Origin of the sequence: Streptomyces sp. SP18CS02 (genome assembly GCF_036322365.1) — a bacterium.
Classification (GTDB): Bacteria; Actinomycetota; Actinomycetes; order Streptomycetales; family Streptomycetaceae; genus Streptomyces.
In genome coordinates this window covers 285275-342195 of sequence record NZ_JAQYXC010000285.1, presented here as the reverse complement: position 1 = coordinate 342195, position 56921 = coordinate 285275, and the positions used below count along the sequence as shown (strand labels likewise).

Below are 56921 nucleotides of genomic sequence, written 5' to 3'. Positions count from 1 at the left end.
GCTGACCGGCCGCCGCCCTCCCGTGTCCTCCTGGAGACGGACCGAGCAGGTCCCTCTCAGGTCGCTTGTACCGCCCGGCATACTCGGTATACATACTGAGTATGTCGATCCGTCACGGGCTTCTCGCCCTCCTCGAACGCGGCCCGCGTTACGGCTCTCAGCTCCGCTCGGAGTTCGAGTCCCGTACCGGCTCCACCTGGCCGCTCAACGTCGGGCAGGTCTATACGACCCTGAACCGGCTGGAGCGCGACGGCATGGTCGCGCAGAGCGGTGAGGACGAGGCGGGCCACGCGCTCTACGCGATCACCGACGCCGGGCAGGAAGAGCTCAGGAAGTGGTTCGAGAAGCCCGTCGACCGCACCAGTCCGGCACGCGACGAGCTGGCCATCAAGCTCGCGATGGCGGTCGGTGCCTCCGGGGTCGACATCCGGGCCGTCATCCAGTCCCAGCGTCACCACACCGTCAAGGCGATGCAGGACTACACCCGCCTCAAGGCCCAGGCGATCACCGCCCTGGAGGGCGGGGCCTCGCAGGAACGCGACGACGTCGCCTGGCTGCTCGTGCTGGAACAGCTGATCTTCCAGACCGAGGCCGAGGCACGCTGGCTCGACCACTGCGAGGCCCGGCTCATCCGGCTCTCCATCGCCTCCCGGCAGGCCCCGCCCCCCACCGTGCCGTCCCCCGCCGAGGACACGACCGGCCTCGGCCGGACGACACGGCGCTGACCCGCCGCACGACCCCGCGGACGCCGCACGGCACCCGTCGACGCCGCACGGCACCTGCGGACGCCGCACGACCCGGCAGCACCGCACAGACCAGCAGGACCGCACCGCCCGCAGTCGCACAGCCCGCGGTACCGGAGAACCCGCGGTACCACGGAACCCCGTATCGCGGAGCCGTCCGCGCCGTCCGTCCCGACAGGCCGTTCGTACGGGACCGGCCACCGCGCTCATCGGTTCGTCACGCTCTCCGATCCCCGAGCCCACCGGTTCTCCGGGGCCCCGGGCTTCCAGGGCTCACCCGCTCGGCTCGTCCACTCGACGCTCCACCGCCTCACTCCAGTCCGTCACTCCACTCAGACATTCCACTCAGACACTCCGCTCAGTGATTCCGCTCCGTACGTCGTCACGTACGCGTATGCCCAAGGGGGGACCCCTCTCCATGTCTTCATCGGCTTCATCGGCTTCATCGGCTTCATCGGCTTCATCGGCTGCCCACCAGCCGCAGCAGGCTTCCCGGACGCAGCGGCCCGTGCTGCAACTCCAGCAGCTCACCAGGGTGCACGGCACCGGAGCCACCGAGGTCCACGCCCTGCGCGGCATCAACCTCGACGTCTTCCCCGGTGAACTCGTCGCGGTCATGGGCCCCTCGGGATCCGGCAAGTCCACCCTCCTCACCATCGCGGGCGGGCTCGACACCCCCACCTCCGGCCGTGTGATCGTCGAGGACACCGACATCACCTCGGGCGACCGCAAGACGCTCGCCGCGCTGCGCCGCCGGAGCATCGGATACGTCTTCCAGGACTACAACCTCATCCCCGCCCTCACCGCCGCCGAGAACGTCGCCCTGCCCCGCGAACTCGACGGCATGTCGGCCCGCAAGGCACGCGGCGAAGCCCTGCGCGCGCTGGAGGAGATGGAGCTCGGTCACCTCGCCGACCGCTTCCCCGACGAGATGTCCGGCGGCCAGCAGCAGCGCGTGGCGATAGCCCGCGCGCTGGTCGGCGACCGCCGGCTGGTCCTCGCCGACGAACCGACCGGCGCACTGGACTCCGAGACCGGCGAGTCCGTGCTCGCGCTGCTGCGTTCCCGCTGCGACGCCGGAGCGGCCGGCGTGCTCGTGACCCACGAACCGCGTTTCGCGGCCTGGGCGGACCGGGTGGTCTTCCTCCGGGACGGCGCTGTCGTCGACCAGACCATCCGCAGCCAGGCGGACTCCCTGCTCTCGGGCCAGGCGGCCGAGCGGTGAACAACTGGTTCCACTCCTGGCGCGCCGCGGTGCGTATCGCCCGCCGCGACGCCTGGCGCTTCAAGGGACGCAGCTTCCTCGTCCTCGCGATGATCGCCCTGCCCATCCTCGGCGTCAGCGCCGCCGACCTCACCGTGCGCAGCGCGGAGCTGTCGACGGAGGAGCAGCTGAGCCGTTCGCTCGGTACGGCCGACGCGCGGATCACGGACCCCGAGACCGGCGGCGTGCCGATCCACCAGCTCCCCGACGGCTTCACGTCCGCGCCGGTGGGCGACTACGACGGCAAGCCGTACCCCGATGGCAAGACGGACGTGACCAAGGCGTTCCCGCCGAACGCCACCGTGCTGGCCGACTCGACCGGCTCCGCGAAGCTGCGCAGCGCCTACGGGCTCATCCACACCGATATCCGTGAGTTCAAGGCGTCCGACCCGATGGCCAGGGGCATCATGACCCTGCTGGACGGCCGCTTTCCCGAGAAGGCCGACGAGGCGGTCGCGACCTCGCAGTTCCTGGAGGACAGTGGGCTGAAGGTCGGCTCCGCCGTGGCCGCGCGCGGCCTCGACCGCGAGTACCGGATCGTCGGCTCCTACGAGCTTCCCGACGACCTGAAGGCCATTCAGATCAACACTCTGCCCGGGGCTCTCCTGGACCCGCTCGACAAGGCCCTGAAGGCGGCCGATCTGCCCGGCGCGGAGAAGAGCACCACCTACCTTCTGACCCTGCCCAGGACGGCAACGGCCGGTTTCACGTGGAACATGGTCAAGGAGGCCAACGCCAAGGGCGTGATGGTGACTTCGCGTGCGGTCGCGCTCGACCCGCCCGCCCGGTCCGAGGTCCCGATGTACGAGATGGAGGGCTGGGGCGGGTACGGCGAGAGCGCCGGCGCCGAGGTCGCCGCCCTCGCGGCCGTCGGCACGGTCGTCGGTCTCGCCATGCTGGAGATCTGTCTGCTGGCCGGACCCGCGTTCGCCGTGGGAGCCCGTCGCTCGCGGCGCCAGCTCGGACTGGTCGGTGCCAACGGCGGCGACCGCAGCCACATCCGGGCGATCGTCCTGGCCGGCGGCCTGGTCATCGGCGTGGCCGCGGCCGTGGTCGGCACGGTCCTCGGCCTCATCCTCACCTTCGCCCTGCAGCCGCTGCTGGAGACCTCCATCGGCCAGCGTTTCGGCGCCTTCGACGTCCGGCCGCTGGAGCTGCTGGGGATCGGGTTGCTGGCCGTGCTGACCGGTCTGCTGGCTGCGGTCGTGCCGGCCGTCACGGCGTCCCGCCAGACGGTGCTCGCCTCGCTCACCGGTCGCCGCGGTGTGCGCCGCAGCAGCCGGGTGCTGCCCGTCGTCGGGCTGGTCGGGGTGCTGCTGGGCGCGGCGATCGCGCTGTACGGGTCGATGTTCACCGAGCAGTTCGCCATCGTGGCGGGCGGAAGCGCCATCGCGGAGCTCGGCGTGGTCGCCATGACCCCGGCGCTGGTCGGCCTGTTCGGACGTGTCGGCCGCTGGCTGCCGCTGTCGCCTCGGCTCGCTCTGCGGGACGCGGTACGCAACCGGGGTCGTACGGCTCCGGCGGTCGCGGCGGTGCTGGCCGCGGTCGCGGGCACGGTCGCCGTCGCCACGTACGCGGCGAGCCAGGACGCCCAGCAGAAGGCGTCGTACGAGGCGCTGCTGCCGCACGGCGCGGTCTCGGTGATCCTCACCGAGGGCGGGGGCCGGGACGTACCGACCGTGCGTGACGCGGTGCAGAAGAACCTGCCCGTCGACACGCGGGCCGATGTGGACCGGATCGTCGTCGGCAAGACCAGTTGCTCGATGTACACGGAGAGCAAGGACTGCGGCCGCCACGAGGTGATCATCCCGAAGGCCAACGAGTGCCCGCTGTGGGCGCACACCCCCGACGGTTCGGACCCCTCGGAGAAGTTCAGCCCCGAGGAGCGCCGCAAGCTCGGTCGGGACTGGCGCTGCTTGCGGGTCCTGGGCAACTCGAACACCGAGAGCGGACTGGTGATCGGTGACGAGAAGCTGCTGAAGGTGCTCGGCATCGACGACCCGGCAGCGGCGAAGGCGCTCTCCGAGGGCAGGATCGTGTCCTTCTGGAAGCCGCAGATCGACAAGGACGGCAAGGTCGGCATCCGTCTGATCACCGACACGAAGGCGGCCGATGCCGCCTTCGAGAACGGCCAGGAGCCGCCGGGCGTGGTGAAGTCGATCCCCGCGTACCAGGCGCCGGCGGAGACCGCTTCGTACGGCGTCGCGGCCATCATGCCGCCCACGACGGCCAAGGCGATGGGCTTCACCACCGTCCCGCTGGGTGCCTACTTCTCGACGGACACGCTGCCCAGCGCCGAGCAGCGGCAGAAGCTCGACAGCGAGATCGCCAAGACCGGCGGAAGCGTCGACCTCCATGTGGAGGAGGGCTATGTCAGCAGTACCAGCATCGTGCTGCTGGCACTGACCGTGTTCGCGGGCCTGATCACCATCGGCGCGGCCGGCATCGCCACCGGTCTCGCCCAGGCCGACGCGGAGGCCGACCTGAAGACGCTCGCCGCGGTCGGCGCGCCGCCGCGGGTCCGCCGCACGCTCAGCGGTTTCCAGTGCGGGGTGGTCGCCGTGATGGGCGTGGTGCTCGGCTCCGCGGCCGGGGTGCTGCCCGCGATGGGGCTGAGGCTGACCGAGCGGCGCCAGGAGATGAAGTGGTACGAGGAGGCCCTGGACGCGGGCTGGGGCGCGCAGAACCAGGTGCCGCACGTGCCGATCATCGTCCCCTGGGAGACGCTGGCGGCCCTGCTGGTCGCCGTCCCGCTGGGCGCGGCGCTCCTCGCGGCACTTCTCACCCGTTCGCGGGGGGCGATGGCACGGCGCGAGGCGTCGTAGGCGTCGTAGCCCGGAGACCGTGCTGTCGTAAGCCATGGACGCAGGGGTTGTGCCCCCGTACGAGGGTGGATCACCCACGTACGGGGGCACACCGAGTGGTGACGCACCCGTGCGAGAGAATGGCGGCATGGAGATGCCGAGGAATGAACGGTCGCAGGAGAGCCCCCAGGTCCTCGTAGTGGGACAGGACGGTATGGCGCTCGGCGGCAGTCAAGGTGACGACGAGTCGCGCGAGGTCCCGGTGACGGAGATGGTCGAACAGCCTGCGAAGGTCATGCGCATCGGCAGCATGATCAAGCAGCTTCTGGAAGAAGTCCGCGCGGCACCTCTGGACGAGGCAAGCCGAGTACGGCTCAAGGAGATCCACGCCAGCTCGGTGAAGGAGCTGGAGGACGGCCTGGCCCCCGAGCTCGTGGAGGAGCTCGAACGCCTCTCCCTCCCCTTCACGGACGAGGCCATCCCCTCCGAGGCGGAACTGCGCATCGCGCAGGCCCAGTTGGTGGGCTGGCTGGAGGGTCTCTTCCACGGCATCCAGACGGCGCTGTTCGCCCAGCAGATGGCGGCCCGCGCGCAGCTGGAGCAGATGCGACGCGCCCTCCCCCCGGGCGCGTCCCACGAGGACGGCGACGAGCACGCGCACGGCGCCATCCGCTCGGGCCCGTACCTCTAGAGCAGGGCGCCACCCACCCCGCCGGGCGCCGCCGGGGGTACCCGATCGCCGCGAGGGCGCGATGCGACCGCGAGGGCGATCCGGGGCGTGACACAGGGATCGGGCCGGACCCGCGTGCCGAGGCACACGGGTCCGGCCCGGTTCGTCAGGGGGTTCGGGAAGAGGGCTCGGGCAGAGGGGGATGGGAGGTCAGGCCCTGGGGCTGACCAGCAGCACCTTGCCGACGTGGGAGCTGGCCTCCAGCGTCCGGTGCGCCTCTGCCGCCTCCGGCATCAGGAACGTGCGGTCCACGACAGGGCGGACCGTGCCCGAGCCGATCAGCGGCCAGACGTGCTCACGTACCGCCGCGATGATCGCCGCCTTCTCGCTCAGCGGCCGCGCCCGCAGGGACGTCCCCGTCACCGCCGCACGCTTGGCCAGCAGCGTTCCCAGGTTCAGCTCGGCCTTGACACCGCCCTGGAGACCGATCACAGCGAGCCGCCCGTTCACGGCGAGCGCCTTCACGTTCCGGTCCAGGTACTTCGCGCCGACGATGTCGAGGATGACATCCGCGCCCGCCCCGTCCGTCGCCCTGTGCAGCTCCTCCACGAAGTCCTGCTCGCGGTAGTCGATCAGGATGTCCGCGCCCAGTTCGGCACAGCGTGCGAGCTTGTCGGGACCGCCGGCGGTCACCGCGACCCGGGCACCCACCGCCTTGGCGAGTTGGATGGCCATCGTGCCGATGCCGCTCGATCCGCCGTGCACCAGCAGCGTCTCAGCCGGTCGCAGATTCGCGATCATGAACACGTTCGACCACACCGTGGCCGTCACCTCGGGCAGCGCCGCCGCCGTCACGAGGTCGATCCCGGACGGTACCGGCATGAGCTGTCCGGCGGGTACGACGACCTTCTCCGCGTATCCGCCGCCCCCGAGCAGCGCACACACCTCGTCGCCGATGCTCCAGCCCGAGACGCCGGGCCCGATCTCCGCGATACGGCCCGAGCATTCGAGGCCGGGGTAGGGGGACGCCCCCGGCGGCGGATCGTAGAAGCCCTGCCGTTGCAGCACATCGGCACGGTTGACGGCGCTGGCCACCACCTCGACGAGGACTTCCCCCTCGCCGGGCACGGGATCGGGCACCTCGGTCCAGACGAGCGCGTCGGGACCACCTGGTTCCGGAATCGTGATCGCATGCATGGCCGCGAGGCTACTCCGGCTCCCCGCCCGCTACTCGGGCGGCGTGCTGAGCGGCGGCAGGCTGCTCGCCCGCACGATGGTGATCAGCCGGTCGGTCAGCTGGAGCGGACTGGCCGCCGGATCGTCGTAACCGAGCAGCCGGTGGCCGCGCAGCACACTCACGACGAGGTCGTTCACCTCTCGGACGTTCTTGCCCACCTCGGACTTTATGACCGGCCGTTCGATGAGGTCGAGCCCGCTGCCCTGCTGGATCAGGTCCTCCATCACCGTGCCCGCGCTGGGGCTGAGCACGGAGAGACCGAGCAGCCGGCCGGCCGCGCTCGCGCTCGTGATCACCGCGTCGGCGCCCGACTGCCGGAGCAGCGGAGCGTTCTCCTCCTCCCGGACGGCGGCGACGATCTTGGCGCCTCGGTTGAGCTGGCGTGCGGTCAGGGTGACCAGTACCGCCGTGTCGTCGCGCTGTGTCGCGATGACGATCTGGCGGGCCCGCTGCAACTCGGCGCGCAACAGGACATCGCTGCGCGTCGCGTCGCCGACCACACCGGTGAACCCGTCGGCGTTCGCCGCCTCGATCACCTTGGTGCTCGGGTCGACGATGACGATCTGTTCCTTCTTCAGCCCGGTGGCGCACAGTGTCTGCATCGCCGACCGGCCCTTCGTACCGAAACCGATGACGACGGTGTGGTCACGCAAGGTGGACCTCCAGCGGTTCAGCCGCCACTCCTCCCGGGTCCGCTCCGTGAGGACCTCAAGAGTGGTGCCGACCAGGATGATCAGGAAGAGCACGCGCAGCGGTGTCACCAGCAGCACGTTCGTGAGCCGCGCGCTGTCGCTGTACGGAACGATGTCGCCGTACCCCGTCGTGGACAGGGTGACGGTGGCGTAATAGACGGCGTCGAGGAAGTCGACGTTCTCATCCGCGTTGTCGTGGTACCCGGCGCGGTCGACCACCACGATGAAGACGGTCAGCGCCAGCACGAACAAGGCCATGAGCAACCGCTTGGCGACCTGGCGCAGGGGCTTCTCGACGATCCGGCGCGGGAGCTTCACCCGGGCGGTGATCAGGTGGTCGTCGGCGCTGCGGGCCATCGCGTCATGGCCGGGAAGTTTCACGTGAAACACCCTTCGGTGCTCGATGACCAAGGCAGATCCAGGATGTCGAGCGGGTCTCCCGGGCGCACGCCTCCAGGGGGGACGACGGCGAGTCCCTCTGCGGCGGCGATGCCGCGCAGCATGGCAGGCCCGTTGTAGTGCAGGGGTACGGCACGCCCCGAGCGGTGGACGACCGGCACGAGACGGGTGTCATGCGGATGCCCGTGGACCTCGTCACGTACTCCTCGCGTGCGGGGAGCGGGGGCCGGCCTGCCCGCGAGCCCGCGCAGCAGGGGCTCCGCCAGCGTGAGAAGCCCGGACACGGCCGCCAGGGGATTGCCCGGCAGCCCCACCAGGTACTTGTCCGGGGAGAGGCGGGCCAGCAGCATCGGATGGCCCGGCCGCACCTTCACTCCGTCGACGAGCAGCTCCGCGCCGGCCTTGTGCAGGACGGGATGCACATGGTCGACGGGGCCCGCTGCCGTGCCGCCGGTGGTGATCACGACATCGGCGTCGGAGCGGCTGACCGCCGTGAAGAGCGCCTCCGCGTCGTCGCCGATACGGCGGGTCGCCACGACATCGCCCCCGAGAGCGGTGAGCCATGGCCCGAGCATGGGCCCGAGGGCGTCCCTGATGAGACCGTCGTGCGGCAGCCCGGACGTGAGGAGTTCGTCGCCGAGCACCAGGATGTCCACCCGAGGCCGGACCACGACCGGCAGCTCGTCATATCCGGCGGCCGCGGCCAGCCCCAGGACGGCGGGCGACACGACCGACCCCGCGGGCAGCAGCTGATCGCCCGATCGGCACTCCTGCCCCCTCGGCCGGATGTCCTGCCCGTGGCCCACCGCGTGCCGGGCGTGCAGATGGCCGGTGGGGTCGGTACGGGAGTGCTCGCTGCGGATCACCGCGGTGGCGCCGCGCGGGACGCGGGCTCCGGTGGCGATCCGTACCGCCACACCGTCGGGCAGGATGTCCGGCTCCCCGTGACCGGCGAGGATGGAGTCGTGCCCGAGGATCTCCCAGGGCCCGGGGCCGGCCACCGCCCAGCCGTCCATGGCGGAAGTGTCGAACGAGGGCAGATCGGTGAGCGCGGCGAGCGGCTCGGCAAGCACCTGGCCCAGCGCCTGGTCAAGGGCTGCCCGCCGGATGCGAGCGCGTCCCGAACGCCCCGCACGTGCCGCGACGGCGCGTGCGTCCTCCCAGGCCGTGGCCCGGTGCCGCTCGCGTTTCGGGGGCTGCCGCCCGAACAGAGCGAGGGCTTCGTCGACGCCGTCGGCCTCCCTGTCCGTCATTCCGCGTCGGCCTCGTTCGCCCAGCGGTCGGCGAGTGCGGCGGCCTTGCGGGCTGCCTCGGCCACGGCTTCGGCGCCGTCTCCGGACGCCTTGGCGGCCGCGTAGCCGACCAGGAAGGTGGTGAGGGGCGCGGCGGGCCGCGCGACGCCGTGCGCGGCGTCGCGGGCGAGGTCGAGCAGGAGGTCGGTGTCGACGTCGAGTTCGATGCCGAGTTCGGCCTTGACCGCGGTGATCCATTCGTCCAGCACGTTCCCATGCTCCCTGATTCGGGCCCGGGCCATGGCGATGTCTTCCCAGGTGTCGCAGTCGAAGGAGGCGAGGGGTGGGGCGGCGACCCGGGCAAGGTCGAGTTCCTGAGTGAGCAGACGCAGCGGCAGCCCGGAGAGGCTGCCGTACTCCGCTGCCAGTAGGGCGAGTTCGCGCCGCAGGGGCTCGGTGCGGTATGCGGCGACGAGGGGCTGGTCACGCCCGTCGGGGTCCACGGACAGGACGCCCTCGGCACTCCGGCCGGCCAGTTCGTCGGCCAACTGTCCTACGGTGCCCTCTTCGAGGAACGGCAGATCTCCGCCCAGCACCAGAACGGTGTCGGCCTCCACGTGCCGTACCCCGGCCGCGAGCGCCGCGAGCGGTCCGCCTCCGGGCGGTTCCTCCCGCACCCATGTCACAGGGCGTACGGTGGCCCGCCGTCCTCCGACGACGACCGTGCGTCCGGCTGCCCGGGAGGCGGCCAACACCCGGTCGAGCAGGGGCCGCCCGCCTACGCTCACCCCTGGCTTGTCCACTCCGCCGAGCCGCTTGGCGGCACCCCCGGCGAGTACGACGACGTCGAATCGGGTCACGCACCCAGTATGAGCCGCGCGCCTCGGCGCTCCTCACCCCGGCCCCCACCGCACCTGCGCCCGCGGCATCCGGCCGCGTCGTGGGGGCGGCCCATGGCCGGAAGGCGGGCCGCCGGACCTGCCGCCCGGAGGGGTCGACCGGGACTTCCGCCCGCGCGTGGCGTCGGGCCACCCGCCGAAGCGTGTCGGCCGGTCCGCCCGCCCGAGGCGGCCCGCTCCCTCGGCCCGGTACCAGGGGGGATCCGGTCCCCGCAGGGCGACGCCGCCGCGGCGGGGCGACCCGGCCGGAGCCCCCGACTCCCCTCACCACACGGCCGCCCGTCCGGGACGTGTCCCGGCCGGCCCCTTACAGCGGGCCGGCTTCGGCGCCCGCCCCCCCTTCGTCACGGCGGGCCGGCTTCGGCGCCCGCCCCCCCTTCGTCACGGCGGGACGGCTTCGGCGCCCGCCCTCTTCGTCACAGGGTGCGCAGCAGCACCGCCGGCTGTTCCACGCAGTCCGCCACGTACCGGAGGAAGCCGCCCGCGGTGCCCCCGTCGCAGACCCGGTGGTCGAACGTCAGGGACAGCTGGACCACCTGCCGGACGGCCAGCTCACCCCCGTGCACCCACGGCTTGGGAATGATCCGTCCGACGCCGAGCATCGCCGCCTCCGGGTGATTGATGATCGGCGTCGAACCGTCGACACCGAACACCCCGTAGTTGTTGAGCGTGAACGTCCCGCCCGTCAGGTCCGCCGGAGTCAGCGAACCGGTCCTCGCCACCTCCGTCAGCCGGGCGAACTCCGCCGACAGCGACTCGGCCGTGCGGTCGTGTGCGTCGCGGACGACCGGGACCACCAGGCCCCGCTCCGTCTGGGCGGCGAAGCCGAGGTGCACCTGGGGAAGCCGCACGATCTCCCGGGCCGCCGTGTCCACCGTGGAGTTCAGCTCCGGGTAGCGGGCGAGGGCGGCCGTGCAGATCCTGGCGAGCAGCGCCAGCAGGGAGATCTTCGGACCGCCGGCCGCGTTCATCGCCGTACGGGCGGCCATCAGTTCCGTGGCGTCCGCATCGACCCAGCATGTCGCGTCCGGGATCTCCCGCCGGCTGCGGGACAGCTTGTCCGCGACCGCGCCGCGCACGCCGCGCAGAGGAACCCGCTCGGCGGCGACGGGCGTCGCGACAGGGGCGGGGACCACCGCCGCGGGAGCGGGCACGGCGGCCATGGCCTGCTCGACGTCCGCGCGGAGGATCAGACCGTCGGGGCCGGACCCCCGCAGCGTCCGCAGGTCGAGGCCCTTCTCCCGGGCCAGCTTGCGCACCAGCGGCGAGATGACGGGCACGGGCCCGTCCGGCGCGGTCACGGCCCCCGACGCCGCGCCGGGAGACGTCGCGGGCCCTGAGGCCTTACCCGCGGCCGACGGGCCGGCGGATGCGGACGTACGGGCGGCGCGGTCCGGGCCGCCGACGGCAGGGGCCGGATCCGGGGCGGGGCCCGGGCCTGCGGCCGGTGTCCCCGCCCGGACGCGTTTGCGCCGGGCCGCCGGGGCACCGGTTCCGTACCCGACCAGCACATTGCCGGAGCCCTCGTCCGCCGGGGCGGTGTCGGACGCCGTGGGCGTGGGGTGCGGCTCGCCGTCGACGGGGCCGACGGCGCCCACGGCCACCGTGATCAGTGGGGCGCCGACCGGCAGCTCCGTGCCCTCCTCCCCGAAGCGGGCGGTCACCACGCCGCCGTACGGGCAGGGCACCTCCACCATCGCCTTGGCCGTCTCGACCTCGACGACCGGCTGGTCGATGGCGACGACGTCCCCGACGTCGACCAGCCAGCGCACGATCTCCGCCTCGGTGAGGCCCTCGCCGAGGTCCGGCAGCTTGAATTCCAGCACCTGGGCCATCAGCTCTCCGCCTCCCATTGCAGTCGCGCCACCGCGTCCAGCACACGGTCCACACCCGGAAGGTGGTGCCGCTCCAGCATCGGCGGCGGGTAGGGGATGTCGAATCCGGCCACCCGCAGAACCGGCGCCTCCAGGTGGTGGAAGCACCGCTCGGTGATGCGTGCCGCTATCTCGCCGCCGGGGCCGCCGAACCCCGTCGACTCGTGGACGACGACGGCCCGTCCGGTGCGCCGCACGGACGCGCAGACCGTCTCGTCGTCGAAGGGCACCAGCGACCGCAGGTCGACGACTTCGAGGTCCCAGCCCTCCGCCCGCGCCGCTTCGGCGGCCTCCAGGCAGACGGGCACGGACGGCCCGTACGTGATGAGGGTCGCGCTGCGTCCCGTCCGCCGCACGACCGCGCGCCCGATCGGCTCGACCCGGGCCGGCTCGTCCGGCGACCACTGGGCCTTCGACCAGTACAGCCGCTTCGGCTCCAGGAAGACCACGGGGTCGTCGGAGGCGATGGCGGCCCGCAGCAGACCGTACGCGTCGTCGACCGTCGCGGGCGTGACGACATGGAGCCCCGGAGTCGCCATGTAGTACGCCTCGGACGAGTCGCTGTGGTGCTCGACGCCGCCGATCCCGCCGCCGTACGGCACCCGCACGACCAGGGGGAGCGGCATGGCTCCCCGAGTGCGGTTGCGCATGCGGGAGACGTGGCTGATGAGCTGCTCGAAGGCCGGATAGGCGAACGCGTCGAACTGCATCTCGACGACGGGCCGCAGACCGTACATCGCCATGCCCACGGCCGTCCCGAGGATGCCCGCCTCGGCGAGCGGGGTGTCCGTACACCGGTCCTCGCCGAACTCCTTGGCCAGACCGTCCGTGACCCGGAACACCCCACCGAGCGTGCCGACGTCCTCGCCGAGCACATGGACCGAGGGGTCCTCGGCCATCGCGTCCCGCATCGCGCGCTGGAGCGCCTGCGCCATGGTGGCCGGCTTGACTGCCACGGTGGTCATCGGGCCTCACCTTCCGCTTCCGCCGCCAGCTCGGCGCGCAGCTGCGCCGCCTGCTCCCGCAGTTGGGAGGTCTGCTCGGCGTAGACGTGCGCGAACAGGTCCATCGGGTCGAGCACGGCCTCCGCGTTCATCCGCTCGCGAAGCCGCGCGGCCATCTCCTCGGCGCCCTCGGCCGCCTGCCGGACGGCGTCCTCGTCGAGGATTCCGCGCTCCCTCAACTCCCGCTCCAGCAGCTGGATCGGGTCGTGGTCGCGCCACGCCTCGACCTCGCTCTCCCCGCGGTAGCGGGTCGCGTCGTCGGCGTTCGTGTGGGCGTCGATGCGATAGGTGATGGCTTCCACCAGGGTCGGGCCGCCCCCGCGCCGCGCTCGGGCCACCGCCTCGGACAGCACCTGGTGCACGGCCGCCGCGTCGTTCCCGTCGACGAGCCGGCCCGGCATTCCGTATCCCACGGCCTTGTGGGCCAGTGAGGGCGCCGCGGTCTGCTTGGCCAGCGGGACGGAGATCGCGAAGCCGTTGTTCTGCACGAAGAAGACGACCGGTGCCTGCCAGACCGCCGCGAAGTTCAGCGCCTCGTGGAAGTCGCCCTCACTGGTGCCGCCGTCGCCGACCATGGCGAGCGCCACCACGTCGTCGCCCTTGAGGCGAGCGGCGTGCGCCAGGCCCACCGCGTGCGGCAGCTGGGTCGCGAGCGGCGTGGACAGGGGGGCGATGCGGTGCTCGCGCGGGTCGTAACCGGTGTGCCAGTCGCCGCGCAGCAGGGTCAGTGCCTGGACGGGGTCGAGGCCGCGCGCCACGGCGGCGAGGGTGTCGCGGTACGACGGGAAGAGCCAGTCCTGCTCCTCGAGCACCAGCGCGGCGGCGACCTCGCACGCCTCCTGACCGGTGGTGGAGGGGTAGACGGCGAGCCTGCCCTGCTTGGTGAGCGCGGTCGCCTGGGCGTTGTACCGGCGGCCGCGCACCAGCTCGGTGTAGAGCCGGCGGAGCAGCGCGGGTGCGAAACCGGCCGCCGCGTCCGTGCCGAGCACCCGGTAGGGCTCGGAGTCCGGCAGCAGCGGTGCGGGATCGGTTCGCGGCTTCCACGCCGGGGGTGGGGTGGGCCGGTAAGGAGCGGCACCGGGCAGCTCTTGGACCGTCATGACAGCACCTCCTCGTGGGAGCGGGCACAGGACCCTGGGGGAGCGCGAGTGTGGCGCGCCTCACCTACCGATTGTTCGGTCGTGGACGCATTTTGGCTACAGGCACCTCCGGGCTGTGGACAAACGGTTCTCCACAGCCTGGGATAGAGGCAGGTCGTCCATAGGAGAGAGGCGGGGGGACATGACAGCTGAACAAATGGCCGACGACTGGGAGCACGCGCCGCCAGGCGGGTCCGACCAGCCACCGCGCCCGCTCGACGCGATCGACCGCGACATCCTCCGCATCCTCCAGTCGGACGGCCGCGCGTCGATCCGTTCGGTCGCCGAACGGGTCCATGTGTCGCGCGCCAACGCGTACGCACGGATCAACCGGCTCATCGAGGACGGGGTGATCCGGGGTTTCGGCGCGCGCGTCAACCATGAGCGGGCGGGGCACGGGGCCTCGGCGTACATCACACTCAAGATCGTGCAGAACTCGTGGCGCACGGTGCGCGAGCAGCTGCAAGCGCTGCCGGGGGCGGCGCACATCGCGCTGGTCAGCGGCGACTTCGACGTCCTGCTGCTGGTGCACACCCCGGACAACCGCACCCTGCGCGAGCTGGTGCTGACCAAGCTCCAGTCGATCCCGGAGGTGCTCTCCACGCGGACGCTGCTGGTCTTCGAGGAGACGGATCTGAACCGGCGGATCCTCCCCGACGAACCCTGACCGCGACGCCCGCCGACGGCACGCGAGGCCGCGGGGCCCGGCTCATCGGCCGTCGCCGTGCCGCACGGGCCACGGCGGAGGGCTCACCGGCAGCCACTCGGCCCGGGCCCGTGGGAAGTGGTGGGGCGGCCGACGGCCCCCGGAGAGGGAGGGGCGGTGGCCGGCCCGGGAGGGTCTCAGTGCCCGGTGCGCAGCCCGTCGAAGGCGAGCCGTACGAGGGTGTCGACCAGCTGTTCCCGGTCCGCGGCCCCGCCCGGCTGGGGGCGGTACCACTCCACCAGGGAGTTGATCATTCCGAAGAGCAGCCGGGTGGCCAGCCGTATGTCCACGTCGGTGCGCAGGTCCCCGTCCGCCGCCGCGGCCTTCAGCAGGTCGGCGACGCGCTGGTCGAACTCGCGGCGCCGTTCCAGCGCCCACCGCTCGGTGCTCGTGTTGCCCCGCACCCGCAACAGCAGGGTCACGTAGGGAAGCTCGTCCATCAGCACCTCGACGGTGCGCCTGGTGACGTACTCGACGCGCTCCAAGGCCCGTCCGCGTATCGCCCCCGGCTCCTCGAGAACCGCGAAGAGCCCGTCGATCGCCCGGCTGACGGCACGCCGCAGCAGCTCCTCCTTGCCCGCCACATGGTGGTAGATCGACGACTTGGAGATCCCGGCCGCCCTGGAGAGGTGCTCCATGGAGGTGCCGTCGTATCCGCGCTCGTTGAAGACGCGGACGGCGACGGAGAGCAGCGTGTCGGGGGTGTACGTGTCGCGCTTGGCGGTGGTCATCGGCTGTCCCGGTCCTTCGCGGCCTTCGTGGCGTTCTCCTCGTGGGCCTTGCGCAGGATCCCGAGGCCGGGCGCGTACCGGCCCGTGGGGTAGCGGTCGTGCAGGGCCCTCAGCAGTTCGGCCACGGTCCCGTAGCCCAGTTCGGCCGCCCATTCGAAGGGCCCTGCGGGGTAGTTGACCCCGAGGCGCATGGCCGTGTCGATGTCCTCGGCTGAGGCGACGCCCCGTTCGACCGCGTCCATGGCGAGGTCGACCAGCATCGCGACCGTACGGCCGACGATCATGCCCGGGACGTCCTTGATCAGGGAGACCTGCTTGCCGAGCGCCTGGAACAGGCCGACTGCCTCCCGGAGGGTCTCGGGCGAGGTGCCCTCGGCCGTGGAGAGCGCGATACGGGTGGCGGCCGTGTAGTCGTGGGCGAGGTCGAAGTGGACGATCTCGTCGTCCCAGGACTCGAACGAGGCCCGGCCGTCCACGAGGCACAGCCGGCCGCCGCTCGGCAGGGACAGGTGGCTCCCGCTCCGCTTGTGGCGGACCTTGATCCCGGCCTGTTCGATGAGCGCGACCAGCGGCTGGGCGGGACCCAGGTGGCCGTGGAGGGTGACGGCCCCGGGAGCGGGCTCCGCCGGTTCGGTACGGGGGACCGGGCGGCCGGACGCCTCCTCGTACGCGTACCAGCCCTGGCCCGTCTTGCGGCCCAGCCGGCCCGACTGGACGAGGCGTCGCTGGACGAGCGACGGGGTGAACTTCGGGTCCTGGTGGAACGCCTCCCATACGGAACGGGTGACGGCCTCGTTGACGTCCTGCCCGATCAGGTCGGTCAGCTCGAAGGGGCCCATCCTGAAGCCGCCGGACTCGCGCAGCACGGCGTCGATGGTGGCCGGGTCGGCCCCCTGCTCCTCGAAGACCCTCATCGCCTCGGCGTAGAAGGGGCGGGCCACCCGGTTGACGATGAAGCCCGGAGTGTCGGCGCAGCGCACCGGCGTCTTGCCCCACGCCTTGACCGTCGCGTACGCGCGCGTGGCGGCGGTTTCGTCGGTGGCGCAGCCACTGACGATCTCGACGAGCGGGAGCAGCGGTGCCGGGTTGAAGAAGTGCACTCCGACGAAACGCCCGGGGACGCGCAGGGCGCCGGCGATCTCCGTGACGGACAGCGAGGAGGTGTTGGTGGCGAGCAGGCAGTCGTCGGCGACGACCTTCTCCAGCTCGGAGAAGAGCTCCCGCTTGACCCCGAGGTCCTCCACGACGGCCTCGACGACGAGGGCGGAGTCGGCGAGGTCGGCGAGCGCTTCGGCGCCGGACAGCCGTGTGCGGGCCGCGTCCCGCTCGGCCGGACCGAGCCGGCCCTTCTCGACCAGGCGGTCCAGCCGTCCGGCGATGGCCTCGGCGGCCGACCGGGCCCGGCCGGGCACGGCGTCGTAGAGACGTACGGTGTGGCCGGAGACGAGGGCGACCTGGGCGATGCCCTGCCCCATGGTGCCCGTGCCGACGACCGCGACGGTCCGGCCGGGTTCGACGGCCTCGGCCGTGGCGGTTCCGGCGGCCCCGACAGGCCCTGTTTCGGTCATGGCAGTGATCCTCCCCGATGAGTTTTCCACAGGTTCGACAGACCCCCTTGTCCCGACCGATCGTTCGGTTACTCTAGCTCTGTCCGCCCGTCCCTGCCCAGCTCGACGAGGAGTTGGTCCCTCATGGCCGCCGCGCAGCTGACCACCGACCATCTGACCGAGAGGCACCGGCCCACGCTCGACCAGGCCCTCGAAGCGATCCGCACCCGCGCCTACTGGTCTCCCCACCCGGAGCACCCCAAGGCCTACGGGGAGAACGGCTCGCTGAGCGCCGCCGAAGGACTCGCGGCCCACCAGGCCGTGCTGGGCTCCCGCTTCGAGCTCGACCAGCCGGGTACGGACGGCTGGACGCAGGGCGAGGTCTCGCCGTACGGCCCCGCGCTGGGCGTGGAGTATCCGCACGCCGACATCGACGTCCTGCTGCCCGCCATGCGCGCGGGCATGGGCGCGTGGCGGGACGCCGGTCCCGAGACCCGCGCCCTGGTCTGCCTGGAGGTCCTGGCGCGGATCAGCGGCCGGACGCACGAGTTCGCGCACGCGGTGATGCACACCAGCGGGCAGGCGTTCATGATGGCGCTCCAGGCGGGCGGGCCGCACGCCCAGGACCGCGGCCTGGAGGCAGTGGCGTACGCGTACGCCGAGCAGATCCGCACCCCGCTCGTCGCCGACTGGTCGAAGCCGCAGGGCAAGCGGGACCCGCTGGAGCTGCGCAAGACGTTCACCCCGGTCGCGCGCGGCATCGCGCTGCTGGTCGGGTGCAACACGTTCCCGACGTGGAACGGCTACCCGGGCCTCTTCGCCTCCCTGGCCACCGGAAACCCGGTCCTGGTCAAGCCGCACCCCCGCGCCGTGCTGCCCCTGGCACTCACGGTGCGGGTCGCCCGCGAGGTGCTCGCGGAGTGCGGCTTCGACCCGAACCTGGTCGCGCTGGCGGCCGAGCGCCCCGGCGAGGGCATCGCCAAGACCCTGGCCGTCCGCCCCGAGATCCGGATCATCGACTACACCGGTTCCACGTCCTTCGGGGACTGGCTGGAGGCCAACGCCCGGCAGGCGCAGGTGTACACCGAGAAGGCCGGCGTGAACACCGTCCTGATCGACTCCACCGACGACTACCGGGGAATGCTCTCCAACCTGGCCTTCTCGCTGTCCCTCTACAGCGGCCAGATGTGCACCACCCCGCAGAACCTGCTGATCCCCCGCGACGGCATCACCACGGACGCCGGCCCCAAGTCGTACGACGAGGTGGTCGCCGATCTGGCGGCCTCGGTCGGCGGGCTGCTGGGAGACGACGCCCGCGCCAACGCCCTGCTGGGGGCACTGGTCAACCCGGACGTGAAGGCCCGCCTGGAGGCGGCCGCCGAGCTCGGCGAGGTCGCCCTCGCGTCCCGCGAGGTGGCCAACCCGGACTTCCCGGACGCCGTCGTCCGCACGCCCGTCATCGTGAAGCTGGACGGCTCCAAGCCCGACGCGGAAGCGGCCTACATGTCCGAGTGCTTCGGCCCGGTCTCCTTCGCCGTCTCGGTCGAGTCCACCGCCGACGCGGTGGAGCTGCTGAGGCGGACGGTGCGGGAGAAGGGCGCGATGACCGTCGGCGCGTACACCACGTCGCCGGAGGCCGAGCGCGCGATCGAGGAGGTCTGCCTGGAGGAGTCGGCGCAGCTCTCCCTGAACCTGACGGGCGGGGTGTACGTCAACCAGACGGCGGCGTTCTCCGACTTCCACGGCTCGGGGGGCAACCCCGCGGCCAACGCGGCCCTGTGCGACAGCGCCTTCGTCGCCAACCGCTTCCGGGTGGTCGAGGTACGCCGCCAGGCGTGAGCCGGCAGCCGGGGCCCGAACCGCGCGGGACGGGCCCCGGAACGGCCGGGCGGCACTCTCCACCTCGGCAAGGACGCCGCGGCGTACGGCTGCGCGCGAGCACCCTCGGCTCACGGACGCAACGGCTCGCACCGGAGCACACGATCGGCCCCGGGCTCCCGGGGCCCCTGGGCACTCGGGGCCCTTGGGCACTCGGCCGGCGGCCGGTGGCCGCGGGTCAGGCGGACGGGCCGGCGATCTCCGCGTACCGCTGCACCCACGCGTGCATGGCGACCGCCGCGGCCGCTCCCGCGTTGATGGAGCGGGTCGAGCCGAACTGGGCGATCGAGCAGACCATCGAAGCGTGCTTGCGCGCCTCCTCCGTGAGGCCCGGCCCTTCCTGCCCGAACAGCAGGACACATCTGCGCGGCAGCTCGGTGCGTTCCAGCGGCACCGCACCGGGAAGGTTGTCGATCCCGATGATCGGCAGGTCCTCCGAGGCTGCCCAGGCGGTCAGCGACTCGGTGTCCGGGTGGTGACGCACATGCTGGTACCGGTCGGTGACCATGGCGCCGCGCCGGTTCCAGCGCCGACGGCCGACAATGTGGATCTCCTTCGCGAGGAACGCGTTGGCGGTCCTCACGACCGAGCCGATGTTGAAGTCATGGCCCCAGTTCTCCACGGCGACGTGGAAGTCGTGCCGCCGGGTGTCCAGGTCGGCCACGATGGCCTCGCGCGTCCAGTACCGGTACTGGTCGACCACATTGCGCCGGTCCCCCTCGGCGAGCAGCTCGGAGTCGTACCGCTCGTCCTCCGGCCAGGGCAGGGGGTGCGGCCCGACACCGATCTCGTGACCGTAGCCGTCGTCGTACTGAAGCGGCTCGCCCGAGGGGGCGTCCGTCTGGGTCTCGCTGCTCACCCGACGAGAGTACGGGGGGCCCGCTCCTCGGGCACGCGCCGCTGCTCCGGCACCGCCTTCGGACGCCGGAGCGCCCGGTCGCGGCCCCGGCCGAGCCGGCCCGAGAGCCAGACGAGGAAAACGGTCGGCAGGAAGACCGCGTCGGCGGCGATCATCGCGAGCGAGAAGAACGGCAGGCCCAGCAGCAGCGCGATGCCCGCGTGCTCCAGCATCATCATCACCAGCAGCACGTTCTTCACGCGCCGGTTGAAGAGCGTGAAGGGGAAGGCGACCTGGACGATGACCGTGCCGTACGTCAGCACCATCACCATCACGCCACTCGCGGCCAGGAGGTCGGAGAGGAACGGCCAGGGCGTGAAGTAGTCCAGCTTGAGCGGGTAGTACAGCGCGGTGCCGTCCTGCCAACGGGACCCCTGGATCTTGTACCAGCCCGCCGTCGCGTAGATCAGACAGACCTCGGCCATGATCACGGCGAGGGCGGCGTTGTGGCTCAGGTTGGCGAGGACGTCGAGCAGCACCTTCGGCTCACCGGAGGCGAACCGGCAGGCCAGCCACCACAGCCCCTGCGCCACCCAGACCAGCCACAGCAGGACCAGCACCCAGCTCTCACCGGTCCTGTCGGCGAAGAGCGTGGCGGCCACGAGCCCGAATCCGAGCACCGTCCACAGTGCCGGCCCGACCCGGTCACGCCGGGGCCCCGGGCGCGCCGCACGGCGGGCGTCCAGCGACCAGACCTGACCGCAACGGGTCAGGACGAGGTAGATCGCCATCAGGTGCACCACGTTGTCGCCGCCGTCGCCCATGAAGATGGAGCGGTTCTGCAGCGAGAGCACACCCAGCATGAAGAGCACGGACATGGTGCGGGTGCGCCAGCCGAGCATCAGCAGCACGCCGGACAGGGCCGCGAGCCCGTAGACGGCCTCGAACCACACGGCGCTGTCCGACCACATCAGCACCGTGAAGGAGTGGTTGTTCGCGATCAGCTGCTGGGCCATGTCCCAGGCCCAGGGCCCCTCCGGGCCGTACAGCTCGTGACGGTGCGGGAACTCGCGCAGGAGGAACAGCAGCCAGGCACCGCTGAAGCCGATACGGACGACGGCGGTCTGGTACGGGCCCAGGGCCGCGCCGGTGACCCGCTGGATGGCCCGGGCAAGACGGCGGTCGGCCGACTCGCGCGCAGTCGTGGGAAGCGTCCGGTTCACCTGGCCGCCTCCGTCCGGCCGCCGCGCACGTCACCGGGGAGGTCGGCGGTGGTCACCGTCCACCAGGGAAGGACACGGTAGTAGGGGCGGGTGTCGATCTTCTCCTCGCTCCACACCGGCGCCTCGACGCCCTTGGTCGAGGAACGCAGCTGTATCCGTTCGACGGTCCCGCCCAACTGGTGCGCTTCCAACTTCAGCATCACGATGCGCCGGATGTAGCGCTCGGAGAGCTGGCCGCGCAGACCGTTCGGGCGGTTGTCGTTGGTGTGCGAGTTCACGTAGAAGTCCCAGCCGCGGCGCAGTTCGTTCTGGTGCACATGGCTCGGGAAGGGATTGCCGCGGATCGCCTCCCTGTCGTCACCGGACAGGTCGATCCACTCGGTGGTCCTGCGTGCGCCGTCGGGGCCGGTCACCTCGGCGCGGGCATGGACGGCGATGTTCTGCTGGAGCGGATTGGGGGCGAAGAGCTTCCAGTTCTGCTCGAACTCGGGGAAGACCCATTCGTCGACCGCTTTGCCGTGCTGCTTGGTCAGGGTGTTCGAGGGGGCGACATGCAGGAAGACCATGGCGACGTGGAAGCAGGCGAAGACGCCGATGACGGCGAGGGAGACGGCGGCCGCCACCTGATAGGGCAGCGAGAGCGCGGCTATGCCGACACCGCCGCCCCTGGACGCGGGAGCCGCCGGATCCGCGTCGGTCGCACCCGCGGTGATCCGACCTGCGGCGACGGGGCCCACGTCGACCGGATCACCGGTAACCGGACCACCGGCCACCGCGCCGCCCGCCGGGGAGCGACCGGCCGTGGGATCACCGACGACCGGACCAGTGGAGGGGGAATCGCCGACGGCTGAATGCCTGGCGACCGGACCGGCCGTGAACGCGGGCGCGGAGTCGCCCGGGGACGCGGGCGCGGGGGTTCGTGCGGGTGCGGGAGGGCGGCTCACCTGGTCCGATGGAGGGGCTGGGGCCTCGCCCCCGGCTTCCGTGACGCGCTCGCGGCGCTCGGCACGCCCACCCTCCTCGTCGTACGAGTCCATCCCGCCCCGATCCCCATCGATCCACCGCAGTTATCCACAGGGTTGACACCATACGGGCCGCCGACTCACCATTGAAGTCATTCAACCGAACGATCGGTCGGTAGGGGGTCCGATGACCGCAGTGACAGCGGACACGCAGGAGTCGTACGAGGCGGCGTTCGACGCCGCCGTGGCCGCGGATGAGCGGATCGAGCCGCGCGACTGGATGCCTGAGGCATACCGCGCCTCACTCGTCCGGCAGATCGCCCAGCACGCGCACTCCGAGATCATCGGCATGCAGCCCGAGGCGAACTGGATCACCCGCGCGCCCTCGCTTCGGCGCAAGGCGATCCTGATGGCCAAGGTGCAGGACGAGGCGGGACACGGCCTCTACCTCTACAGCGCGGCCGAGACCCTCGGTACGAGCCGCGACGAGCTGCTCGACAAGCTGCACTCCGGTCGCCAGAAGTACTCGTCGATCTTCAACTACCCCACGCTGACCTGGGCCGACGTCGGCGCGATCGGCTGGCTGGTGGACGGCGCCGCCATCACCAATCAGGTGCCGTTGTGCCGCTGCTCCTACGGCCCGTACGCCCGCGCCATGGTCCGGGTGTGCAAGGAGGAGTCCTTCCACCAGCGCCAGGGGTACGAAGCGCTGCTCGCGCTCTCTCGCGGCACCCCGGAGCAGCACGCGATGGCGCAGGACGCGGTGGACCGCTGGTGGTGGCCGTCCCTGATGATGTTCGGCCCGCCGGACGACGAGTCGGCCCACTCGGCGCAGTCGATGGCCTGGAAGATCAAGCGCCACTCCAACGACGAGTTGCGCCAGCGCTTCGTCGACATATGTGTCCCGCAGGCCGAGGCACTGGGACTCACCCTCCCCGACCCGGACCTGCGCTGGAACGAGGAACGCGGGCACCACGACTTCGGCGAGATCGACTGGTCGGAGTTCCGCGAGGTGCTCAAGGGCAACGGGCCTTGCAACGAAGAACGGATCGGCCGGCGCCGAAGGGCCCATGAGGAAGGCGCCTGGGTCAGGGAGGCGGCCGCCGCGTACGCCGCGAAGCACGGGAAGGCGACAGCATGACCACCAGCGACTGGCCACTGTGGGAGGTGTTCGTGCGCTCGCGTCGCGGGCTGTCCCACACCCACGCGGGAAGCCTGCACGCACCGGACGCGGAAATGGCCCTGCGCAACGCGCGTGACCTGTACACGCGCCGCAACGAGGGTGTCTCCCTCTGGGTGGTGCCCTCCTCCGCGATCACTGCCTCCTCTCCCGACGAGAAGGACCCGTTCTTCGAGCCGGCCGCCGACAAGCCGTACCGCCACCCCACCTTCTACGACATCCCCGAGGGGGTGCAGCACCTGTGACGACCACGGTGAACGCCGCGGCACTCGCCCTCGGCGACGACGCCCTGGTGCTGTCGCACCGGTTGGGGGAGTGGGCGGGAAACGCCCCCGTCCTCGAGGAGGAGGTCGCCCTCGCCAACATCGCGCTGGACCTTCTCGGCCAGGCCCGCGTGCTGCTCTCGCTCGTCGGTGACGAGGACGAACTGGCCTATCTGCGCGAGGAGCGGGCCTTCACCAACGTCCAGCTCGTCGAACAGCCCAACGGCGACTTCGCCCACACGATCGCCCGTCAGCTGTTCTTCTCCACATACCAGCGCCTGATGTACGGCCGCCTGGCCGCCGCGGGTGCGGAGGGCGGCGACGAGGGCGGCCGTCAGCTGACCGGACTCGCGGCGAAGGCGGTCAAGGAGGTCGCCTACCACCAGGACCACGCGGAGCAGTGGACCGTGCGGCTGGGCGACGGCACACCCGAGAGCCACGAGCGGATGCAGCGGGCATGCGACGCCCTCTGGCGCTACACCGGCGAGCTCTTCCAGCCGGTCGAGGGCCTCGACCTCGACCGGTCGGAGCTGGAGGCGGACTGGCTGGCGTCGGTGACGGCCGTCCTGGAGCGCGCCACTCTCACCGTGCCGGGCGGGCCGCGCACCGGGGCCTGGAGCGCCGGCGCGGGACGGCAGGGCCTCCACACGGAGTCGTTCGGCCGGATGCTGGCCGAGATGCAGCACCTGCACCGCAGCCACCCGGGGGCGACATGGTGACCATGACGGCGCTGGAGGAGGAGCTCAGCCGACTGGCCGGCTCGGTCCTCGATCCGGAGCTCCCCGTCCTGACACTGGGTGAGCTGGGTGTGCTCCGCGGTGTGCAGGTCCTCGCTCCTGGCAGGGTCGAGGTGGAGCTGACCCCGACATACACCGGTTGCCCCGCGGTCGAGGCGATGTCCTCGGACATCGAGCGGGTGCTGCGCGAACACGGCATACCCGAGGTCTCGGTCGTCACCGTGCTCTCCCCTGCCTGGTCGACCGACGACATCAGCGCGGAAGGCCGGCGCAAGCTCGCCGAGTACGGCATAGCCCCGCCGCGCCCGCAGGGACCGGTGGCCGCCCCCACCGGTCCGGTGCCGCTCACGCTGGCCATCCGGTGCCCGCACTGCGGCTCGACCGACACCGAACTGCTGAGCAGGTTCTCCTCCACGGCCTGCAAGGCGCTGCGCCGGTGCACTTCCTGCCTCGAACCGTTCGACCACTTCAAGGAGTTGTAGATGTTCCATCCGCTCCGGGTGAGCGAGGTCGAGCGGCTCACGGACGACTCGGTGGCCGTCACCTTCGCCGTGCCGCACGAGCTGCGCGAAGCCTTCCGCCACACCCCCGGCCAGCACCTCACGATGCGCCGCGCCACGGCGGGCGGCGAAGAGATCCGGCGTACGTACTCGATCTGCGCCCCCGCGGCTCCGGCGGACGCGGACCCCGTGCTCCGGGTGGGCATCCGGCTGGTGGACGGCGGTGAGTTCTCGACGTACGCGCTCAAGGAGCTCGCGGTCGGCGACACGGTCGACGTCATGGAGCCGATGGGCCGGTTCCTCCTGGCGCCGCGCCAGGGATACTTCGCCGCGGTGGTCGGCGGCAGCGGCATCACGCCGGTCCTGTCCATGGCCGCGACGCTGCTGGCCCGTGAGCCGGAAGCCCGTTTCTGTCTGATCCGCAGTGATCGCACGGCGGCCTCGACGATGTTCCTGGACGAGGTCGCGGACCTCAAGGACCGCTACCCCGGCCGCTTCCAGCTGGTGACCGTGCTGTCCCGGGAGGAACAGCAGGCCGGGCTGCCGTCCGGACGGCTGGACCAGGAGCGGCTGACCGAGTTGCTGCCCGCGTTGCTGCCGGTCGGTGACGTGGACGGCTGGTACCTCTGCGGTCCCTTCGGACTGGTCCTGGGCGCCGAGCGCGCACTGCGCGGCCTCGGGGTCGACCGTGGCCGCATCCACCAGGAGATCTTCCACGTGGACGACGGCTCGTCGGCCACCGCGGCGAGGGCAGGGGGCGCACCCTCGCACGCCACGCTCACCGCGAAGCTCGACGGCCGTTCCGGCACATGGCCGGTCGAGAAGGACGAGTCCCTGCTGGAGACGGTCCTGCGGGCCCGCTCCGACGCTCCGTACGCGTGCAAGGGCGGGGTGTGCGGCACCTGCCGGGCGTTCCTGGTCAGCGGCGAGGTGCGGATGGACCGCAACTACGCCCTGGAGCCCGAGGAGACGGGAGCGGGTTATGTGCTGGCCTGCCAGTCCCACCCCGTGACGCCGGACGTGGAGCTGGACTTCGACCGCTGACGGCGCCGTCCGCTCCCACGGACCGTCCGGGTCTGCCCGGCACTGCGAGGTCCGGGCCGGCCGGGCCCGCGCACGGCGCCGACCGGGACGGAGACAGCCGCCCCCCGCGCACCGCGCCGACCGGGACGGAGCCGAGGGGACGGGGCACCGCCCGCCTGCCGGAGGCGCCTTCACCGGACGCCCCATGCGCGGAGCCGGCCCGGGCGCCGACGGCCCGGCCCGCAGTGGCCAGGCGTCACCGGCCCCTCCCGGCCGGCACGCCGGGCACGGGTCTACAGCACGAAGGCGGGGCTGCCGTTGTCGGTGGTCATGGGGCGGCCGGCGCCGTCCCAGGCGAGCATGCCGCCGTCGATGTTCACCGCGTCGATGCCCTGCTGCACCAGGTACTGGGTGACCTGTGCAGACCGGCCGCCGACGCGGCACATGACATAGGCCCGCCGTCCGTCGGACACCGCTTCGGTGACCTCACCGAAGCGGGCGACGAAGTCGCTCATCGGTACGTGCAGCGCACCCTCGACATGCCCGGCCGCCCACTCGTCGGCCTCACGCACGTCCAGCACCAGCCCGTCGGCCGGTACCGACGCCACGTCCACCGTGGGCAGCGGTGTGAAGTTCATTGATCAAGCCTTCTCTCGTCCGGTAGGAATCGACATCACTGTGCGAGAGCGTTCAGCTCCGCCTCACGCTCGGAGACCTGGGCCAGCAACTGCTCGGCGATCTCGTCCAGCAGCCGGTCCGGGTCGTCGGGTGCCATCCGCAGCATGGCGCCGATCGCGCTGTCCTCGAGCTCCCGGGCGACCCCGGTCAGCCACTCCTTGCGGTGTGCAAGCCATTCGAGGCGGGCATAGAGCTCCTCGCTCTCGCTGAGCCGGGGGGCCTTGGGCACCGGGCCCGCCGCCCACTCCTCGGAAAGCTCCTGCAGCAGCGCCGCGTCCCCGCGGCCGTAGGCGGCGTTCACCCGTGTGATGAACTCCTCGCGCCGCTGGCGCTCCTCCTCGTCCCGCGCCAGGTCCGGGTGCGCCTTGCGGGCCAGCTCCCGATAGAGCTTGCGCACCTCGTCGCTCGGGCGCACCCGCTTCGGCGGCTGCACTGGGCGGTCCGTGAGCATCGCGGCGGCCTCGGGGGACAGACCGTCGGAGTCGATCCAGTTGTGGAAGAGCTCCTCGACCCCGGGCATCGGCAGCACCATCGCCCGTGCCTCCTGCGCCTTGCGCAGGTCCTCCGGGTCACCCGTGCGCGCTGCCCTCGCCTCCGCGATCAACGCGTCCAGCTCGTCCAGACGGGAGTACATGGGGCCCAGCTTCTGGTGATGCAGCCGGGAGAAGTTCTCCACCTCGACCCGGAAGGTCTCCACGGCGATCTCGAACTCGATCAGCGCCTGCTCAGCCGCCCGGACGGCCCGCTCCAGCCGTGCCTCGGGCCGCTCGGCCTCACCACCGGTCCCCTCAGGCGTCGAACCGTCGGCCGTGGCGGCACCGCCGCCCGGGCCGGCACCGCCGTCGAGACCACCGTGGCCATCGTGGCCGTCAGCACCTTGGGCACCGTCGGCGCTCGGGTCACGGTCACCGGTCACGTCGTCGTTCGAGGTCGTCACCCGACCAGCGTACGGGCGACCCGGGCCTGTCCGGTCACACCCCCGGCTCGGCGGCGATCCGCCCGCTGCGGATCGCGGTCACCAGCTCGGCGTGATCGGCCTCCGTCCGGTCCGCGTACGCCACGGCGAACCGGGCCACCGCCTGGTCCAGCTCGTCGTTCTTGCCGCAGTACCCGGCGAGGAGCCGGGGATCGGCACTGTGCGCGTGCGCCCGGGCAAGCAGGGCACCGGTCATCCGCGCGTAGTCGTCGATCTGATCGGCCACGAGCGCCGCCGGGTCCACGCTGCCCTTGCGGTTGCGGAACTGCCGCACCTGGTACGGCCGGCCCTCCACCGTCGTCCAGCCGAGCAGATTGTCACTGACCACCTGCATCCGCTTCTGTCCGCGCACCACGCGCTGCCCCTCGTGCCGGACCTCCTCCGTCGGGAACCCCACCGCCGCCAGGTGCGGCAGCAGCGCCGACGGGCGGGCCTCCTTCACCTGGAGCACCAGGGGCTCTCCCCGGTGGTCGAGCAGCAGCACCACGTACGAGCGGGTGCCCACGCTCCCGGTGCCGACCACCCGGAACGCCACGTCGTGGATCGCGTACCGCGCCAGCAGCGGCAACCGGTCCTCCGGCAGGGTCTGTACGTACTCCCCCAGCGCACCCGCCACGGCAGCCGCCTCCGCGTCCGGCACCCGGCGCAGAACCGGCGGCGCGTCCACGAACCGTCGCGCCCCGCCCTCGCACGCCTCGGTCGACCTCGCGGCGAAGCGGGCACTCGTGTTGTTGCGCGCCTTCTCCGATATCCGCTCCAACGTACCCAGAAGGTCGCGGGCGTCGGTGTGCGAGACGAGCTCCTCGTCGGCGATGGCGTTCCACGCGTCCAGCACCGGAAGCCTGGCGAGCAGGCGCATGGTCCGACGGTAGGCGCCCACCGCGTCGAGAGCCGCCGCACGGCACGTGTCCTCGTCCGCGCCCGCCTCGCGACCTGCCAGGACCAGCGAGGTCGCCAACCGCTTGACATCCCACTCCCACGGACCGGTCACGGTCTCGTCGAAGTCGTTCAGATCGATGACGAGACCACCGCGGGCATCGCCGTACAGTCCGAAGTTCGCCGCGTGCGCGTCCCCGCAGATCTGCGCGGCCACCCCGGTGACCGGCGTCCCCGCGAGGTCGTGCGCCATCAGCCCCGCCGCGCCGCGCAGAAACGCGAAGGGCGAGGCGGCCATCCTGCCCACCCGTATCGGCGTGAGGCCCTCGACCCGCCCGCGGTTCGACTCCTCGACCGCCCGAACGGCGTCCGGCCGCCCCTCGCCCAGGGCCGTCGAGTCGTGCGAGGACCGGGGCACACGGTCACGCAACGCCTTCCCGAACTTCTTGGGCGACGCCGCCGGGTCCACGCGGTCCGCAGTCCCGTACGAGGCCGCCGCATCGCGGCTCCCCCCGCCCTCGGCGCCGGTCTCCCCGGCACGCCGGGCGAACCCCGGCACGAACGGTATGCGCGCAGCCGTGCGCCCCTCGTCGGCGTTCCCGCGCTGCTCCGGCACCCCGGCCCGCATCCCACCCACGACACCCACGACGCCCCCCGTTCCCGATCCCGCAACTGCCCCAGACCGTACCGCCGCCGCGCGACACCCGTCTGCCCCTGTGGATAACCCCGGACAGCGGTGGCGGACCAGCACGGGAGCCGTACCGGTCCAGCACCGGAGCAGCCGCGCCGGCCGGGTCGCCCCGTACAGGTCCGGCCCTCGGACAGGTCCCCGCCCCCCTACAGGTCCCGGGTAATGAGGCAGCCCAGGCGCGGTACCCGTACGCGTACCGGCCGCTCACGCGCGCGACACCGCGCGGCAAGCACCGGCCCGACGAACCCGGAGAGCAGAACCCAGAGAGCCGAACCGAGAGAGCCGAGAACCGGAAGAGAAGGGCGCACCATGTCAGGCCCGCGTGACGAGCCCGCCGCTCGCGAGAAACCCCGGGAGCGCGGCGAACACGGTGATCAGGGCAATGCCGGCGATCACGACGCGCCGCGGAACGAGTCGGTCGACACCATCCAGCGCGAGCTGACCGCGTTCGCCCGACGCGCCCGGGCCACGGCCGCCCGCCTCCACCCGGACCTCTCGCTCGTGTCGTACACCCTGCTCGTGCACATCCACGAGCTGCACGGATGCCGGGCCACAGACCTGGCGGCCCACTACATGCTCGACAAGTCCACCGTGAGCCGGCAGATCGCCGCCCTTGAGAAACTGGGTCTGGTCGAGCGCCGCCCGGACTTCTCGGACCACCGCGTCCAGGTCCTGCACCCCACCGAGGCCGGTGCCAGGGTCCTCTCATCGACCCACGCCAGCCGCCGCGCCGCCTACCGGGCCCGCCTCGCCGACTGGTCGACCGAGGACCTGGACCGTTTCGCGGGATACCTCCTGCGCTACAACGCGACGCCCGACGCGACCTGAAGCCCCCCCCCCGCAAGCCAGCGAACAAGCCCACGAGTGAACACGGGAACAAGCGAACAAGCGAACAAGCGAACAAGCCACCGTCACAGCCCGGCGTCGCGCGCCAGCAGTGCCGCCTGAACCCGGTTCTCGCAGTCGAGCTTCGCGAGGATCCGGCTCACATACGTCTTCACCGTCGCCTCGCTCATGTGCAGCCGCCTCCCCGCGTCCGCGTTGGAGAGCCCCTCGCCGAGCAGGGCCAGCACCTCGCGCTCACGCCCGCCCAGGGCCGCCACCCGGGCCCGCGCCTCCTCGCCGCGTGCCGCCGCCCGCCCCGTAGCCAGCTGGTCCACCACGTGCCTGGTCGCCGCCGGCGACAGATAGGCGTCCCCGGCCGCCGCCGCCCGTACCGCCCGGATCAGCTCCGCCGGAGCCGTGTCCTTGAGCAGGAAGCCGGCGCCCCCGTATTCGAGGGCTCGAAGGACGTTCTCCCGCTCACCGAACGTCGTCAGCACGATCACCCGAGCCTCCGGTACCGCGCGCCGCAGCTCGGGCAGTGCCGCCAGTCCGTCCAGTACGGGCATCTGGATGTCGAGCAGCACCACGTCGGCGGCGTGCGAACGAGCCCGGTCCACCGCCTCGCGCCCGTTGGCCGCCTCCGCCACGACCTCGATGCCGGGGTCCGACGTGAGGATCACCCGGATGCCCGCCCGGATCAGCGGCTCGTCGTCGGCGACCACGACCCTGATCGACGCCCCCGTCATTCCCTTCCCTCCCTCAGGTGCCGGCGAGCACGGACCGCTATCGGACCACCTCGTACGACTTCTTCTCGGCCAGCTTGCCGTCCTTGAAGCAGAACCGGAACACCGGCTCCGTCTCGGAGCTCTCGCCGACCTCCGCCGACATCAGCACCAGGCAGGTGGAGCCCTCCGGCTCCGCCGGCCCCTTCCCGGCCAGCCCGGCCGTCGCGATGGTGTCCCCGCTGGGCAGCCGGTCGCGCACCTCCTTCTCGGACGTGCCGACCTTCACCGCGTCGTACTGGGACTTCTCGATCATGCCCTCGTTCATGGCACCCATCAGGAAGAAGAACCCGAAACCGGCCGCCACCAGCAGCACCACCAGGGCCGCGACGGCGATCCCGCACCCCAGGACGACCCCGCCGACCCTGCTCCTGCTCGTATCCGCACCGACACCCACCGTCAACTCCCTCTCCGGAACGGACCAGACGGACCGGTCCACGACCCGTCCACCGTTCCCGTCGAGGGGCACCGACGTCTGCTGCCGGAAGTCGTCCGCCGCATCGACCAAAGGCGCGCCCGCGGCCGCCCCCGCGACCCCGCCCGCTCCGGCAGGGCCTCCCGTGGCCGCGTGCGCGCCGTACGGCAGGACGGCGGCCACCCGGAATCCGGTGCCGTCCGGGCCCTCCACCGGCCCGGCGTGCACCATTCCGCCCACCAGCCGTGCCCGCTCGTACAGGCCGGTCAGCCCCTGCCCGCCGCTGACCACGTCCGACGGCTCCCCGCCGGCCGACGCGGTGTTGAGGACCTCGACGACGAGCGAGTCCGGCTCGTACCGCAGCTCCACGGCGATCGCGGCGCCCGGCGCGTGCTTGTACGCGTTCGTGAGCGCCTCCTGCACGATGCGGTACGCCGCGTGATCGGCGGCCGGCGCGAGTGGCCGTGCCTTCCCGGTACGCCGCACCTCCACCGTGTTGCCCGCCGCCCTGGACGTGTCCACCAGCCCGTCGATGCCGGCCGCCCCGCGCGTCACCCGGCCCGGGTCGTCGGCGACCGGCGCCTCGATCCCGTCCCGCAGGATCCCGACGACCTCACGCAGCTCCCGCATCGCGGTCACCGACGCGTCCCGCAGCACACCCACCGCCTCGCGCTGGCGGTCGGTCAGTTCGCGGTCCACCTCCAGGGCGCCGGTGTGCACCGAGATGAGGGCCAGTTGATGGCCCAGGCTGTCGTGCATGTCCTGGGCGATCCGCTGCCGTTCCCGCAGCCTCGTCTGCCCCTCGACCATGGCCCGTTCGCGCAGCAACTGGGCGTTGCGCTCCTGGAGGGCGTGCAGCAGGGTCCGCCGCTGGGTCCAGTAGCGGCTGGCCAGGCCCGGCATGACGGTCGTGGCCAGGTAGTACAGGGTCGAGAGCAGCACCAGCGTCAGCGGGGCCTGGCGCGACCAGGAGTCCGTCAGTGACACCCCGACGAAGCCGGCGTACGAGAGGGTGAACGCGGCCAGCGCCCGCCCCGGACCGACGATCGCGCGGCCGGCCGACCAGCCGACCAGGAGCAGCAGCAGGGCGAAGCCGCCGATCAGCGGCGTCAGCGCCCCCGTGGCCACCAGCACGGTCGCGGGCAGCCGTCGCCGCAGCAGCGACAGCACGGCCGCTCCCGTGCCGACGGCCGCCAGCGCCCAGTCCTCGCTGCCCAGCAGCTCCTCGACGCCGGCCGCCAGCAGCCCGATGACGACCGCGAGCACGGCCTCGCCCGCGGTACGTCGACGGGACCACAGTTCGGGCGCCGCCAGCCACCGCCACGCCGCTCTGATCTTCGAAGACACGTCCACGCCCGGCACCCTAGGTACCGCCGCCCGCCTCGCGCGGCCCTCTTTCGTCGTCCCCCTTCGCGACGAAGGTCTCATCGGACGCCGCCCCCGGTTCCTCGTTCACCTCATGAACACACGCTCTCCCGCGCCCGGACGAGGACCCCGCCCTCTCGCACGCAGATACGCACGGATGTGATCGTCACCACATCGACGTCCGGCGTCGCAGCACGACCGCCCGCCGCCGAGCGGCCGACCGCCCATGACCGCGCGCCGCCGCCCGGTCGCCGCCGCCGCGGCGGTCGCCCGGCAGGCGGTCGTTCGAGGACCAGAGCGTCATGAGGGGGGACAACGCGGAAGCCCCGTAGGTCGATGACCTACGGGGCTTCCGTCTGGTGCGCGAGGGGGGAGTTGAACCCCCACGCCCTTTCGGGCACTGGAACCTGAATCCAGCGCGTCTGCCTATTCCGCCACCCGCGCATTGGGTGTTGCCGCCTTGTTCCCCCGCCGTTTTTCGGTGGGAGCCCCTTGCGACATCTGAAGATTAGCACGTCGCAGCGGGTGGATTCACATCCGTTTGTTTCGGGGAACCGGAGTACGAACAGAGAGTGGGAGACGAGGGGAGGAAGCAGGAGGAAGGGACCCGAGAGGGGGCACGGCACGGCCCTGAGGACCCGGCCGCCCCGCGTCCGCCACGGTCCGGGCCCTGACCGACCGGCACCACCGGCCCCGGCCCACCCGTCCGCGTCCCCGGCCGCGCCCGGAGCCGCACCCACCGGTCCGGCACCGGTCCGACCGTTCCGGCACCACCGGAGCACCCCGCACGCCCCCGCCCCCGGCCCCGGTGCCGGACCCCGAACCGATCCCAGCCCCCGATTCCCAGCCCCCGACCCCAGCTTCCGAATCCGGCCCCTGGCCCGGCCCACCCCAGCAGCCCCACCCCAGCAGCCCCGTCCCAGAGCCCCCGCCCCGAGCCCGACCCCGCCACGCGGCCGCGTGGCGGAAGGCGTCACAGGACCCGGGACAGAAACGGAACAGAACCCGGAACCGGACAGAGGAACGTGATCCGTTCGCACCCACTCCTCCAGGGTGCTCGCCGGGTGCGGGACACTGTCATGAGGCCGCCTCTACGATCCGTGTGAGAGGTGACACTCGTCCACAGGGCAGAGAAGGGGAACCAGCCGATTTCCCGACGCGTGGATACGATCAGTAAGCAGTACCAGGACGGCAACTACGGAGGAGGTGCCCCATGGGAGTCATGAAGCGTTTCGAGCAGCGTCTCGAAGGTCTGGTCAACGGCACCTTCGCCAAGGTCTTCAAGTCCGAGGTCCAGCCCGTCGAGATCGCGGGCGCCCTCCAGCGGGAGTGCGACAACAACGCGACGATCTGGAACCGCGAGCGGACGGTCGTCCCCAACGACTTCATCGTGGAGCTGAGCGCGCCGGACTACGAGCGCCTGAGCCCCTACTCGGGCCAGCTCGGCGACGAGCTGTCCGGTCTCGTCCGCGACTACGCCAAGCAGCAGCGGTACACCTTCATGGGCCCGATCAAGGTCCACCTGGAGAAGGCCGACGACCTCGACACCGGCCTGTACCGGGTGCGCAGCCGCACGCTCGCGTCGAGCACGTCGCAGTCGCAGCCGCCGCAGGGACAGACGCAGGCCCCGGGCGGACCCCCGCCGGGCCAGGGCGCCGCCCCCGGCGGCCGCCCCGGTGGGTACGGCTATCCGCCCACCGCCGCTCCGCCCATGCCGGCGGCCCCGCCGCCCGGCTCCCTGAACCGCCCACCCGCGACGGGCCGCCCGCCGGCCTCCGCGGGCCCCATGCCCGGCGCCCAGGTGCGCCGCTGGATCGAGATCAACGGCACGCGCCACCAGATCTCCCGCCCGACGCTGGTGCTGGGTCGCAGCACCGACGCCGATGTGCGGATCGACGACCCCGGCGTCTCGCGCCGGCACTGTGAGATCCGGACCGGAACGCCCTCGACGATCCAGGATCTCGGGTCCACCAACGGCATCGTGGTGGACGGGCAGCACACCACCCGCGCTACGCTCCGCGACGGCTCGCGGATCGTCGTGGGCAGCACCACCATCGTTTACCGGCAAGCCGAAGGGTGAAGCGGGGGCAATGTCAGAGCTGACCCTCACGGTCATGCGGTTGGGTTTCCTCGCCGTACTGTGGCTGTTCGTCATCGTGGCCGTCCAGGTCATCCGCAGCGATCTGTTCGGGACGCGTGTCACACAGCGCGGTTCGCGCCGCGAGAGCGCGCGCCCGCAGCAGACCGCGGCGCGACAGACCGCGGCGCCGCCGCAACAACGCCAGCAGTCCGGCCGTCAGCGGCGCGGCGCGCCGACCAAGCTGGTCGTGTCCGAGGGCACCCTCACGGGCACCACGGTCGCCCTTCAGGGGCAGACGATCTCGCTGGGCCGCGCGCACGACTCCACGATCGTGCTGGACGACGACTACGCGTCCAGCAGGCATGCCAGGATCTACCCGGACCGTGACGGCCAGTGGATCGTCGAGGATCTCGGGTCCACCAACGGCACGTATCTCGACCGGACCCGACTCACCACCCCGACACCGATTCCGCTGGGCGCGCCGATCCGCATCGGCAAGACCGTCATCGAGCTGCGGAAGTAGTGCTACATCATGGATAGGCGCGAGCGGAGCGAGCGAGCCGCAGCGGACCCCGGGGCGGGATCCGCCGCGGGCCGGGACAGGCTCCCGACCGGAGGGTGGGCAGTGTGGCTCGAGACCGGCTGTACCCCGAGGCGGCAGCGACAGGGCAGGTGCGCATGAGCTTGTCACTGCGCTTCGCCGCCGGATCGCACAAGGGCATGATCCGGGAGGGCAACGAGGACTCCGGTTACGCCGGGCCCCGTCTGCTCGCGATCGCCGACGGCATGGGCGGCCAGGCCGCCGGTGAGGTGGCGTCGTCCGAGGTGATCTCCACCCTCGTCACGCTCGACGACGACGTCCCCGGCTCGGACATCCTCACGTCGCTCGGTACGGCGGTCCAGCGGGCCAACGACCAGCTTCGGGTGATGGTCGAGGAGGACCCCCAGCTGGAGGGCATGGGGACCACGCTGACCGCCCTGCTGTGGACGGGCCAGCGGCTCGGCCTGGTGCACGTCGGCGACTCCCGGGCGTACCTCCTGCGGGACGGCGTCCTGACCCAGATCACGCAGGACCACACCTGGGTGCAGCGGCTGGTCGACGAGGGCCGGATCACCGAGGAGGAAGCCACCACCCACCCGCAGAGGTCCCTCCTCATGCGCGCGCTGGGCAGCGGCGACCACGTCGAGCCCGATCTGTCGATCCGTGAAGTGCGCGCCGGCGACCGGTACCTGATCTGCTCCGACGGCCTGTCCGGCGTCGTCTCCCACCAGACGATGGAGGAGGCGCTCGCCAGCTACCAGGGCCCGCAGGAGACGGTCCAGGACCTGATCCAGCTCGCGCTGCGCGGCGGCGGCCCCGACAACATCACCGTGATCGTCGCGGATGTCTTCGACACCGACGGCGGCGACACCCTGGCGGGGCAGCTCAGCGACACGCCCGTCATCGTCGGCGCGGTCGCCGAGAACCAGATCCAGCTGAACGACGGCGGCGCCATGGAGACACCCGCGGGCCGCGCGGCCGGTCTCGGCCGCCCCGCCGCTCCGGGGGCTCCCGGAGGCGGTTTCGGTCCCCCCGGCAGCGGTGACGGCATCGGTTACGGCGGCATGCCTCCGGAGGGTTCCTTCGGCGCGTACGGCGACGAGGACTTCACCAAGCCGCGCGGCGGCCGCGCGTGGCTGAAGAGATCGTTCTTCATCGTGCTCGCGCTGGCGGTCGTCGGCGGCGGGCTCTACGGCGGCTACCGCTGGACGCAGACGCAGTACTACGTCGGCGCCAAGGACGAGCACGTCGCTCTGTACCGCGGCATCAGCCAGGACCTGGCCTGGGTCTCCCTCTCGGAGATCGAGAAGGATCACCCCGAGATCGAACTCAAGTACCTGCCCGCCTACCAGCGCAAGCAGGTCGAGGAGACGATCGCCGGCGGCAGCCTCGGCAAGGCCAAGACCAAGATCGCTGAGCTCGCCACCCAGGCGGACGCCTGCAAGAAGCAGGAGCAGCGCAGCGAGGCGGCCGACCGGGCGAGCACCCCGCCCCCCGGAGAGGGCCAGGCCGGCGGCACGACCGGCGTCTCCACCGTCACCAAGCCGACCGCAGCCACTCCCTCCCCGGGCCCCAGCCTTTCGGAGGAGGAGCAGAAGCTGGCCTCGAACTGCGGCAAGCAGTAGGACCCGTAGGGGGGCCTTTCACCACCATGAGCGTTGTCACCAACACGACCACCATCGGCGCCATCGACGCGCCGAGCCGCCGGAACACCGAACTGGCGCTGCTCGGCTTCGCCGTCGTCATCCCGGTGTTCGCGTACCTCAACGTGGGCCTCGCCCTGGACGGCAAGGTCCCGTCCGGCATGCTCGGTTACGGCATCGGGCTCGGCCTGCTGGCGGGCGTGGCCCATCTGGTGGTGCGCAAGTTCGCCAAGTACGCCGATCCGCTGCTGCTGCCGCTGGCGACGCTGCTCAACGGCCTCGGCCTGGTGCTGATCTGGCGGCTCGACCAGTCGCCACGGCTGGTCAAGCGGGCCGAGGACCTCTTCGGCTCGTACAGCCCGGACGCCCCCAAGCAGCTGATGTACTCCGCGATCGGCATCGCGCTCTTCGTCGCCGTGCTGCTGGTGCTCAAGGACCACCGGGTCCTCCAGCGGTACACGTACATCTCCATGGCGGCGGCGCTGGTCCTGCTGATCCTGCCGATGTTCTTCCCCGCCGTGAACGGCGCCAAGATCTGGATCAGCCTGGGCCCCTTCACCATCCAGCCCGGCGAGTTCGCGAAGATCATCATCGCGATCTTCTTCTCCGGGTACCTGATGGTGAAACGGGACGCCCTGGCGCTCGCCAGCCGCCGCTTCATGGGGCTGTACCTGCCGCGCGGCCGCGACCTGGGACCGATCCTGGCCATCTGGGCCGTGTCGATCCTGATCCTCGTCTTCGAGACGGACCTCGGCACCTCGCTGCTGTTCTTCGGCCTTTTCGTGATCATGCTGTACGTCGCCACGGAACGCACCAGCTGGATCGTCTTCGGTCTGCTGCTGTCCGCGGCCGGCGCGGTGGGTGTCGCCAGCTTCGAGCCCCACGTCCAGTCCCGCGTCAACGCGTGGCTCGACCCCTTCTCCTGCTATGAGACCGACCCCAGCGGTGCCTGCCAGCAGATCGCCGACGGCCTGATGTCCTTCGGCTCCGGCGGCACCCTCGGTACCGGCCTGGGCCAGGGGAACTCCGACCTCATCGGCTTCGCCGCCAACGCCGACTTCATCCTCACCACGGTGGGCGAGGAGCTCGGTCTCGCCGGCCTGATGGCCTTCTTCCTCATCTACGGACTGATCGTCGAGCGCGGTGTGCGCACCGCGCTGGCCGCCCGTGACCCGTTCGGCAAGCTGCTGGCCATCGGCCTGTCCGGCGCCTTCGCCATCCAGGTCTTCGTGGTCGCCGGCGGCGTCATGGGCCTCATCCCGCTGACCGGTATGACCATGCCGTTCGTCGCGTACGGCGGTTCCTCCGTGCTCGCGAACTGGGCCCTGATCGGCATCCTGATCCGTATCAGCGACACCGCACGCCGCCCTGCCCCGGCGCCCGCCCCGTCCCCCGACGCCGAGATGACCCAGGTGGTCCGACCGTGAACAAGCCCCTGCGCCGGATCGCGATCTTCTGCGGTCTGCTCGTCCTCGCGCTGCTGGTCCGCACCAACTGGCTCCAGTACGTCAAGGCCGAGGAACTCACCAGCCACAGCAAGAACAAGCGGGTCACGATCGAGCGGTACGCCGCCGAGCGCGGCAACATCATCGTGGGCGGCAAGCCGATCACCGGCTCCATCGACACGAAGGACACCTTCTACAAGTACAAGCGCACCTACATCGACGGCCCCATGTGGGCGCCGGTGACCGGGTACGCCTCGCAGGCCTACGACGCCAACCAGATCGAGAAGATCGAGGACGGCATCCTCACCGGCAACGACGACCGGCTCTTCTTCGACCGGACGATGTCGATGTTCACCGGCGAGAAGAGGAAGGGCGGTGACGTGATCACCACCCTCAACCCGGCCGCCCAGAAGGCCGCCTTCGAGGGCCTCGGCGACAACAAGGGCGCGGTCGCGGCCATCGACCCGCGGACCGGCCGGATCCTCGCGCTGGCCTCCACGCCGTCGTACGACCCCTCAGCCTTCGCCGGCTACTCGGCCAAGGACGAGAAGGCATGGCTGGCCCTGGAGAAGGACAAGGACAAGCCGAAGCTCAACCGGGCCCTGCGCGAGATCTACCCGCCCGGTTCGATCTTCAAGGTCGTCACCGCGGCCGCGGCCCTGGAGCACGGCAAGGTCACGGACATCAACGCGCAGACCGACACTCCCGAGCCGTACATGCTCCCCAACACCCGCACGCCCATGAAGAACCAGCACGGGGGTTGTGAGAACGCCAGCCTGAACAAGGCGCTGGAGGTCTCCTGCAACTCGGTCTTCGCCAAGCTCGGTGACGACGTGGGCAAGAAGGACATGCTGGACACGGCCCAGAAGTTCGGCTTCAACGCCGAGCAGTTCGTCCCGGTCCGCGCGGTCGCGTCCGTCTACGACAAGGACATGGACGAGTCGAGCAACGCCCTGTCCTCCATCGGCCAGTACAACACCGCGACGACCCCGCTCCAGATGGCCATGGTCACGGCGGCGATCGCCAACGACGGCAAGCTGATGAAGCCGTACATGATCGACCAGCTGCGCGCCCCGAACCTCGACGTGATCGAACGGCACGAGCCCGAGGAGATGAGCCGCCCGCTCTCCCAGAAGAACGCGCAGCTCGTCCAGCAGATGATGGAAAACGTCGTCGAGAACGGCACCGGCGGCAACGCCAAGCTGGACATCGACGGTGTGAAGGTCGGCGGCAAGACCGGTACCGCGCAGCACGGCGAGAAGAACTCCAAGCGCCCCTACGCCTGGTTCATCTCGTACGCCAAGACCGACAGCGGCTCGCCGGTCGCGGTCGCCGTCGTCGTCGAGGACTCCAGCGGCACCGCCCGGGACGACATCTCGGGTGGCGGCCTGGCCGCGCCGATCGCGAAGTCCGTGATGAAGGCGGTACTCGAGACCAAGAAGTGACAGCCGTGCCCGTGTACCGGTCGCGTATCAGGTGACGGTCGCGGTCTGATCGGCTTCCTGTGCCCGGTAGCGTATGCGCGAACAGCACACCGGCGGACCACACACAGGGGTGCGGTCGGGACTGACGGAGAGGGCTGGAACAGTTATGGAAGAGCCGCGTCGCCTCGGCGGCCGGTACGAGCTGGGCTCGGTGCTCGGCCGCGGTGGCATGGCGGAGGTCTACCTCGCCCACGACACCCGGCTCGGCCGCACCGTCGCTGTGAAGACGCTGCGGGCCGACCTCGCCCGTGATCCGTCCTTCCAGGCCCGGTTCCGCCGTGAGGCCCAGTCGGCCGCCTCGCTCAACCACCCGGCGATCGTCGCGGTCTACGACACCGGCGAAGACTACGTGGACAACATCTCCATCCCGTACATCGTGATGGAGTACGTCGACGGGTCCACCCTGCGTGAGCTGCTGCACTCGGGCCGCAAGCTGCTGCCCGAGCGCACGCTGGAGATGACGGTCGGCATCCTGCAGGCGCTGGAGTACTCGCACCGCGCCCAGATCGTCCACCGTGACATCAAGCCCGCCAACGTCATGCTGACGCGCACCGGGCAGGTCAAGGTCATGGACTTCGGCATCGCCCGGGCGATGGGCGACTCGGGCATGACGATGACCCAGACCGCGGCCGTCATCGGCACCGCGCAGTACCTCTCCCCCGAGCAGGCCAAGGGCGAGCAGGTCGACGCCCGGTCCGACCTGTACTCGACCGGCTGCCTGCTCTACGAGCTGCTGACCGTCCGCCCCCCGTTCGTGGGCGACTCCCCGGTCGCGGTCGCGTACCAGCACGTACGCGAGGAGCCGCAGCCGCCCAGCAACTTCGACCCCGAGATCACGCCCGAGATGGACGCGATCGTGTTGAAGGCCCTGGTCAAGGACCCCGATTACCGCTATCAGTCGGCCGACGAGATGCGGGCCGACATCGAGGCGTGCCTCGACGGCCAGCCGGTCGCCGCGACGGCGGCGATGGGCGCTGTCGGCTACGGCGGCTACCCGCCGGAGGAGCAGCCGACCACCGCGCTGCGCCAGGCCGACCAGGGCGCGCAGACGTCGATGATGCCCCCGGTGGGCCCGGACGACGGCTACGGCTACGACGACCGCCCGGCCCGCCGCCGCCAGAAGAAGTCGAACACCTCGACCATCCTGCTGGTGCTCGCGGGCATCCTGGTGCTGGTCGGTGCGGTCCTGATCGGCAAGTCGGTCTTCAGCAGTGAGGACGGAGCGCGTCAGGTGACCGTTCCGCAGCTGGTCGGCAAACCCTTCGCGGAAGCCGAGGGGCTGGCCCGCAACGCGAGCGTGAAGGTCACCCAGTCGAGCACGGAACGCTGTGACCAGCCGAAGGGCTCCATCTGCAGCCAGACGCCGGCCGCCGACGGCAGCGCCAAGATGAACGAGGGCGAGACCATCACGGTCGTCGTCTCCGAGGGCGCCCCGAAGATCGAGGTCCCCAACGTCATGGAGCAGTCGCAGGAGACGGCGACCAAGACGCTTGAGGACAAGGGCTTCGACGTCAAGGTCAAGCCGAAGGAGTCCGACGAGGAACCGGGCACGGTCATCGGCCAGGACCCCGAGGGCGGCACCCAGCAGGAGAAGGGCACCGAGATCACCATCACGGTGGCCAAGAAGTCGCAGGAGACCGTTCCGCCGGTCGTCGGCTCCCAGTTCGACGCCGCCAAGGCGCAGCTGGAGACGCTCGGTTTCACGGTCGCCAGGGCGGACGTCGACTCGGACAAGCCCACGGGCGAGGTCGTGGAGCAGAACCCGTCGGCCGACTCCAAGGCGGACAAGAACTCCACGATCACCCTGAAGGTCTCCAAGGGCCCGCAGCAGCAGCAGAAGGCGGTTCCCGAGGTCAGGGCCCAGCGGGTCTCCCAGGCCAAGCAGACGCTGGCGCAGAACGGCTTCACGAACATCCAGTTCGCGCCGGGCAGCTCGTCCGACGACAACGCGCTCGTCACCGGCATGGACCCGCAGCCCGGCACCCAGGCGGACCCGGCGACCACCCAGATCACGCTGACGACCGTCGGCGGGAACAACGGGAACAACGGCGGCGGGGACGGCGGCGGGGACAACGACGGCGGCCTCTTCGGCGGCCCGTCGGGGATCACCTTCCGCGAACGGGACTGACGACCCCGGACACGTGGACCGGAGCCCCGGCCACCCTCCAAGAGGGGTGGCCGGGGCTCCGGCGTGAGAGCGCGAGGTGAGGGGCGGATGGCCCGTCAGGCCCGTCAGGCCCGTCAGGCCCGTCAGGGGCGGCAGGGGCCGGCTGAGCCCATGGGGCCCCGCCGGAGGAGACCCGGGGAGTCCTAGGAGCTCTTCAGGGCGTGCCCGGGCCCGTCGAGGCGGCTGCGTCGGCCGCGTGCCCGGTACCGCCGGAGGGCCTGCGCCGGCGCGCGGTTCCGCCGGCCGGCACGCGCCGGGAGAACGAGGGGGAGGGGAATCAGCGCAGCTCGGCCGGCGGCGTGCGGGCGCTGTCGACCTTCTCCGTGCGCTCCAGTTCGCCCCAGACGATGAAGCGGTAGTCGGAGGTGTAGACCGGCGTGCAGGTCGTCAGCGTGATGTAGCGGCCGGGCTTCGACCTGCCCGACTCCTTGGGGATCGGCTGGAGCACGTCCACGTTGTACTTCGACGTCTCCGGCAGCGTCTTGTAGACCTTGTAGACGTACCAGGTGTCCTTGGTCTCGAAGACGATCGAGTCGCCGTTCTTCAGCTTGTGGATGTTGTGGAACTTCGCCCCGTGCCCGTCCCGGTGCGCCGCCAGCGCGAAGTTGCCCTGCGGGTCGGCGGGGAGGGCCGACTTGACCGGGGCGGTGTAGAAGCCGGCGACGCCGTTGTTGAGGGTCTTGGGGTCGGTGCCCTGCTTGACCAGCACCTCGCCGTTCTTCATGGCCGGTACGTGGAGGAAGCCGATCCCGTCCTTGGTGTCGAGCGCGCCCGGGCCGGAGGCCGCCCACTTGTCGCGGACCTCGCTGCCCTGCTTGTCGGCCTCCCGGTCCGCCAGGACGTTCGTCCACCACAGCGAGTAGACGACGAAGAGCCCCAGCAGCACCCCCGCGGTGATCAACACTTCGCCGAAGACGCTGATGACGCCGGCGATCCGGCTGCGCGCACGTGCCACTACATCTGTCCCGTCTAGAAGTCTCAGCCTACGAGCGCGTCCGGTTTTCCCTTGCTGCGCGGGCGTTCCTCGACCATCTTGCCCCACACGATCATGCGGTACGTACTGGTGAACTCGGGCGTGCAGGTCGTCAGCGTGATGTAGCGCCCCGGGGTGCGGAAGCCGGAGCCCACCGGCACGGGCTGGATGACCGAGACGTTCGAGGGAGGTGTCTGGGGCAGCAGGTTCGACATCTCATACGTGTAGTAGGCGTCCTGCGTCTCGACGACGATCGGGTCGCCCGGGGAGAGCTTGTTGATGTAGCGGAACGGCTCGCCATGGGTGTTGCGGTGCCCGGCGACCGCGAAGTTGCCCTGCTTGTCGGAAGGCATCGCCGTCTTGAGCTGTCCCTCGGCGTAGTGACCGACCATGCCCCGGTCGAGCACCTTCTCCTTGTTGATGCCCTCGGCGATGGGCACGACGACATCCAGCTTGGGGATGTACATGATCGCGAAGCCCTGCCCGGGTTCGAACGCGTCGGGCTGGCGGCCCTTCGCCCACTCGTCCGCGATCTGCTGCTTGGCCTGGTTCACCTGGAGCCCGGCACGGACGTTCGTCCACCACAGCTGGTACGTGACGAACAGGAGCATCACCACGCCGAAGGTGATGAACAGCTCGCCGACGACACGGCTGGCGACGACACCGACGCTGTCCTTGCGCGCACGCGCGGCGCGTCTGGCCTCGACCCGGGAGAGCGGCGCCCGCTCGTGGGCAGGGGCGGCCGGAGCGGGGGCCGCGGCGCCCCGGCGGCGGCCGCGCGCCTTCGCCGCCCTGCGCCGCTCGGCGCGGCCTCCGGTGGGCCGCTCGGGCTCCCGCGTACGCCGTGCGGCCCGCGTGTCCTCCGTACGCAGGGCCATCGTCTCGTCGTCGCGTACGGGGGCGTACCAGTCCTCCTGGCCCTCGGCCCGGCTCTGCGGAGCCTGTCCCTGGTACCCGTCCCGGGCGGCGGCGGGATCGGCCGGGTAGGGGACGTGGCCGGACCAGTCCCGCGGCTCCGGAGCGGGCTCCGGCGGCGATGGCTCGTAGGCCTGCTGCTCCGGGACGTTCGACGCCCGGAACCAGGGCGAACCGTGCCCGCCCGCCGCATCGGGCCCCGGACGCGCGTCGGTCACGCGAGAGCCTTGCCCACCACCGGCGCGAGCCCTGCCGACCGGCCGACGGCTCCTGTGTCCCCGCACTGCTCCAGCCAGTTGGCGAGCATCAGGTGACCGTGCTCGGTGAGTACCGACTCGGGGTGGAACTGCACGCCCTCCACCGCCAGGTCGCGGTGGCGCAGACCCATGATGATGCCGTCCTCGGTCCGCGCCGTGACCTCCAGCACGTCCGGAAGCTCCGCCGGCTCGGCGGCCAGCGAGTGGTAGCGGGTCGCCGTGAACGGCGACGGCAGTCCGCTGAAGACGCCGCTGCCCTCGTGCACGACCAGCGAGGTCTTGCCGTGCAGCAGCTCGGGAGCCCGGTCGACGACACCGCCGTACGCCACGGCCATCGACTGCATGCCCAGGCAGACGCCGAAGACCGGCACCCCGGTGTCGGCGCAGTGCCGGACCATGTCCACACAGACGCCGGCGTGCTCGGGCGTGCCCGGGCCCGGGGAGAGCAGAACGCCGTCGAAGCCGTCCTGGGCGTGGCCCGGCTCGACCTCGTCATTGCGCCGGACCTCGCACTCCGCACCCAGCTGGTACAGGTACTGGACGAGGTTGAAGACGAAGCTGTCGTAGTTGTCGACGACGAGAATGCGTGCGCTCACTGACCGTCCACCGTCACATCGTTGAACGGAAGCAGCGGCTCCGCCCAAGGGAACACATACTGGAAGAGCACGTAGACCACCGCGAGGGCCAGCACGAGCGAAATCAGCGCCCGCACCCACGTGTTGCCCGGCAGATGCCGCCAGATCCAGCCGTACATGACGTCTGCCGATCCTTCCTCTGAGGTCCCTGCTATACCGCACCAGACTACGGTGCGACGCCGCCGAGGTGGGGCAGCTGTGGAAAGGGGGCGGCCCGTCCCGCGTCACAGGGCGCGCGGCGTCCGGGTGCGACCGGACGATCGGCCGGTGGCCCGCGGGCTCACGGGCCGGCCGGCTCACGGGTTCAGGAGCACGGGCTCACGGGGTCGCGGGCTTCGCGTAGTGGAGGTCCACTGTGCCCGAGTAACCGGGCAGCGTCATCGCCCCGTGCTCGTCGACCTTCCAGCCGAGCCCGTACGCCTTCACGTACAGCAGGTAGTTCTGGATCGCTTCGGAGTCGTCGAGCGCCCGCCGCAGCGTCTCCTTGTCACCGACAGCGGTGATCTTGTACGGCGGTGAGTAGACGCGACCCTGGAGGATCAGGGTGTTCCCGACGCAGCGCACGGCGCTGGTGGAGATCAGCCGCTGGTCCATGACGCGGATGCCCTTGGCGCCGCCCTTCCACAGGGCGTTGACCACGGCTTGCAGGTCCTGCTGATGGATGACGAGGTCGTTGGCCTGCGGATCCGGGTAGCCGGGAGCCGCCTGGGCGTCCGGCGGGGCGTCGTTGAGGGTGACGGTGAGGCCCTGCCCGGCGACCTTCGTGGTGCCCGCGGCCTTCTCCAGGGCGCCGAGCCGCTCGTCCTCGGCCTTGGTGGAACCGTCGTCGCGCCGGGCCAGGGTGTCGACCTCGTCGCGGGTCGTCGCGGTCGTCTCCTCCAGCTCCGCGTTCTTGTGGCTGCGCTCCTGGATGAGGTCGGAGAGCTTCAGCAACGAGGCGTCCGTACGGATGTTGGTGCCCTTGGCGGTGTTGAAACTGGTGACGAAGATCAGCCCGGCAAGCGCGAAGACGGCAGCGGTGAGCACCCGGACCGGCCGCCAGTCGCGGCGCCGGACCGGCTCCGGGGGAGAGTCGGCGGAATTGCTCAACGTACCCTTATCTCCTTCAGCGCCGCGGAAGCACTACGCTAACGGACGCCCGGGCGAGGCAGTGGTCCCCCTCGTTCTCAGCCCCGGCACCAGCCACAGTTTCCCTGCGCGGTAACGCAGCGCATCGACAGGAGAGTCCCTCGTGCCGAAGTCACGTATCCGCAAGAAGGCCGACTTCACGCCGCCGCCGGCCGCGAAGCAGGCGACCAGCATCAAGCTGACCAACCGCAGCTGGGTCGCCCCGGTGATGCTGGCCCTGTTCGCCATCGGGCTCGCCTGGATCGTCGTCTTCTATGTGACCGACGGATCGCTGCCCATCAAGTCGCTCAGCAACTGGAACATCGTCGTCGGATTCGGCTTCATCGCCGGTGGCTTCGGCGTCTCCACACAGTGGAAGTAGGCGCTCGGCGGCGCGGACGTCAAGCCCTGCCCTGAGTTATCCACAGCGTTGTGCACAGAGGTGGAAAAGGTCAGACCATCTGTGGATAACTCGCATGCTGTTGACGCCGATGTGACTGCAGCCACCCCGTGACCGGAGGCGGCACGCCCCCTGCCATCCTGGGAAAACCCCAGTTCAGAGGCAGGGGGCACAGTTGTTCCCCACCCCGTGCACAAGATCTGCCACCCTCTGTGGACAACTTTGGGGATAGACGCCGCTCAGGTGAGCGCCGTGGTCCTCAGGAGGACGGCCCCCACACTCAGCAGCAGCATGAGCCCACAGGCCCCCCACTGGACCGCGGGCCGCCGCCGGCCCGCCCGGCCCACCATCGCGTAGGCGAGGACCGCCCCGCAGACCAGGCCCCCGATGTGCGCCTGCCAGGCGATGCGGTCCCAGAAGAACGTGATGACCAGGTTCAGCACCAGCAGGGCCATGATCGGGCGCGCGTCGTAGTTGAGGCGGCGGACGAGGACGACCGTCGCGCCCAGAAGGCCGAAGACGGCTCCGGACGCACCGAGCGCGGGCTCGTTCGGCGCCTGGACGAGGTAGGTCAGAGCACTGCCCGCGAGTCCGGACAGCAGATAGAGCACGAGGTAGCGGGCGCGGCCGAGAGCCGCCTCCAGGGGGCCGCCGAGCACCCACAGGCTCAGCACGTTGAAACCGATGTGCCAGAGCTCCTGGTGCAGGAACGTCGACGTCACCAGGCGGTACCACTCGCCGTCGGCGACACCGACCACCCGGTCGATCCGGGGGTCGTAGGCCAGCCCGATCAGATAGAGCTCGCGCAGCAGGTCGGGCTTCTGCCAGACGACCAGGAAGACCAGCAGGTTGAGCCCGATCATGACCTTGGTGATCAGCTGTGGGTCTCCGGCGCTCACGACGCCGCCCGCGATCGTCCTCGGCTGGTTGGCGGTCCGCGCGTGCCCCGTGCCGGAGCCGCCCCGGACGCACTCCGGGCACTGGAACCCGACCGACGCCTCGACCATGCACTCCGGGCAGATCGGCCGGTCGCAGCGGGTGCAGCGCACCCCGGTCGGCACACCGGCGTGCCGGTGACAGCTCGGCAGTCCGTGCGCGTCCTGCGGCTCCTGCGGGCTGCCCGGCGCCTGCTCCATGAGGATCCCCTCGTCGTCCTAGATCGGTCCGTACCCAACGCGAAGCCCCGCCCACCCTTACGGCCGGACGGGGCGGAAGGTTCCCCCGCGACGGAAGCCGGACCTGCTCAGTCCTTACGGGTCTCGATCTCCACGCTCTCGATGACCACGTCGTCGACCGGGCGGTCGGTGCGCGGGTTCGTGCTCGTCGAGGCGATCTCGTCCACGACGTCCGTGCCGGAGACGACCTCACCGAAGATCGTGTGCTTGCGGGTCAGCCACGAGGTCGGCGCCACCGTGATGAAGAACTGCGAGCCGTTGGTACCCGGGCCGGCGTTCGCCATGGCCAGCAGGTACGGCTTGTTGAAGGACAGCTCGGGGTGGAACTCGTCCCCGAACTCGTAACCCGGGCCGCCGGTGCCGTTGCCCAGCGGGTCACCGCCCTGGATCATGAAACCGCTGATCACCCGGTGGAAGACCGTGCCGTCGTACAGCCGGTCCGTGGACCGCTTGCCGGTCGCCGGGTGGACCCACTCGCGCTCGCCGGTGGCAAGGTCCACGAAGTTCTTGACCGTCTTCGGGGCGTGGTTCGGCAGGAGCCGGATCACGATGGCGCCCCTGTTGGTCCTCAGGGTGGCGTAAAGCTGCTCGGCCACGGTGTGCCTTCCGTAAGTCTGCTGTGACGTTTCCCGATCCTCGCACGTGAGCAGCCGACTACGGACAAACGCGGGCCGGTGGTCCGCGAAGCGGCACGAGAACGGACGAAGCATGGCATTGTCGTCCCGAGGGTCCCCTTGGACCGCATTGCCCCGGATGCCCGCCCCGCATGCCGACACCGAGGCGGGCAGGCATGATTTCGAAAAGGGCGGATAGGCGAAATACCTGACCCCGCCACCGAGGAGGAGGATCCCGTGACCCGCATGGACAGCGTGCGCGCCGCGACCGGTTCGGCGAAGGAAAGCGTCCTGCACGCCGCGGAAGTGGTGGCGCCCTACGCCGGTACAGCGAAGGACCAGGCCGCGCACTACGCGCACGAAGCGCGCGTGAAGATCGCGCCATCGGTGTCGAAGGCGGCGAAGCAGGCGCGCGTGCAGTACGACGCGTATGTCGCGCCGCATGTGCCGCCGAAGGTCGACGAGGCGGCGCATCTCGCCGCGGCCCGGACCCGCAGGGCCGCACGGCAGGCGGCGGAATACACCGTACCGAAGGTGGAGCAGGCGGTCGCCGCCACTCAGCCCGTACGGGAGGAGGCCGCGGCCCGCTCCGTCGCCACTCTGGCCGCGCTGCGCGGTCATGTGACGGCGAAGGACATTCACAAGATCGTCAAGAAGCACAGGCGCCGGGCCAGGGCCGGACGCGTCGCCAAGGGCCTCGCGGTCCTCGGCATTCTGGCCGGCGGCACCTTCGCCGCCTGGAAGTGGTGGGACAAGCAGGCCAATCCGGACTGGCTGGTCGAACCCCCGGCTCCCACCGAGGTCTCCGAGCGCACTCCGCTGACCTCGGTCGACGGAACGGATCCGGCATCCCTCGACCCGGAGGTCGAGGCCAAGCAGGCCGAGACGGAATCCGACACCGGGCCCACGGACCGCGACGACCGCCGCTGATCCGGCCACGGGCGCCGGGAGACCTGGAAGCTCCCGGCGCTCTACGCCGCCAGCGCCAGGTCGGACGGCCGGGTGGCCGGGCCGGCCGCGCAGGCCCCGTCGGCCCCGCCGCTCCCACCGAAGCGGTCGGCGCGGTCGGTGAGCTCCACGGGGTCCGCCTCGGCGGCGGCGACGGGCACGGGCACGAAGGGCGCCGTCGGGACGGCGGCCGGGCGACCCCGCCGGACGGCGGGCGAGGACCCGTGCGCCTCGGCACGGATGCGCTGCTTGATGGTGGGCGGCAGGGAACGCTCCCGTACCCGCGTCCCGTGAGCGGCCTGCGCCGGGACGGGCCCGGCGGCACGCACGGCCGCGACGGCCGGCTCCTCCCGGCGGGCGACGGGCGGCTGTGCGAGAGGCCGGCGGGCGCTCGCCACGGCGCTCTTCGGACCCACGGAGGCGAGGAGCGCGAAGAGTGCGGAGATGAAGGCGGTCCAGAACTGCTTGACCTTGACGGCGGCCATGGCCCCTCGCTTTCGGAATGAGCGATCTGCATACCTTTCTCATGATGTGTACGCATCTTGAGAACTCCGGGAGCGACGCCGCGACCCCGCAGATCTTCCGATGAACACCACCCGCCCGGCGCAATGAGCACCGCCCCGGGGAGTCCTCCGCACCCCCGAGGCGGCCCCGAACACCGTCAGGGACGGTTCGAGAAGCGAAGCCAAAGCAAAGAACGGGCCCCCGGACGTGCCCCGCGAATGTGCCCGAAGGACCCCGGAGAAGTGCCCGGGCGGCCTGTCGTGCGTCCGCCCACGGCCGTCCCGCGACCGCCCCCGGGGCCTCCCCGCGCACTCCACCAGCCTCTTTCGGGCCCCCTTCGCACGCCTTCCGGGCACCCTTCCGGGCCCTTCCAGCACCCGGGGACAGCGAAAAGCCCCCTCCGTCCCATGGGAAAACGGGACGGAGGGGGCTTTTCCGCGAGTGCGGACCGTGGAGCCTAGGGGAGTCGAACCCCTGACATCTGCCATGCAAAGACAGCGCTCTACCAACTGAGCTAAGGCCCCTGGGTGGGTACCGGCAGCCCGTCGTGATCACCGCATCTCGGCGGGTGCCGCAGACCAGAGTACCGGGTGTCCCCGGGTATCCCGCAAAAAAGATGGGGACTGCCGGTGGAAGACCACTCTCCGTAAGATGCTGGACGAGGTTCGCAGCAGCGAACCTAAGCGATGGGGAGACGCAATGGATGCAGTGCAACAGGAAGCGACCGCGAGAGCGAGAGAGCTTCAGCGCAGTTGGTACGGGGAGCCGTTGGGGGCGCTCTTCCGTAGGCTCATCGACGACCTGGGCCTCAATCAGGCCCGGCTCGCGGCGGTCCTGGGGCTTTCCGCCCCCATGCTCTCCCAGCTGATGAGCGGTCAGCGGGCGAAGATCGGTAACCCCGCCGTCGTCCAGCGCGTGCAGGCGCTCCAGGAGCTGGCGAGCCAGGTCGCGGACGGCAGCGTCAGCGCGGTGGAGGCCACGGACCGGATGGACGAGATCAAGAAGTCGCAGGGCGGATCGGTGCTGACCGGATCGAGCCAGACGACCTCCAGCTCGGGAGCGCCGACCGTACGGCGGGTGGTCCGGGAGATCCAGTCGCTGCTGCGCTCCGTCGCGGCCGCCGGCGACATCATCGACGCGGCGGACTCGCTCGCCCCCACACACCCGGAACTGGCAGAGTTCCTCCGGGTGTACGGCGCCGGACGCACCGCCGACGCGGTCGCGCACTACGAGTCGCACCAGAGCTGAAGCTGGACGAAGCAGGAACCGGACGGGGACGGGGAGCGGGCGCAGCGCAATGGGTGAGGTCTTCGCTGGTCGGTACGAGCTGATCGATCCGATCGGCCGCGGGGGAGTGGGTGCCGTCTGGCGCGCCTGGGACCATCGCCGCCGCCGCTACGTGGCGGCCAAGGTCCTGCAGCAGAGCGACGCGCACACCTTGTTGCGCTTCGTCCGTGAGCAGGCGCTGAGGATCGACCATCCGCACGTCCTCGCCCCGGCCAGCTGGGCCGCGGACGACGACAAGGTGCTGTTCACCATGGATCTGGTGAGCGGCGGGTCGCTGGCGCATGTCATCGGCGACTACGGGCCCCTGCCGACCCGCTTCGTCTGCACCCTGCTCGATCAGCTGCTGTCCGGACTGGCCGCGGTGCACGCGGAGGGGGTCGTGCACCGCGACATCAAGCCGGCCAACATCCTGATGGAGGCCACCGGGACGGGACGGCCGCATCTGCGGCTGTCCGACTTCGGTATCTCCATGCGCAAGGGCGAGCCCCGGCTGACCGAGACGAACTACGTGGTGGGGACGCCGGGTTACTTCGCGCCCGAGCAGATGATGGGCGCGGAGCCGGACTTCCCGGCCGATCTGTTCGCCGTCGGCCTGGTCGCGCTCTATCTGCTCCAGGGCCGGAAACCGGATTCTCGGGCACTGGTCGAGCATTTCGCGGCGTACGGCACGCCGAGTGCGCCCGAGGGCGTCCCGGAGCCGCTGTGGCAGGTTCTCGCGGGCCTGCTCCAGCCCGATCCGCAGGCCCGGTTCCGTACGGCGACAGGGGCGCGCAAGGCCCTGACGGCGGCCGTCGAGATGCTGGCCGAGCCCTCCGCCGATGACGAGCCCGTCGAGGTGTTCGACCAGATCGGGCCGCTGCCGGACGGCTTCGGTCCCGAGGGCCCGTCGGCCCCGGGCTCCGCTCTCCCCGCTGCCGCGGCCTCCGGCCCCACCGCGCCCGGCGCCACCACCGCGTCCGGTCCGCCGGCCGGCCCGTCGGCCGGGTCACCGGCCGGGGCGGCACCCGTCCAGGGCTCCGTGGCGGGCCCCCGCCCGCCGGCCCCGTCCGAGACGGGCAGCTTCCACCTGGCCCCGCCGCCGCGGTACCCCGCCGCGCAGCACCAAGCGCAGCACCACCCATCGCCGCCCCATCCCGCGCAGCCGTCTCCCCCGGCTCCCGCGCCCCCGGGCTCTCCCCAGCACACCTCCGTGCCGGACTTCGCCCAGGCCCCGACGGCGGCCGTCCCCCAGGACCGCCCGCTCACCCGCCAGTACACCGGGCACGCCCAGGCTCCCGTCCCCCGGCCCGCGGACCAGGCGCCCTCCCACGGGCCGCACAGGCCCCCCGGGCACCACGGGTACCAAGCAGACCGGGGGGTGGCCGGTCCGGCCGCCAAGACGGTGGCCGCCAGGCGCCCGGGACCGCCCCCGAAGGTGGCGGTCCCGGTGCTGTTCGTCGCTCTGATCTGCTTCGCGGTCGGCATCTGGGCCCTCATCCAGAGCTGACACCGGCCCGGCCGCCCGGGCCGCCCACCGGCCCGGCAGTCAGTCCGGCGGCCGGGCGACCGCGAACCGCGAGCCCTGGCAGGCCCCCCGGCCCCCGCCCCCTCGCTACCAGGAGGTCGGCGGCCCGTACTGCGCCGGTTCCTCCCGCGCGGCCGGGCCCCCGTCCGCCGCCGCCCCGCGTCGGCGGGCCAGCAGCGTCCACGCCCCGAGCCCGAGCACCAGCACGGACCCGGCGCCGATCCCGGCGGCCGCGACCAGCTTCATCGTGTCGCTCTTCTCTGCCTCGGGGGCGCTCTGCCCGCTGGCAGCGGCCTCCTTGTCGTCCTGCGTGACCGCGAAGATCCCGGCCGGCCCGTCGTACGCGGGAGCCTTCTGGGGCGTGCCCTTCACATTGATCCGCAGGGTCAGGCCGTACGGCTTCTTCCCGAACTTCTCCCCCACCTCGGGGTTCAGGCTGACCCTCAGGTAGTACCAGCCCGCGAACCGGGTGTTCTCGAAGTCGCTGCTCGAGTCGTACCGGTTCTCGTACCTGACGGGCGGCAGGGGGTCGAGCGCGGCCGACTTCTGCTTCCCGTCGTACGACATCGAATCGGTGCTGCTCACCACGCCCTGGACCGGGTTGAACAGCGTCATGGCGAGGGCGCTGCCGACGAAGCCGTTCCCCGACGAACTGCCCAGGTCCGCGCTGGCGAAGATCTGCTGGCCCCAGTCGACCGGCACGCGGTAGAAGCGCGACCGGCCGGGCTCGATCCGGTCGGTCCACTCGCCCTCGGCCAGACCGGTCGCGTCGAAGAAGCTCGTCCCGCCCGGCCGCTCGCGCGGTCCCCCGGCCGGCGGTGCGGGAGAGGCGCTGGCCCAGTTCTCCGGGGCGGCGGTCGGACCCTCCGTCTTCGGCTTCGGCTCCAGTACGTGCCTGATCTCCAGGTCCCACGACCCGGGCGACGCGGCCTTGCCGGTGCGCTCGATGACGACGTAGTAGGAGCCGGCCTCCTGGCAGGAGGAACTGTCCTTCTCCAGGGTCCGGTGCGCGTAGTCGGCGATCGGCCTCGGGTAGGTGGCCGAACCGAACCGCGACTCGTTGGAGCCGCAGTCGTAGCCGTCCCGGTCCTGCAAGGACACCTTCAGGCCGTCCATCAGATCGACCTGGGACCCGGCGCCGGGGACGGCGACGGCCGAGACGTAGGCGTTCGTCTTCGCGTCCAGATCGACGCGGTAGATCAGCTTGCCGCCGCCCTTGATCGCGTCCTTGTACGTCGCGCCGGCGGCGAGCCGCGGGGCGTCGCTGGTGGTCGCGGCTCCCCGCACCTGCTTGATGCCGTCGGCGAAGACGTACGAGCCGGATTCCCCGGCCGCCCACGCCTGCCCCGGCAGCGCCGCCGCGCACATCGCCGCCGCCGCGGCCACCGCCGCCCGCCCGGCCTTGCCGCCCCGCCTCTTCACGCGCTTCCCCTCGTCGTCTCCGTGGCCGCCTCGCGCCGCATCAGCAGCCACATCCGCATCCGCGTCCGCAGCGGTACGGGCGCGGCCCCCGTGACCGGGACGGCCGCGCCGCCGGCCGCCGCGGCGACCGCGGTGCCGCTCCATCCTGCCCCGGCCGTCCCCGTGCTGTCTGCGGGCCCGGCCGAATCGCCGCGCGGATGGCACTGGGCCCGGACGGCAGAGGGCCAGGACGGCACGGGACCCGATCGGCACGGCCCGGACAGCACTGAGCCCCGGCCGCTTCCGGCGGCCGGGGCTCAAACACAGTCTGTGTGCGACTCACACTCCGGAACCTGCGGGCACGGAGTCGGTCGCCTCCGTCCACAGGTCCTGCTCGGCGCGGTCCGCCTGGATCTGGCGGTACACGAGGAGCCCGCCGATGGCGGCCAGTGCGACCAAGAGAAGCTTCTTCACCGCGCGACCTCGTCTTTCCTTGACGTGGGAGACCTTCTGGCGCCCGACTATACACACCGACCGATACCGATCGGTGACCTACGCCCCCCACTCAACTGCCGCCCCCGCGAAGCCCTCGGCCGGACGCGCGATCACCGTCCGCGCCGGTCACAGCGCCGGGCCGCCCACAGGGAGGCGGGCACCCGTGTCCACCTCGGTTCGGCACGGGAAGCGACCGCCGCGCCTCCGACCGGATCGCAGGCGCTCCCGCCGGCGCAGGCCGCCGCTGCCGGGATTCGCGCCGTCCGGCGAGGAGCCCGGGGCTCCGTCCCCCGCGTGGGCCCGCGCGGGCCCACCCCATGCCCGGGCGTACCCCCACATGCCAAAGACCCCCGGCCGTTTCCGGCCGGGGGTCTTTGTTCTGTGGGGCTAACAGGATTTGAACCTGTGGCCTCATCCTTATCAGGGATGCGCTCTAACCAACTGAGCTATAGCCCCTCCGCGCTGCGCGCTGACCTCTGAAGATTAGCGCACAGGGCGGTGAGTACCAAAATCGGTTGCCCGCCCAGGTCACCCGGCCGACGCTCGACCGGTACTCACCCGGCTTTCGCACGCCTTCGGCACGTCATTCGTCCTCGGCGAGCGTGAGCTCGACGCCGCCCACGAACCCGGCGGACAGGTTGTAGATGAAGGCGCCCAGCGTCGCCAGCGCCGTCGCGAGCACCACGTCGATGACCGCGATCACCGAGGTGAAGATCAGTACACGCGGCAGCGACAGGAACGACTGGAGGTCGAACCCGTTGCTCTCGTTGGAGCCGGTGGCCTCGCTGATCGTGCCGCCGACCGTCGAGAAGACGCCCATCGCGTCCATGACCATCCACAGCACCGCCGCCGCGACCACCGTGCAGATGCCCAGCGCGATGGAGAGCAGGAAGCTCACCTTCATCACCGACCACGGGTCGGCCTTGGCCACCCGCAACCGCGCCTTGCGGGTACGCGGGGTGGTCTTGGCGCCCGTGCGCGGCTTGCGCGCCGCCGCGGCCCCGCCGGCTTCCCCGCCCTGGGCGGCGTACGCCTGGGGCGGGTGGTACGGCTGGGTGCCCTGCTGGGCGGCCGCGGGCCGCTCACCGGGCAGAGGCCCGTTGTCGTTTGTCTCATACGGGGGCTTCGACCCCCGGGTCTCGGTCACCGTTACCCCCTGGGAGTCCGTGGCAGAGCCACGGGCACCGTTCCCTCCGGGAGCGGCCGATCCGGCGCCCGTGGCTCCACTCACGCTTTACTCCTCGTGCTCCCCGGCCGAGGACTGCGTGTCCTCGACTGCCTCGGCCGCGGCACCGCTGTCGGCGACGGCCACGGTCTCGTCGACCTGTTCGATCCCAGAGACCTCTTCGGTCCCTTCGGCCCCTTCGACCTCTTCGGCCTCGGCACCTGCCTCGGCGTTACGAGCGATACCCACGACCGCATCGCGCTTGCCCAGGTTGATCAGTTGGACGCCCATGGTGTCACGGCCCGTCTCCCTGACTTCATTGACTCGCGTACGAATCACACCACCGGACAGCGTGATGGCGAGGATCTCATCGGTCTCCTCCACCACCAGCGCGCCGACGAGCGAGCCGCGGTCCTCCACGATCTTGGCAGCCTTGATGCCGAGGCCGCCACGACCCTGGACGCGGTACTCGTCCACAGCGGTCCGCTTCGCGTACCCGCCGTCCGTCGCGGTGAACACGAACGTACCGGGCCTCACCACGCTCATCGACAGGAGCTCGTCGCCTTCGCGGAAACTCATCCCCTTGACGCCGGACGTGGCTCGTCCCATCGGACGCAGCGCCTCGTCCGTCGCGGTGAACCGGATCGACTGGGCCTTCCTGCTGATGAGCAGCAGGTCGTCCTCGGCCGACACCAGCTCGGCGCCGATCAGCTCGTCGTCGCTGCCGTCCTCCGTCTCACGGAGGTTGATGGCGATGACACCACCGGCACGCGGCGAGTCGTAGTCCTTCAGCGGCGTCTTCTTCACCAGACCGCCCTTGGTGGCCAGCACCAGGTAGGGCACCGCGTCGTAGTCGCGGATCGCGAGGATCTCGGCGATCTTCTCGTCCGGCTGGAAGGCCAGCAGGTTGGCGACGTGCTGGCCGCGCGCGTCACGGCCGGCGTCCGGCAGCTCGTACGCCTTGACCCGGTAGACCCGGCCCTTGTTGGTGAAGAACAGCAGCCAGTGATGGGTCGTGGAGACGAAGAAGTGGTCGACGATGTCGTCTTCCTTCAGCTTCGTGCCGCGCACGCCCTTGCCGCCGCGCTTCTGCGAGCGGTAGTCGACCGTCTTGGTCCGCTTCACATAGCCGCCACGCGTGATGGTGACGACGATGTCCTCCTCGGCGATCAGGTCCTCGATGGACATGTCACCGTCGAAGGGGACCAGCTTGGAGCGGCGGTCGTCACCGAACTTCTCGACCAGCGTGGCCAGTTCCTCGCTGACGATCTGCCGCTGGCGGGCCTCGGAGGCCAGGATCGCGTTGTACTCGTTGATCTTCGCCTGAAGCTCGTCGTGCTCGGCGACGATCTTCTGGCGCTCCAGGGCGGCGAGCCGGCGGAGCTGCATCTCCAGGATGGCGTTCGCCTGGATCTCGTCGATGGTGAGCAGGCCCATCAGGCCCTCACGCGCGGTCTCGACGGTGTCGCTGCGCCGGATGAGGGCGATGACCTCGTCGATCGCGTCCAGCGCCTTGAGCAGGCCGCGCAGGATGTGCGCCCGCTCCTCCGCCTTGCGCAGGCGGAACTTCGTCCGCCGGACGATGACCTCGATCTGGTGCGTCACCCAGTGGCGGATGAACGCGTCCAGCGAGAGCGTGCGCGGCACGCCGTCGACCAGGGCCAGCATGTTGGCGCCGAAGTTGGTCTGGAGGTCGGTGTGCTTGTAGAGGTTGTTCAGCACGACCTTGGCGACCGCGTCGCGCTTCAGCACGATGACGAGCCGCTGACCGGTCCGCGAGGACGTCTCGTCGCGGACGTCGGCGATGCCGCCGATCTTGCCGTCCTTGACGAGGTCGGCGATCTTCTGCGCGAGGTTGTCCGGGTTGACCTGGTACGGAAGCTCCGTGACCACCAGGCACTGGCGGTTCTGGATCTCCTCGACCTCGACGACCGCGCGCATCGTGATGGAGCCGCGACCGGTGCGGTACGCCTCCTCGATGCCCTTGCGGCCGACGACCAGGGCGCCGGTCGGGAAGTCCGGGCCCTT

At 71.2% G+C, this 56921-nt stretch carries 52 protein-coding genes and 3 tRNA genes (2 of these 55 running past the window's edge); 23 read left to right on the top strand and 32 right to left on the bottom strand.

Annotated elements, in window-relative coordinates; all coding sequences use genetic code 11:
- The 5 genes from PUR26_RS18590 to PUR26_RS18570 form a co-directional block, all read left to right on the top strand.
- A protein-coding gene (locus tag PUR26_RS18590) for a hypothetical protein (RefSeq protein ID WP_329873507.1) crosses the window boundary here: on the top strand, positions 1-5 show its 3' portion. Its footprint begins 730 nt before the window's first position; only the last 5 of its 735 coding nucleotides appear in the window; its start codon lies off the left edge, out of view; its stop codon occupies positions 3-5.
- Positions 6-101: 96 nt separating this feature from the next.
- Positions 102-725 (top strand): PadR family transcriptional regulator, encoded by a 624-nt coding sequence (locus tag PUR26_RS18585; RefSeq protein ID WP_329873506.1) that lies wholly within the window; start codon positions 102-104, stop codon positions 723-725.
- 526 nt (positions 726-1251) lie between these two features.
- Complete coding sequence (locus PUR26_RS18580; RefSeq protein ID WP_329873505.1) at positions 1252-1968, top strand: ABC transporter ATP-binding protein; 717 nt, start codon at positions 1252-1254, stop codon at positions 1966-1968.
- Complete coding sequence (locus PUR26_RS18575; RefSeq protein ID WP_329873504.1) at positions 1965-4832, top strand: ABC transporter permease; 2868 nt, start codon at positions 1965-1967, stop codon at positions 4830-4832. The genes PUR26_RS18580 and PUR26_RS18575 overlap by 4 nt, the downstream gene beginning before the upstream one ends.
- Before the next feature lie 127 nt (positions 4833-4959).
- On the top strand, positions 4960-5502 hold the full coding sequence (locus tag PUR26_RS18570) for a bacterial proteasome activator family protein (RefSeq protein ID WP_329873503.1): 543 nt from the start codon (positions 4960-4962) through the stop codon (positions 5500-5502).
- A gap of 189 nt (positions 5503-5691) precedes the next feature.
- Here PUR26_RS18570 and PUR26_RS18565 read toward each other — a convergent pair whose 3' ends face one another.
- From PUR26_RS18565 to pdhA, 7 genes are all read right to left on the bottom strand, one after another.
- A complete protein-coding gene (locus PUR26_RS18565) occupies positions 5692-6678 on the bottom strand; it encodes an NAD(P)H-quinone oxidoreductase (RefSeq protein ID WP_329873502.1) in 987 nt (328 codons plus the stop codon).
- A gap of 30 nt (positions 6679-6708) precedes the next feature.
- Entirely contained in the window at positions 6709-7791 is a 1083-nt protein-coding gene (locus PUR26_RS18560) for a potassium channel family protein (protein WP_329873501.1), read from the bottom strand.
- Positions 7788-9062, bottom strand: a complete 1275-nt coding sequence (locus tag PUR26_RS18555) for a molybdopterin molybdotransferase MoeA (protein WP_329873500.1) — start codon at positions 9060-9062, stop codon at positions 7788-7790. Before PUR26_RS18555 ends, PUR26_RS18560 begins: the two co-directional genes overlap by 4 nt.
- The gene (locus tag PUR26_RS18550; protein ID WP_329873499.1) at positions 9059-9901 is read right to left on the bottom strand and encodes an NTP transferase domain-containing protein; all 843 of its coding nucleotides are present in this window, start codon (positions 9899-9901) and stop codon (positions 9059-9061) included. Before PUR26_RS18550 ends, PUR26_RS18555 begins: the two co-directional genes overlap by 4 nt.
- Positions 9902-10356: 455 nt before the next feature.
- Positions 10357-11775 (bottom strand): dihydrolipoamide acetyltransferase family protein, encoded by a 1419-nt coding sequence (locus tag PUR26_RS18545; protein ID WP_329873498.1) that lies wholly within the window; start codon positions 11773-11775, stop codon positions 10357-10359.
- On the bottom strand, positions 11775-12779 hold the full coding sequence (locus tag PUR26_RS18540) for an alpha-ketoacid dehydrogenase subunit beta (RefSeq protein WP_329873497.1): 1005 nt from the start codon (positions 12777-12779) through the stop codon (positions 11775-11777). The genes PUR26_RS18545 and PUR26_RS18540 overlap by 1 nt, the downstream gene beginning before the upstream one ends.
- Positions 12776-13918, bottom strand: a complete 1143-nt coding sequence (pdhA, locus tag PUR26_RS18535) for a pyruvate dehydrogenase (acetyl-transferring) E1 component subunit alpha (RefSeq protein ID WP_329873496.1) — start codon at positions 13916-13918, stop codon at positions 12776-12778. Before pdhA ends, PUR26_RS18540 begins: the two co-directional genes overlap by 4 nt.
- A 181-nt stretch (positions 13919-14099) precedes the next feature.
- Here pdhA and PUR26_RS18530 point away from each other — a divergent pair, with 181 nt between their 5' ends.
- On the top strand, positions 14100-14624 hold the full coding sequence (locus PUR26_RS18530; RefSeq protein ID WP_443077102.1) for an Lrp/AsnC family transcriptional regulator: 525 nt from the start codon (positions 14100-14102) through the stop codon (positions 14622-14624).
- Between the two features lie 176 nt (positions 14625-14800).
- On the opposite strand, the gene PUR26_RS18525 is transcribed toward PUR26_RS18530, so the two are convergent.
- Together PUR26_RS18525 and PUR26_RS18520 are read right to left on the bottom strand one after the other, a co-directional pair.
- Positions 14801-15394 (bottom strand): TetR/AcrR family transcriptional regulator, encoded by a 594-nt coding sequence (locus tag PUR26_RS18525; protein ID WP_329873495.1) that lies wholly within the window; start codon positions 15392-15394, stop codon positions 14801-14803.
- On the bottom strand, positions 15391-16962 hold the full coding sequence (locus PUR26_RS18520) for a 3-hydroxyacyl-CoA dehydrogenase (protein WP_329873494.1): 1572 nt from the start codon (positions 16960-16962) through the stop codon (positions 15391-15393). Before PUR26_RS18520 ends, PUR26_RS18525 begins: the two co-directional genes overlap by 4 nt.
- Positions 16963-17085: 123 nt before the next feature.
- Between PUR26_RS18520 and paaN the strand changes: the two genes are divergently transcribed.
- Positions 17086-18780 carry a phenylacetic acid degradation protein PaaN gene (paaN, locus tag PUR26_RS18515; protein ID WP_329873493.1) on the top strand — a complete coding sequence of 565 codons (1695 nt, stop codon included), beginning with the start codon at positions 17086-17088 and terminating at the stop codon, positions 18778-18780.
- 217 nt (positions 18781-18997) lie between these two features.
- On the opposite strand, the gene PUR26_RS18510 is transcribed toward paaN, so the two are convergent.
- The 3 genes from PUR26_RS18510 to PUR26_RS18500 are packed head-to-tail and all read right to left on the bottom strand — an operon-like array spanning position 18998 to position 21617.
- The gene (locus tag PUR26_RS18510; protein WP_329873492.1) at positions 18998-19678 is read right to left on the bottom strand and encodes a TrmH family RNA methyltransferase; all 681 of its coding nucleotides are present in this window, start codon (positions 19676-19678) and stop codon (positions 18998-19000) included.
- A complete protein-coding gene (locus PUR26_RS18505; RefSeq protein WP_329873491.1) occupies positions 19675-20880 on the bottom strand; it encodes an HTTM domain-containing protein in 1206 nt (401 codons plus the stop codon). Before PUR26_RS18505 ends, PUR26_RS18510 begins: the two co-directional genes overlap by 4 nt.
- Positions 20877-21617: a DUF5819 family protein gene (locus PUR26_RS18500; protein ID WP_443077101.1), complete on the bottom strand. Its 741-nt coding sequence runs from the start codon at positions 21615-21617 to the stop codon at positions 20877-20879. Before PUR26_RS18500 ends, PUR26_RS18505 begins: the two co-directional genes overlap by 4 nt.
- Before the next feature lie 412 nt (positions 21618-22029).
- Between PUR26_RS18500 and paaA the strand changes: the two genes are divergently transcribed.
- The 5 genes from paaA to PUR26_RS18475 are packed head-to-tail and all read left to right on the top strand — an operon-like array spanning position 22030 to position 25566.
- Positions 22030-22983 (top strand): 1,2-phenylacetyl-CoA epoxidase subunit PaaA, encoded by a 954-nt coding sequence (paaA, locus tag PUR26_RS18495; RefSeq protein ID WP_329873490.1) that lies wholly within the window; start codon positions 22030-22032, stop codon positions 22981-22983.
- Positions 22980-23267, top strand: coding sequence for a 1,2-phenylacetyl-CoA epoxidase subunit PaaB (gene paaB / locus PUR26_RS18490; RefSeq protein WP_329873489.1), 288 nt, complete (start codon positions 22980-22982; stop codon positions 23265-23267). The genes paaA and paaB overlap by 4 nt, the downstream gene beginning before the upstream one ends.
- Complete coding sequence (paaC, locus tag PUR26_RS18485; RefSeq protein ID WP_329873488.1) at positions 23264-24004, top strand: 1,2-phenylacetyl-CoA epoxidase subunit PaaC; 741 nt, start codon at positions 23264-23266, stop codon at positions 24002-24004. Before paaB ends, paaC begins: the two co-directional genes overlap by 4 nt.
- Complete coding sequence (gene paaD / locus PUR26_RS18480; RefSeq protein WP_329873487.1) at positions 23998-24504, top strand: 1,2-phenylacetyl-CoA epoxidase subunit PaaD; 507 nt, start codon at positions 23998-24000, stop codon at positions 24502-24504. Before paaC ends, paaD begins: the two co-directional genes overlap by 7 nt.
- On the top strand, positions 24505-25566 hold the full coding sequence (locus PUR26_RS18475; protein ID WP_329873486.1) for a 2Fe-2S iron-sulfur cluster-binding protein: 1062 nt from the start codon (positions 24505-24507) through the stop codon (positions 25564-25566).
- A 272-nt stretch (positions 25567-25838) separates the two neighbouring features.
- Here the strand turns inward: PUR26_RS18475 and PUR26_RS18470 are convergent, their stop codons facing one another.
- Genes PUR26_RS18470 through PUR26_RS18460 form a run of 3 tightly spaced genes read right to left on the bottom strand, consistent with a single transcriptional unit; the run spans position 25839 to position 28703 of the window.
- Complete coding sequence (locus PUR26_RS18470; RefSeq protein ID WP_329873485.1) at positions 25839-26183, bottom strand: rhodanese-like domain-containing protein; 345 nt, start codon at positions 26181-26183, stop codon at positions 25839-25841.
- 35 nt (positions 26184-26218) lie between these two features.
- A complete protein-coding gene (locus PUR26_RS18465; RefSeq protein WP_443077100.1) occupies positions 26219-27160 on the bottom strand; it encodes a hypothetical protein in 942 nt (313 codons plus the stop codon).
- Positions 27161-27194: 34 nt separating this feature from the next.
- Positions 27195-28703 (bottom strand): DUF2252 domain-containing protein, encoded by a 1509-nt coding sequence (locus tag PUR26_RS18460; RefSeq protein ID WP_329873526.1) that lies wholly within the window; start codon positions 28701-28703, stop codon positions 27195-27197.
- Between the two features lie 372 nt (positions 28704-29075).
- Between PUR26_RS18460 and PUR26_RS18455 the strand changes: the two genes are divergently transcribed.
- Positions 29076-29594, top strand: coding sequence for a MarR family winged helix-turn-helix transcriptional regulator (locus tag PUR26_RS18455; protein WP_329873484.1), 519 nt, complete (start codon positions 29076-29078; stop codon positions 29592-29594).
- Between the two features lie 83 nt (positions 29595-29677).
- On the opposite strand, the gene PUR26_RS18450 is transcribed toward PUR26_RS18455, so the two are convergent.
- The 3 genes from PUR26_RS18450 to PUR26_RS18440 all read right to left on the bottom strand — a co-directional run bounded on the left by PUR26_RS18450 (position 29678) and on the right by PUR26_RS18440 (position 32597).
- Positions 29678-30337, bottom strand: coding sequence for a response regulator transcription factor (locus PUR26_RS18450; RefSeq protein WP_329873483.1), 660 nt, complete (start codon positions 30335-30337; stop codon positions 29678-29680).
- A 37-nt stretch (positions 30338-30374) separates the two neighbouring features.
- Positions 30375-32141 carry a sensor histidine kinase gene (locus tag PUR26_RS18445; protein ID WP_329873482.1) on the bottom strand — a complete coding sequence of 589 codons (1767 nt, stop codon included), beginning with the start codon at positions 32139-32141 and terminating at the stop codon, positions 30375-30377.
- Positions 32142-32510: 369 nt separating this feature from the next.
- Positions 32511-32597 (bottom strand) — tRNA-Leu (locus tag PUR26_RS18440).
- A gap of 769 nt (positions 32598-33366) precedes the next feature.
- On the opposite strand from PUR26_RS18440, the gene PUR26_RS18435 reads away from it, so the two are divergent.
- From PUR26_RS18435 to pknB, 6 genes are all read left to right on the top strand, one after another.
- Entirely contained in the window at positions 33367-34233 is an 867-nt protein-coding gene (locus PUR26_RS18435) for a DUF3662 and FHA domain-containing protein (RefSeq protein WP_329873481.1), read from the top strand.
- A gap of 10 nt (positions 34234-34243) precedes the next feature.
- Complete coding sequence (locus PUR26_RS18430; RefSeq protein WP_329873480.1) at positions 34244-34756, top strand: FHA domain-containing protein FhaB/FipA; 513 nt, start codon at positions 34244-34246, stop codon at positions 34754-34756.
- A gap of 155 nt (positions 34757-34911) precedes the next feature.
- Positions 34912-36399, top strand: a complete 1488-nt coding sequence (locus tag PUR26_RS18425) for a Stp1/IreP family PP2C-type Ser/Thr phosphatase (RefSeq protein ID WP_329873479.1) — start codon at positions 34912-34914, stop codon at positions 36397-36399.
- Between the two features lie 26 nt (positions 36400-36425).
- A complete protein-coding gene (locus PUR26_RS18420; RefSeq protein WP_329873478.1) occupies positions 36426-37844 on the top strand; it encodes an FtsW/RodA/SpoVE family cell cycle protein in 1419 nt (472 codons plus the stop codon).
- The gene (locus tag PUR26_RS18415; protein ID WP_329873477.1) at positions 37841-39307 is read left to right on the top strand and encodes a peptidoglycan D,D-transpeptidase FtsI family protein; all 1467 of its coding nucleotides are present in this window, start codon (positions 37841-37843) and stop codon (positions 39305-39307) included. Before PUR26_RS18420 ends, PUR26_RS18415 begins: the two co-directional genes overlap by 4 nt.
- Before the next feature lie 145 nt (positions 39308-39452).
- The gene (pknB, locus tag PUR26_RS18410) at positions 39453-41474 is read left to right on the top strand and encodes a Stk1 family PASTA domain-containing Ser/Thr kinase (protein WP_329873476.1); all 2022 of its coding nucleotides are present in this window, start codon (positions 39453-39455) and stop codon (positions 41472-41474) included.
- A gap of 316 nt (positions 41475-41790) precedes the next feature.
- Here pknB and PUR26_RS18405 read toward each other — a convergent pair whose 3' ends face one another.
- The 5 genes from PUR26_RS18405 to PUR26_RS18385 all read right to left on the bottom strand — a co-directional run bounded on the left by PUR26_RS18405 (position 41791) and on the right by PUR26_RS18385 (position 45382).
- Positions 41791-42468, bottom strand: coding sequence for a class E sortase (locus PUR26_RS18405; RefSeq protein WP_329873475.1), 678 nt, complete (start codon positions 42466-42468; stop codon positions 41791-41793).
- Positions 42469-42491: 23 nt separating this feature from the next.
- The gene (locus PUR26_RS18400; protein ID WP_329873474.1) at positions 42492-43619 is read right to left on the bottom strand and encodes a class E sortase; all 1128 of its coding nucleotides are present in this window, start codon (positions 43617-43619) and stop codon (positions 42492-42494) included.
- Positions 43616-44254: an aminodeoxychorismate/anthranilate synthase component II gene (locus PUR26_RS18395; protein ID WP_329873473.1), complete on the bottom strand. Its 639-nt coding sequence runs from the start codon at positions 44252-44254 to the stop codon at positions 43616-43618. The genes PUR26_RS18400 and PUR26_RS18395 overlap by 4 nt, the downstream gene beginning before the upstream one ends.
- Complete coding sequence (locus PUR26_RS18390) at positions 44251-44412, bottom strand: hypothetical protein (protein WP_329873472.1); 162 nt, start codon at positions 44410-44412, stop codon at positions 44251-44253. The genes PUR26_RS18395 and PUR26_RS18390 overlap by 4 nt, the downstream gene beginning before the upstream one ends.
- Before the next feature lie 199 nt (positions 44413-44611).
- Entirely contained in the window at positions 44612-45382 is a 771-nt protein-coding gene (locus PUR26_RS18385) for a DUF881 domain-containing protein (RefSeq protein ID WP_329873471.1), read from the bottom strand.
- A 142-nt stretch (positions 45383-45524) separates the two neighbouring features.
- On the opposite strand from PUR26_RS18385, the gene crgA reads away from it, so the two are divergent.
- The gene (gene crgA, locus PUR26_RS18380) at positions 45525-45782 is read left to right on the top strand and encodes a cell division protein CrgA (RefSeq protein ID WP_329873470.1); all 258 of its coding nucleotides are present in this window, start codon (positions 45525-45527) and stop codon (positions 45780-45782) included.
- A 257-nt stretch (positions 45783-46039) separates the two neighbouring features.
- On the opposite strand, the gene PUR26_RS18375 is transcribed toward crgA, so the two are convergent.
- Positions 46040-46936, bottom strand: a complete 897-nt coding sequence (locus tag PUR26_RS18375) for a rhomboid family intramembrane serine protease (RefSeq protein WP_329873469.1) — start codon at positions 46934-46936, stop codon at positions 46040-46042.
- A 107-nt stretch (positions 46937-47043) separates the two neighbouring features.
- The gene (locus PUR26_RS18370) at positions 47044-47571 is read right to left on the bottom strand and encodes a peptidylprolyl isomerase (protein ID WP_329873468.1); all 528 of its coding nucleotides are present in this window, start codon (positions 47569-47571) and stop codon (positions 47044-47046) included.
- A gap of 255 nt (positions 47572-47826) precedes the next feature.
- Between PUR26_RS18370 and PUR26_RS18365 the strand changes: the two genes are divergently transcribed.
- Positions 47827-48519, top strand: a complete 693-nt coding sequence (locus PUR26_RS18365; protein ID WP_329873467.1) for a DUF5324 family protein — start codon at positions 47827-47829, stop codon at positions 48517-48519.
- Positions 48520-48560: 41 nt separating this feature from the next.
- On the opposite strand, the gene PUR26_RS18360 is transcribed toward PUR26_RS18365, so the two are convergent.
- Positions 48561-49022 carry a DUF6344 domain-containing protein gene (locus PUR26_RS18360; protein WP_329873466.1) on the bottom strand — a complete coding sequence of 154 codons (462 nt, stop codon included), beginning with the start codon at positions 49020-49022 and terminating at the stop codon, positions 48561-48563.
- Between the two features lie 470 nt (positions 49023-49492).
- Positions 49493-49565, bottom strand: a tRNA-Ala gene (locus tag PUR26_RS18355).
- Positions 49566-49740: 175 nt separating this feature from the next.
- Between PUR26_RS18355 and PUR26_RS18350 the strand changes: the two genes are divergently transcribed.
- Positions 49741-50289: a helix-turn-helix domain-containing protein gene (locus PUR26_RS18350; protein WP_329873465.1), complete on the top strand. Its 549-nt coding sequence runs from the start codon at positions 49741-49743 to the stop codon at positions 50287-50289.
- A gap of 49 nt (positions 50290-50338) precedes the next feature.
- On the top strand, positions 50339-51814 hold the full coding sequence (locus PUR26_RS18345; protein WP_329873464.1) for a serine/threonine protein kinase: 1476 nt from the start codon (positions 50339-50341) through the stop codon (positions 51812-51814).
- Positions 51815-51919: 105 nt separating this feature from the next.
- On the opposite strand, the gene PUR26_RS18340 is transcribed toward PUR26_RS18345, so the two are convergent.
- The 5 genes from PUR26_RS18340 to gyrA form a co-directional block, all read right to left on the bottom strand.
- Complete coding sequence (locus PUR26_RS18340; protein WP_443077105.1) at positions 51920-53200, bottom strand: hypothetical protein; 1281 nt, start codon at positions 53198-53200, stop codon at positions 51920-51922.
- Positions 53201-53572: 372 nt separating this feature from the next.
- Entirely contained in the window at positions 53573-53707 is a 135-nt protein-coding gene (locus PUR26_RS18335) for a DLW-39 family protein (RefSeq protein ID WP_003958712.1), read from the bottom strand.
- 403 nt (positions 53708-54110) lie between these two features.
- Positions 54111-54184: transfer RNA gene (locus PUR26_RS18330), tRNA-Ile, on the bottom strand.
- 127 nt (positions 54185-54311) lie between these two features.
- Complete coding sequence (locus tag PUR26_RS18325; protein ID WP_329873462.1) at positions 54312-54875, bottom strand: DUF3566 domain-containing protein; 564 nt, start codon at positions 54873-54875, stop codon at positions 54312-54314.
- A gap of 87 nt (positions 54876-54962) precedes the next feature.
- Positions 54963-56921 carry the 3' portion of a DNA gyrase subunit A gene (gene gyrA, locus PUR26_RS18320; protein WP_329873461.1) on the bottom strand. 681 nt of this gene lie beyond the right edge of the window, so only the last 1959 of its 2640 coding nucleotides appear in the window; its start codon lies beyond the right edge, outside the window; the stop codon is at positions 54963-54965.

Excerpts from the sequence above, each read along its gene's own strand:
- PUR26_RS18530 (WP_443077102.1), top strand. The coding sequence starts at position 14,100 with ATGACAGCTGAACAAATGGCCGACGACTGGGAGCACGCGCCGCCAGGC.
- PUR26_RS18570 (WP_329873503.1), top strand. The coding sequence starts at position 4,960 with ATGGAGATGCCGAGGAATGAACGGTCGCAGGAGAGCCCCCAGGTCCTC.
- PUR26_RS18545 (WP_329873498.1), bottom strand. The coding sequence starts at position 11,775 with ATGGCCCAGGTGCTGGAATTCAAGCTGCCGGACCTCGGCGAGGGCCTC.
- PUR26_RS18435 (WP_329873481.1), top strand. The coding sequence starts at position 33,367 with ATGGGAGTCATGAAGCGTTTCGAGCAGCGTCTCGAAGGTCTGGTCAAC.
- paaA (WP_329873490.1), top strand. The coding sequence starts at position 22,030 with ATGACCGCAGTGACAGCGGACACGCAGGAGTCGTACGAGGCGGCGTTC.
- paaN (WP_329873493.1), top strand. The coding sequence starts at position 17,086 with ATGGCCGCCGCGCAGCTGACCACCGACCATCTGACCGAGAGGCACCGG.
- PUR26_RS18475 (WP_329873486.1), top strand. The coding sequence starts at position 24,505 with ATGTTCCATCCGCTCCGGGTGAGCGAGGTCGAGCGGCTCACGGACGAC.
- PUR26_RS18585 (WP_329873506.1), top strand. The coding sequence starts at position 102 with ATGTCGATCCGTCACGGGCTTCTCGCCCTCCTCGAACGCGGCCCGCGT.
- PUR26_RS18525 (WP_329873495.1), bottom strand. The coding sequence starts at position 15,394 with ATGACCACCGCCAAGCGCGACACGTACACCCCCGACACGCTGCTCTCC.
- PUR26_RS18565 (WP_329873502.1), bottom strand. The coding sequence starts at position 6,678 with ATGCATGCGATCACGATTCCGGAACCAGGTGGTCCCGACGCGCTCGTC.
- paaB (WP_329873489.1), top strand. The coding sequence starts at position 22,980 with ATGACCACCAGCGACTGGCCACTGTGGGAGGTGTTCGTGCGCTCGCGT.
- PUR26_RS18390 (WP_329873472.1), bottom strand. The coding sequence starts at position 44,412 with ATGTACGGCTGGATCTGGCGGCATCTGCCGGGCAACACGTGGGTGCGG.
- PUR26_RS18430 (WP_329873480.1), top strand. The coding sequence starts at position 34,244 with ATGTCAGAGCTGACCCTCACGGTCATGCGGTTGGGTTTCCTCGCCGTA.
- PUR26_RS18455 (WP_329873484.1), top strand. The coding sequence starts at position 29,076 with ATGTCAGGCCCGCGTGACGAGCCCGCCGCTCGCGAGAAACCCCGGGAG.
- pknB (WP_329873476.1), top strand. The coding sequence starts at position 39,453 with ATGGAAGAGCCGCGTCGCCTCGGCGGCCGGTACGAGCTGGGCTCGGTG.
- PUR26_RS18450 (WP_329873483.1), bottom strand. The coding sequence starts at position 30,337 with ATGACGGGGGCGTCGATCAGGGTCGTGGTCGCCGACGACGAGCCGCTG.
- PUR26_RS18375 (WP_329873469.1), bottom strand. The coding sequence starts at position 46,936 with ATGGAGCAGGCGCCGGGCAGCCCGCAGGAGCCGCAGGACGCGCACGGA.
- paaD (WP_329873487.1), top strand. The coding sequence starts at position 23,998 with ATGGTGACCATGACGGCGCTGGAGGAGGAGCTCAGCCGACTGGCCGGC.
- PUR26_RS18345 (WP_329873464.1), top strand. The coding sequence starts at position 50,339 with ATGGGTGAGGTCTTCGCTGGTCGGTACGAGCTGATCGATCCGATCGGC.
- PUR26_RS18520 (WP_329873494.1), bottom strand. The coding sequence starts at position 16,962 with ATGACCGAAACAGGGCCTGTCGGGGCCGCCGGAACCGCCACGGCCGAG.
- PUR26_RS18425 (WP_329873479.1), top strand. The coding sequence starts at position 34,912 with ATGAGCTTGTCACTGCGCTTCGCCGCCGGATCGCACAAGGGCATGATC.
- PUR26_RS18540 (WP_329873497.1), bottom strand. The coding sequence starts at position 12,779 with ATGACCACCGTGGCAGTCAAGCCGGCCACCATGGCGCAGGCGCTCCAG.
- PUR26_RS18555 (WP_329873500.1), bottom strand. The coding sequence starts at position 9,062 with ATGACGGACAGGGAGGCCGACGGCGTCGACGAAGCCCTCGCTCTGTTC.
- PUR26_RS18340 (WP_443077105.1), bottom strand. The coding sequence starts at position 53,200 with ATGTGCGCGGCGGCGCTGCCGGGGCAGGCGTGGGCGGCCGGGGAATCC.
- PUR26_RS18420 (WP_329873478.1), top strand. The coding sequence starts at position 36,426 with ATGAGCGTTGTCACCAACACGACCACCATCGGCGCCATCGACGCGCCG.
- PUR26_RS18360 (WP_329873466.1), bottom strand. The coding sequence starts at position 49,022 with ATGGCCGCCGTCAAGGTCAAGCAGTTCTGGACCGCCTTCATCTCCGCA.
- pdhA (WP_329873496.1), bottom strand. The coding sequence starts at position 13,918 with ATGACGGTCCAAGAGCTGCCCGGTGCCGCTCCTTACCGGCCCACCCCA.
- PUR26_RS18470 (WP_329873485.1), bottom strand. The coding sequence starts at position 26,183 with ATGAACTTCACACCGCTGCCCACGGTGGACGTGGCGTCGGTACCGGCC.
- PUR26_RS18350 (WP_329873465.1), top strand. The coding sequence starts at position 49,741 with ATGGATGCAGTGCAACAGGAAGCGACCGCGAGAGCGAGAGAGCTTCAG.
- PUR26_RS18460 (WP_329873526.1), bottom strand. The coding sequence starts at position 28,703 with ATGCGGGCCGGGGTGCCGGAGCAGCGCGGGAACGCCGACGAGGGGCGC.